Source organism: Allobosea sp. 05T433 (genome assembly GCF_056396065.1).
This window is the reverse complement of sequence record NZ_JBFTKS010000015.1, coordinates 1-56,778: the sequence shown is the minus strand read 5'-3', so window position 1 is coordinate 56,778 and position 56,778 is coordinate 1. Positions and strand designations below refer to the sequence as shown.

Genomic DNA, 56,778 nt, shown 5'->3' with positions numbered 1-56,778 from the left:
GAGCGCGCCGATCAGCGGCCTCAACTCACTCTGCAGATGCGCCGTCTCGACAGGCTGGAGCGAGCCGGGCCGGCGCTCCGCCAGTTCCTTGCGCAGCCCGAGCAGCGGTCCGAGGCCGCGCCGCAGACCGAAGAGCGCCAGGAGCGCGGCGAGCCCCACTAGCAACGCCTGATCACGCACCGAATTCAGCCAGAGATCGGTCACCAGCCGGTCGCGGCCGCGCAAGGTGGTGCCGACGATGACGATGGCATTGCCGCCGGCCGTCTTCGACACGACGGGCTGGGCCAGGGCGACCGCTCGGATGTCGTCAACGCGAAAGCGCGCCGAGAAGAACACGGGTTGCAGGTCGCTCGGTGGCGTCGGTGGCCCTGCGACATCGGGAAAGCCCGCGATCAGCTCGCCCGAGGGCGCGATCACCTGGTAGATCACCCGGTCGCGATCCGAGGTGGCGAACATCTCGATCGCCGAGGGCGGAATCAGCGCCTCGACGCTGCCGTCGCTTTCCTTGACCTGCTCCGCGATCACCCGCGCCGAAGCCAGCAGCATGCGATCGGTGACGAGGTTGGCCGTGGAAACCGCACTCCCATGCGCCGTCCAGGCGTTGAAAGCGACGATACCGGCGAGCGGAACCAGCAGCCAGCCGAGAAGCTCGCCTCGCAGGCTCCTAGCCATCCTGCTTCCTCAGCGCATAGCCCAGCCCGCGCAACGTCCCGATGGAAACGCCGGTGCCTTCCAGCTTCTTGCGGACACGATGGACATAGATCTCGATCGCGTTGGAGGTCGCGTCGTCGTCGAGGCCGAATACGGTATCGGTCAGCGTCGCCTTTGAGACGACGCGTCCCGCCGCCAGCACAAGGGTCTCGAGAACCGCGTGTTCGCGCTGGGTCAGCGGCAGGGGCAAGCCTCCCACCGAGAACTGCCGCGTGGTCGTCTCCAGCACGATCGCACCGAAGGCGACCGTCACCAGCCTATCGCTCTGCTTGCGTCGCAGCTGCGCCCGGATCCGTGCCTCGAGCTCGAGCGGGTCGAACGGCTTGACCAGATAGTCGTCGGCGCCGCTGTCCAGCCCCGCGATACGGCTGGAGATCGCATCATTGGCGGTGAGGATGATGACCGGCGTCAAACCCTTGCGAGCCCTGAAGCGCTTGAGGATCTCGATCCCGCCCATGCCAGGCAAGGCCATGTCGAGAATGACGAGATCATAGACCTGGGTCGAAAGCGCAGCGTCGGCGTCGCTCCCGTCACGCACGCAGTCGACGACATAACGGCTCTTGCGCAGCAGGCGAGCCAGCCAATCGGACAGCTCCTGGTTATCCTCGACGAGCAGTATTCGCATTGGATACGCGTTCTCGCAGGCCAATCGGCGGCACGAACCCTTCCGAGCTCCCTTCCTAAACGGTTGGGCCGGAAAAGCCGTGCCGCGGCGTCCGGTTTCAAGGACGCTTCACCGCCCTGCGAGGAGCGGCCGACATCGCCATGCCAGACAGTGATGCGGCGGACAGCGAGGTCGTAACCGCGAAGCGCCCCTCAGCCAACGGCCATCACCTCCAGCTCGCGTTGCTTCACTCGGATCTGCGGGTGGCGCCCGCTGTCGATATCGGCGATCTGCTGCTGCACCTGGGCGATCACCTGGCGAGAGAACGGTCCGAGATGGACGTAGAGCGCGACCATCATCATCACATAGGGCAAGGCCCGGCGGTTATGCGCGAGACAGTCGACCAGCGTCTTCCAGAACTCGCGCCTGACGTCGCCCCTCATCGTCGACAAGCGCCAGAGCAGACGCCAGGACGATTTCAGCTCCTGCCATTCCATGGATTTCGGCAGTTCCAGACGGCGATTGGTGCAATCGAGCATCCGGCCGACGCGCCGAACCCGCCCCAAGAATGCGCCGGGTGCATAGACGGCCTCGAGAACGGCCTTGTAGTCCGCCAGAATGGCACGGCGCGGGCGACTGGTCTCGAAGTTGAGGCCAGCGGTGCACTGATCGCCGAACTGCCGTGCGGGGGCGGTGTCATCTGGTATCTGGAGCCTGCCCTCGCGCTCCAGGCGCCGCGTCAGCTGGGTATTGGGTAGCGCATAGAGCAGACCGACCATGCAGACCGGGATCGCGGTATCCTCGATACAGGCGATCATGTCGCGTGCGACGCTGCCCTTCTCGCTGTCGAACCCGAGGATGAAGCCGGCATTCACGAACAGCCCCGCCCGGTAGATCCTGTGCACGCTCTCCTGCAGGCTGCGCCTTGTGTTCTGCTTCTTCTGCATCGAGATCAGCGTCTCGGAATCGGGGCTCTCGATGCCGACGAAGATCGTGAAGAAATTGGCCTCGCTCATCGCCTGCATCAGGGCGGAATCGTCGGCAAGGTTGATCGACGCCTCGGTCGAGAATTCGAAGGGGAAGTCCTTCTCGGTGATCCAGCGCTTGAGGTCGGGCAGGAACTGCTTGAGCGCCTTCTTGTTGCCGATGAGATTGTCGTCGACGAAATCGACATGGCCGCGATAGCCGAGTGCATGCAGCGCCTCGAGCTCGGTCAGGACCTGCGCGTTCGTCTTGGTACGCGGCACGCGCCCATAGAGCTCGATGATGTCACAGAACTCGCAATTGAAGGGGCAGCCGCGCGAGAACTGGATGCCGACATGCAGATAGCGTTCGAATTTCAGCAGATCGAAGCGCGGCGTCGGACTCTTCGTGACATCGGTCTTGCCCATTTCGGACTTGAAGACGCCGGTCCTCGCCCCCGATCGCCAGGCGGACACGAAACCGGCCATGATCTCCTCCGCCTCCCCGAGCACCAGGAAGTCCGCGGCCTCATAGACATGCGGCGTGGAGGTTGCGTCGGGTCCGCCGACGACGACCGGTTTGCGGTGCATGCGGCTCTGCTCGATGATGGCGAGGGTACCCTCCTGCTGCGGCAGCATGCCCCCCGTCATCACGAGGTCGGCCCAGCCGAGATTCTCTTCGGCGAGTTCCTCCGTGTTCAGGTCGACGAGACGGATCTCCCACGCCGTCGGCAACAGCGCAGCGACCGTGATCAATCCGAGGGGGGCGGCGGGATGGAGCGCACCGGCGAGCTCGCATGTCGCCTTGTAGTTCCAGAACGAGCCCGCGTTGAAACGCGGATAGACCATCAAGACCCTGCAGCGTTCATTAGGCATGTTGTCTCCTGCTTCGCGCTTTGACGGGAGGAATGCGGGCTCATCGGCCGACGAGCCTCCAGACGGCCGCGCCTGCGTGCGAAAAACGTGGGGGCCGCGAGACCTTGCTGATTGCCAGGACTTGCTGACTGGGGAGAAGCTTGAGAAATCGCTGCTACCGTCGTTGAGCGATGGCTGCTCGAATGCAGCATTGAGCGGGTGGAAAGACGGACATTGCGTCGCTGCCTCCGGGTTGGCAGGGACATGAGCAGCAAGGACCGTGCCTGGGAGGCCGGTGCTCTCCACGCGTCAAAATGCGATGTTTTCAGCGTTTCCTGAGGGAAACGCCCCTAGGAGCCCCTCAAAACATCAGGGAAGCTCCAAACGCTGGAGCTGCCGCGACCACTCCGTCGCACCAGCTCCGCCGCACTTCCGGCCGTCGCGCTGCGCCTCGTCGTCACCGGCGCCTGGCGACGACAACGAAGGTCTGGCACCGCCTCATCAGGGCCGGGAACCGCCGCCCCAGGGCCTCGACCCGGGCCATGCACAGCGTGTTCAACCAATCGAACCGCCGGAAGACCGGCGGCCAGAGCCCGTACCAATGCACCTCCTCGACCACGAAGCCGTGCGCCTCGAGCAGTGCAGCCGCCTCGTCCTCGCGCATCAGCTTGTTGATCTCGCTCCCGGCAAGACGGTTGCGAACGGGATAGACGAGCCCGACCAGGCTTGCCGGATTGCCATGGAAATTGGCGACGAGGACGCCGTCCTTGACGAGGCATTTCCTCAGAACATCGAGCACCTCCGCACGAAGCGAGGGCTCGGCATTGAGGAAGAAGCGGAAGGCGGTGCAGACCTGCCGGTCGCTGACGGACTCGGTCGCACCGGTCTGGGTCAGGTCGGCCTCGACGAAGCGGATTTCAGGGTAGCGCCCGCGCGCGAAGGCGAGCATTTCCGGCGAAATATCGACGCCGACGATGTCGTCGAACGCCTCTTCATGCAGTTCCAGGATGCGTCCGGTCCCGCAGGCGAAATCGAGGGACCTCGACGCGCCGCGGGCCGCCAGCCTCGCAAATATCTCCCGGAGCAACGGCGCTTCGATCTCGCGCCAGTTGATGGCGTAATAGCCCTCGGCGAAGGTCCTGACATAGCGCCGGCCATAGCCTGCACCGGTCGAGCCCACCCGGTAGGATTCGGATTGCGGGTCGTTCGGCTGGCCCGGACCCCCGCCCCCGCGCGCTCCGCCTCGGGGTTCCCACTCCCAGGTCGCGCCAACGGCCGAAGCATCGCTGTGTCCGTTCACCAGCTGCGACCTGGACCAATGCATCGGGACCGGAGGCACGGCCAGGGCCAGGCCGGGCCTGATCTGGAGGCGCAGGCGCAGGAAGATGGCCAGCGCCAGGTTCAATGCGATCACTGTGGCAACCGATGCCACCGCGGCGCCGGTCAATCCCCAGAACCGGTTCGCCACAACCGTGKCCACGATGTTCGCCCCGGCGCCCACGATCAGCGTCGCGGCTGCAGCCCGCTCGTGCCCCGCCATCGTCATGAGCGACTGCTGCGAGCCAAAAGCGGCCGCTATAACCTGACCGATCAGGAGGATGCGAAGGACGGGGGCCGCGGATTCGAAATCCGGGCCGAGCCAATTCAGCAAGGGCTCTGTGAGCAGGAGCAGCGGAACCGAGATCAGGACCGCCGCCATCAATGACAGCCTGGCGGAGTGGCTCAGCAGCGCCTGAAGTTGCGGTCGATCATCCCCGCCGCCGAAACGCGAGGCCAGAGGCAGGATCGATCGGCCAAAAGCCACCAGGGGGCGCGTCGTCAGCGTCGCCATGCTGAGGGCAATGCCGAAGATACCGGCCTTGGTAATGCAACCCTCGAGGCCGAGCACGATGACACCGGCCCGGTTCAGGACGATCTCGGCGGCGACGATCATCGTAAGGGGCGCGATGGAAGAGCGCCATTCGGTGGTGGCATAATTCGCCACGGCCATGCGGACCGCCTGTGGCCGGACCTCCCGCAGGGTCGGCACGAGCACCATCGCCGCCATCGCCGACCCGACGAGCGTGGAGCCCATGACGAGCGTCGCATCGCGTGGCCACAGATGGTACCAGGCCGTCAGGAAGATCATGCCGAGAACGAGCCCGTTCAGGACGACACGTTCGATCGTGAGGACCGACAGGGCACCGCCGTAGCTGCGCGTCACGGAGCCGCTGATCAGGAGAAGCGTGAGCAGAGGTGTCGCGGCCAGCGCCATCAGACCGGTTGAGATGACCTCCTGCCGAAATGTCCCGGGATACATGGTGATGAAGGTCGCTCCGAGCACGGCGATCGCCACCGCGGTCGCCAGCGTCCTGCGGACGGCATACTGGATCACGCCCCGGGCGAGGCTGCTCTCCTGCCGCGCGAGATAGGCTGGCAGGAGGCGCATCAGCGAAATATTGAAACCCAGCGTGGAGCTGTAGGCGACCACGCTCGCGCAGGCGAAGGCGAAGGCATAGATGCCGTAGCTATGGGCGCCGATGACCCTGGCGGCGAGAAATTCGACGAGAAAGGCGAGAAAGGCCCCGATCAAATAGGGCAGCAGCGCACGCATGCTGGGGAGCGGAATGGCCCGCTGGGGAGCGGCGACACTCCCCGCTGCCACGATCGCGCCCCGAATCGGCACAGCGGGATGAGCCGGACCGGGGCGCGTTGCTGCACGGTCGGCTGCCGCTGCCGCGGCGGATGTGCCGATCGGGGCGCGAACCGGGCGCCTCGCCAGGACCTCCTCGACGGCTGCGTCCAGCGCGCTGCCGAGCGTCGCCTCGTCGTGAAAGGTGAGCGAGATCACCGGCGTCTCGTGCTCATGCAAGAGGCCGTCGGCGCGAGCGATGACGGGCGCCGCGGCGTGGCTCATTCCGAAATCCGTTTCGGGCGTCTCCGAGGGGGCATCGATGCAGATGATCAGATCGGCCTTTGGCACCTGTTCGAGGGCTGCTTCCAGGGTAGCCGCGCTCAGGGCCCAACTATGCGTGGCGAGCAGGCAGACGGTTTGAACGAAGCCTTGTTCGAAGATCACGATCTGGTCCGACCGGGCCGCCTCCGACCAGGCATGGCTCAGGCTCGCATTATAGTTGCGCAGGACGCCGAACCAGGCCGCATTGGCCGGCGGCAGCATGGCGAGGATATCGAAGCCGGGCCAGAAACCGAGCCTGCGACTGAGCGGGAGGACCGCTGCCGCGGCCCATTTGCCAATGCCGCGGTAGACATGCCCGGTGGTTTGGCCCGGGGGGTCGCGGGCCGGATCCCCTGTCGCGGGCCAGTGGCCCTGAATGATCTCGGCAGTCTGGCCGCTCTCGCGGAGCCTCTCGCACAATTCGCTGGCAAAGCTTGCTCTGCTGGCACCGGTGGCGCCGAAAAGATCAATGATCATAGGCCGATACCCTTGCATTGAGAGGCAGTGCCACTGCATTGGGGGCCGGGCGCACTCCGGCGTGTTGACACTCTGCTCCCGTGATTGCCGTCGTTCTGCGGCGATGGCGGCTCCACCCTGACGAAGCAGGGAGACCGTGCAGCAGGCGACCCCGCAGGCCTCCCACGATCGGCGTCGGTTGTTCGTCGCGCATCGGATCAACCCTGTCTTCGGCGGCCGGCTGCGGGATTGACCTCAACCGGCTACGCCTGGGGCGCGGCCAGTTCATCCTTCGAATGAACGAAGCCGGCGTCGATTGCGCCATGGCGGCGCCTCGGCGCAGGGGCCGGAACGGGCGGCCGGACAGCCAGGAAATGCCGGGTCATCCTTCGTTCGGAGGATGCCGAGCGCCTGCCCGGCGCGTACCAGAGACAAGCTTGGCTCGCTCGGGCGCAGCTGACTTTTGAAACCGAAGCCCCGAGCGGGAGGAGTCCTCGTTTCTTGTGCGACCTGGACGCCGACCGTGGGCGCCTCGGCTCCAGATCCTCGCATGCGTCTCGATGACCGGATGGTCGCATGAGGCGAGAGCTCGGGCTCAGCGGCAACCGAGCCTCGGTGGGTACGCAGGATGCCGGCTCGGGCGCCCCGCCTGCCCTGTTGTCAGGAGCGTTCCAACAGCTTCCGACGCCTGGAGCGGGTGACAAGCCCCCAAGCATCCGCAGGCGAGAAGCCATCGGCGATTCACCCTGGGAGATTGCGATGCCGGTCGTTCAAATGCGTCCATTCAGCTATGATATCTGTGATCACTCAACGGCGGCCGAGGTCGAGCGCATCAAATCCGCCTATGCGAAATATGCGGAGAGAGATCGCGGAAACCCGGACAGGGAGAGACGCCCCGGGCGCCTGCGCATGGTGCGCGATCGCGATGTCGCCCTGTACAGGTTGCTCGATCGGGAGGCTGCCCCTCCCCTCAAGCAATATCGTGTCCTGGACCTGGGCTGCGGGACGGGGGATCTGGTCCGCCGTCTGCAGCGCTACGGTTTTCCCAACGACCGCCTGTTCGGGATCGACCTGCTTCCGGAAGCCCTCGCGACCGCCAGACGAAAATGCCCGGACGTGTCGTTCACGGAAGCCAATGCGGAGAATGTACCGTTTCCCGACCAGCATTTCGATTTCATCCTGGTCTTCACGATGTTCTCCTCGATTCTGAGCCCCCTCATGGCCAGGAACGTGGCGCGCGAGATCAATCGCGTCCTGACCCCGAACGGGGTGATCATCTGGTATGACATGCGCTATCCCAATCCCTGGAACCGCAATGTCAGGGCCATGACACGGCGCCACATCCAGGACCTGTTTCCCGAGTTCGAGAGTGAACTGGCCTCGAAAACGCTGATTCCCCCCATTGCCTACCGTCTCGGCGCTCTCACCGACCCGCTCTATCCGGCGCTGACATTCTTCCCCGCCTTTCGATCGCACTATTTCGGCATGCTGCAACGGGCGTCTGCCGCCGTGGCCGAACCTGGGGACACCGTGTCCTCGCCATTGCGCCCGACCGAGCTCAAATCGGGACGGAGCGCTTCCGTCTGACGCCGATGAGCTTGTGCATGGGCTCGCGGGGAAACCGCGGGCCTCCTTGCGTTTTCCCGTCTGTCGAAGCTGAAGTTGCGTGGCGCGGGCGCTGCCAGGGCCCGATGGTGGGGCCCGGACAGCGACAGCACTCCGAGTGAAATGCGGGATGTCGCGGGCGACAGCCTCGACGACAGGGCCGGTGATCGCGGCGACCTCCACCGCGGCCGGCAGCTTAGGTCACCCCAGCCAATGCCGATCCCCCGCCCCGGCGCCTGAGCTACAGTATCGGCCCGGGAACCGGGTTGCGGTTTTCGGCAAAGCCGGTGAACTCACAGAGGGTTGGATCATCGGACGGAAAGCGGGATATCCGATCGGATAGACTAATGTGAGAGCGCCGCATAACCACGTGCTGCGGGCTCCTCAGCGACAACGCGCGATGGGCGCATCCTGGCCTGCACCTCGGCGGTGATCCGGTCGATCGACAGATTGCAGCTCGGGGCATCGATGCTGCTGATCCGGATCATGGGGAGCGCGCGTGCGCTGACCATGTCGGAGATCAGGTCGACATGGTCGACGTGGTCCAGGCTGCCTTGCAGGTCGATTTCGAGGTAGCGTTGAAGCGGGCCGATCTTCCGCCAGCGATCCCGAAGGCGCTCCTCCAGGAGGGGGCGTGGCGCCTCAAAGCGGACGAGCAGGTCCGGCTTCGGCACGATGTCGAGCGCGCGTCCGACAGGGTCGCGGTCGGTTATGCCGCTGAGCAGGATGAGCGAGGCCACCGCCTGCACCATGCCCTGATCGAAGATCGTGATCGCATCGGAGGCTTGCGCCGCCGTCCATTCGTGATGGAGCAGGGCCAGGTGCCAATACAGACGAATGAACCAAAGCCGGTCCTTCGGTGGCAGGATCCGGAAGAGCTCCGCGACGCCAGCGGCCGGACCGGCGGACCTGAGCAGCTTGACGCTGGCCAGACATTTGAGAATGCCGCGCCTCAGCGGATGGGCTCGCACACCGATCCGAGGGTTTACGACATAGCCGAGGCCGCGCAGATGGGCGGTCAGGGCGGAAACCATCGTCGTCTTTCCGGCGCCGGAAGGCCCAAACATCTCCAGGATCATCGCGAGCCTCTCCGTCTTGCCTGGGCGCCCGGGAACCGAGCACTGACTTCAGGGCATTTGGCTGCGCCATGGTCCCCGCGCCTGGCCATTCCCGCCCGTGCGTGCATTCCATGGATCGACGGCATTTCGCCTGCCCCTCCCCACCCAGGCCCGACGCAGATCGGCTTCGGCCCCAGACGGAATCCGGCCATTCCCTTGCTGCCTGGCCTCGCCGAAGCGGCGCTTGAGGCAGCCTTGGGAAACTAGGAAGGAGCCTTGCGAACGTCATCCTCCGTTCGAAGGATGAGGCTCAAGCCCCTGCCTCCCGGGCAGGATCGAGGCGGCGCGGTCGCGGGAAAGGATGCGCGAGGGTGCGCTGTTTCCGGCGGACTGGCCGGCCGGCGGCGGCGCCTCGGCTGGGCCGCCTGCCTGGCCGGGAGGACGGCTGCGTGGCCGCCAGGATCATCGGCCGGAGCGGATCCTGTGCCGGGATGGGTGGCAGCGGCGCGATGTCGCCCGCTTCCCTGGCAGGCGGCCTGCGGCGTCAGGCCGCGAGACGCATCTTCTCCAGGCGCGAGAAGACCTGCGCGACATCCGCCGCGGGGGTCGGTGGCCCGAAATAATAGCCCTGCACCTCGGTGCAGCCCACCGCCATGACCGCCTCCAGCTGTTCCCGTGTTTCGACGCCCTCGGCGGTGGTCGTCATGTTCAGGCTCTGCCCTAGATGGGCGATCGAGGTGACGATGGCGCGGCAATCCTCCTGCACATGCATGTCTTTGACGAACGACCGGTCGATCTTGATCTTGTCGAAGGGAAAGCTTCTGAGGTAGCTGAGCGAGGAGAAGCCGGTGCCGAAATCGTCCATGCAGGTGCGGATGCCGAAGCGGCGCAACTGGTGCAGCACGGCGAGCGTGGCATCGCTGTCCTGAAGCAGCACGGATTCGGTTATCTCGAGTTCGAGCCGATGAGCCGGCAGCTGGCTGCCAGCCAGCGCACTGAACACGATCTGGGCGAAGTCGTCGTTGCGGAGCTGGACGGCCGACAGATTGACCGATACCCGGGTGCCGTTCGGCCATTGCGCCGCATCGGCACAGGCGCGCCGCAGCACCCACTCACCTATCGTCACGATAAGCCCGGTCTCCTCGGCGACCGGGATGAATTCTGCTGGGGAGATCGCCCCCCGGACCGGGTGGGTCCAGCGCAGCAGCGCCTCGAAACTGACGATCTCCATCCGCTTCAGATTGACGATGGGCTGGTAGTAGACCTCCAGTTCGTTTTCCTGGAGCGCCCGACGGAGCGCATCTTCCAGCGCGCGCCGCGCGTCGATCTGCTCTTCCATGGGGGCCTCATAGAAACAGTAGGTCCCCCGCCCGGTATTCTTCGCCGCGTACATCGCCATGTCGGCATGGCGCAGCAGCGAATCGCAATCGCTACCATCCTTGATGGCCATCGCGATGCCGACGCAGGTCCCGATCCTGATGTCGCGACCGGCAATGCGGAAAGGCTGCCCCATGCGTTCGACGATGCGGGAGGCGATCCGGCGAAGCTCGTCGAGATCGGGGTACCCGCGACACAGGACAGCGAATTCATCGCCGCCGAAGCGAGAGACGATATCGCTGCCGCGGACCGCCTTCTTCAATCGGACGCTGACGGATTTCAGCAGCGCGTCGCCCAGTTCGTGACCGAGCGTGTCATTGACGGTCTTGAAACGATCGAGGTCGAGATAGAGCACGGCGAAACTGCCGGCCTCGCCGTGATGAAGTTCGAGCGCGCGCTCCAGATGTTCGCGAAACTGGGCGCGGTTCGGCAAATCCGTCAGCGCATCATGATGCGCCATATAGGCAATGCGCTCCTCCGAGCGCCGGCGCTCGGTCACGTCCTCATAGGTCGCAACCCAGCCACCATCCGGCATCGGCTGCTGCGAGACGGAGCAGACCGTGCCGGCGGCCAGCTCGAACGAGAACGTCGCCGATCGCGGTCCCGACGCAATGGCCTTCTGATGGGCGAGCAGGGCAGCGAAGCGCTCGTCAGCCACGGTCGTAAGACTCGCCCCCGGCTTGGTGCTCGACGCCGGCAGCTCGAACATCTGGCGAAAGCGCTCGTTGCAGACGATCAGGCGGTGTTCGCCGTCGACCAGCAGCAATCCCTGCGACATGTTGTTCAAGGCCGCATCGAAGCGCTGGTTCTGGGTCCGCAATTCGATGTCGCGCAGCACCAGCATCTCGTTCTGATTCTTCAGGCTGTCGTTCTTGCTGGAAATGTCCTCATTAGCGCGTTCGAGTTCGCCCTTCGCGTCCTTCAGCCCGTCGGTCAGCACATGCATCTCGCGATGGGCATGATTGAGCAGCCGGTTGCGAAAATGAAGCAGCAGGACCAGGCCAAGCGACATCAGCACGAGCGTCACGATGATGCCCGAGAAGAACCAGTGCAGGCTCAGAAGCTCACGTTGATCGCCATCGACCTGATCGCCGGAAATGCGGTTGGCCGCCGCTGCAAGGCTCGACATCTTCTGGTCGAGCGGCGCCAGTCGCGCACGGATCCGCGCGGCATTCTCTGGGTTGAGATGGTCGACCCAGGGTTCGATCTCGGCCAGGGCCTGGCGGAATTCATCGACGGTCGCGCGCCTGTCGGCACCTTGATTGACGAACTCCTCGAACTCGCCGGAGCTGAGCAGGCTGAGGCGGTTGAGCAGGATCTGATAGCGCAGCGCCACCTCGTCGGCGTCGACCTTGCTGGACGGAATGCTGAAGCTGGCGACGCGCTCCTGGAAGCGCTGGAGCTCGACGACGGACTGGCTCGCAAGCCAGGTTACATTGTAACGCGCCGTCTGTCGGATCAGATTCTGCTGCTCGACGATAAGACTTGATACATACAATGCAGACAAAACGAGGCCGACAAGAACGGCCCCGAGAAAGGTTTCTATCTTCCGCATCTTCAGCATGAGTTAATCCCGGCAGATTCTCCCACAGATGCTAGACAGTTGCCATTATCTACCCTCTCCCTAGCGGACAATCAACTTTGAAACCTGCCAGGCCGAGCGGCTGTAGAACTTCTGGCTGCGCAACTCAGGGTTGCTGTCATAGGGATAGACGATGAACAGCGGCCCCTTGTCCCGGATCGGCATGTATTCAGCGTTGCGCTTCAGCGCCAGGATGACGTTGTACTTCGCGAAGTCCTCGAGCGGTATTTCTGTCGTATAGTCGTTGAGTGCGATCGCTTGAACGGTGTCGCCCTTGGCGCCGACCGACTTCATCAGTTTATCGAGGGAGATGCCCTCGAACTTCTGCGGTCCGGAGTACCACGGGGTATTGGTTTCGATTGTCATGAGGCCCATCGCCTCGAGCGCGGCGCGATCGAACTGTGCGGAATCCCCGCTATTGGTCACGGAGATCTTTCCGGATATCGTCAGGATGACCTTGTCCGTCGGAGCGGCCAAGGTCTGGGCGCTGACTGTCCCGGCCATGAGCAGACCAATGGACGAGATCGCGCCCAGGGTGATTCCACGTCGCAATGTGTCTATAGACATGAGGGGCTCCCGATCGGTCCAAGCTCGAAATCCTACGAGCCGGCCATTAAAAACCTCTAAAGCGGAACTCGGTTAAATTATTGATATACTTACACAAGAACCCCGCGAATTCCTCTGCGATTTTGACGTACTAACCCGACCCACGTGCGACCCCTACCGCCCACGAAGGCATCTGGATGCAACATGTCACGAGCGAATAGCCTATCGAATTCAGCCCGCCTCGGAAACCACGCGGTCGAGGGCTACCTGGACAAGACCGAGCGGGCGGACATGCGGGCCGCGGCTGCGAAGAAGATCGAAGAGCTGTTCGATATTCTGCAGATCGACCACCAGAACGATCATAACACGCGCGATACACCGGCGCGGGTCGCCAAGATGTTCGTCGAGGAACTCCTGCACGGCCGCTATAACCCGCCGCCGAAGATCACCGAGTTCGACAATGCCACGAGCTATGACCAGCTGATCGTCACCGGCCCGATCGATGTCCGCTCGACCTGCGCCCATCACCTGATGCCGATCTATGGCGTGGCCTTCATCGGCGTCCTGCCGTCACCGGAAGGCAAGATCATCGGCCTGTCGAAATATGATCGCATCATCCAGCATTTCGCAGCCCGCCTCCAGATTCAGGAAGAGCTGGTCAAGCAGATCGAGCAGCATATCGTCGAGACCACCAATCCCCGCGGCCTGGCGGTGAGGATCAGCGCCGTCCACATGTGCAAGACTCATCGCGGCGTTCGGGCCAGTCATGCCAGCCGCATGGTGAACAGCTCATTCTACGGCGAATTCGCCACAAACGATTCATACAAGGCCGAATTCCTGCAGGAATGCACATCCCTGGAACGCCGGTAGGGACCCGAATCAATGGATAGCGTGGTAATGATGCAGGACCACAGGCCTTCGCGAATCGTTCACCGGGACGTCTATCGGTCGACCAAGACCTATGACTTCGTCGAAGGCTTGTCCTGCTGCTTCCGGCAATGGCGCGCAACGCATTCGCATTGCAGCCTGGTTCACGGCTATGCGCTGTCCTTCAAATTCATCTTCGCCACCCACGAGCTCGACGAGCGCAACTGGTGCTTCGATTTCGGCGGGATGAAGGAGATCAAGACCTGGTTGAAGCACATGTTCGACCACACGATGATCGTCGCGGCCGACGACCCGCATCTCGACGCGTTCCAGGGGCTGGCCGACAAGGGCCTTGTCGACCTGCGGATCATGCCCGCAGTCGGCTGCGAGGCGACAGCGCGCTACACGTTCGACCATGTTGCGGCCTGGCTTGCCAATCAGATCGGCGAGCGTGTCTGGCTGGAATCGGTCGAGGTCCGCGAGCATGACGGAAACTCGGCGATCTTCGAGCGTCGGCAGGGCTAACGGCTGACGCTTCAAAACCGGCGCTCCATTCGCAGGCCAGATCGCGGCCCGACCTACCGGCTTTCAGGCCAATCCGGAGGATCGGCTCCGGCGAATTTCCGGGGGAAGCGGGGCAGATCGGTCACTGGAGGCGCAGACGGTTCAGCCCCGACGTCGCATCCTGATCGGCGATGCGGGCTGCCGCCGATCGCAACGGCACATTCAGCGCAGGCCATGTGAGGATTGCCCCCTCCGCGCGACACAAGTCACAGCAGGTCGTGGATGCCGGATCGGGACCGAACCCGGTATGCTGTCGACCGGATGATCGCGGCATGGTCATTCCTTGCCGGATTCAGCGGTCAAAGCGTCCGATTCTGCCTAGACCTCCAGTTGAACCGAGATCATGATGGGCGGTCCCCCGGGTGGGAGCGCAGTTTTTTCGCAGCGATGTACCGGTCTCTTCAAGGCAGCGGGAGTTTGCTATGGCGAAACTCGGTCGCAGCGCCCTCGCCGGCGCGAGCCTTCTCACCCTGGTCTGCCTGCCGGCACTGGCTCAGCAAGTCACTGGCACCCTAGGTTCGCCAAGCGCGACGACGACGCTTAACGGAAAGCAGTTGCCGCCCCCCGATCCGAGATTCGGCGGAGTGATCAACCAGAAGGCTTCCGAATCGAAGGCTTGGTGGGCGCCAAGCATCGTGCCGCCAAAGGGCGCGCCCAACGTGCTGCTCATCATGACCGACGATGTCGGCTTCGGTGCGCCGGGCACCTTTGGAGGCGTTGTCCCAACTCCGGCGCTCGACCGCATCGCAAATAGCGGGATCCGCTACACGAACTTCCACTCCACGTCGCTGTGCTCACCGACGCGCGCGGCGCTGATCACCGGGCGCAACCATCACGTCGCCGGTTTCGGCGTGGTGGGCGAGATCGCGACGGGGTTTCCAGGGTACAATTCGATCATCCGGAAGGAGAACGGCACGATCGGGACGATCCTCAGAGAGAATGGCTACGCGACCTCGTGGTTCGGCAAGAACCACAACACACCCTTCTACCAGGCGAGCCAGGCCGGACCATTCGATCAATGGCCGACCGGATTGGGCTTCGACTATTTCTACGGCTTCGTCGGCGGAGACGCGAGCCAATGGCAACCAAATCTCTTCCGCAACACGACGCCGATCTATCCGTTCCAGGGCGCATCGAACTGGAACCTGACCACAGCCATGGCCGACGAGGCCATCCAGCATATGAAGCAGCTCAAGGAGGTCGCGCCGGACAAGCCGTTCCTCGTCTACTATGTCCCCGGTGGCACGCATGCGCCGCATCATCCCACGCCGGAGTGGATCGCCAAGATCAGCGACATGCACCTCTTCGACGGCGGCTGGAACACGCTGCGCGAGACGATCTTCGCCAACCAGAAGAGGCTCGGCATCATGCCGGCCGAGGCCAAGCTGACCCCCTGGCCCAAAGAATTGCCGGAGTGGGATTCGCTCGGTTGGGAGGAGAAAAAGCTCTTCACCAGGCAAATGGATGTCTACGGCGCCTATCTCGCCTATACCGATCACGAGATCGGACGGGTCATCCAGGCCGTCGAGGACCTCGGTCAGCTCGACAACACCCTGATCATCTATATCAGCGGCGACAATGGCGCGAGCGCCGAGGGCATGCTCAACGGCACGCCGAACGAGTTCACAACCTTCAACGGCGTTGCAGTGCCCGTGAAGGACCAGTTGCTCTGGTACGAGTTCTGGGGCTCGGAGCGAACCTTTCCGCATTTTGCCGCCGGCTGGGCCTGGGCGATGAGCACGCCGTTCAAATGGGTCAAGCAGGTCGCCTCGCACTTTGGCGGAACGGCCCAGGGCATGGCCATGTCCTGGCCCGGCCATGTCAGGGATGTGGGCGGCATCCGGCGGCAGTTCCACCACATCATCGATATCGTGCCGACGATTCTGGAAGCGACCGGTGTCGCTGCCCCCGCTACTCTCGACGGCATCAAGCAGCGTCCGTTCGACGGCGTCAGCATGATGTACACCTGGGACAAGGCGAGTGTGGCCGTGCCATCCCGGCGCAAGACCCAGTATTTCGAAATGCTCGGCAACCGCGCGATCTACAATGACGGCTGGGTGGCGGCCACGACTCCAGCGACCCTGCCCTGGGCACTGAGCACGGCCCCGCCTCCGGATGTGATCACGGGCTACAACTGGAAGCTTTACAACGTCAGGCAGGACCCCACGGAGTCCAATGACCTGGCTGCGAAATTGCCGGACAAGGTCAAGCAGATGCAGGCGTTGTTCTATTCGGAAGCCAAGAAATACGACGCACTGCCGCTCGACAATTCGTCGCTCGCGCGCTGGAACACACCGCGTCCGAGCCTGACGGCGGGCCGAACGCTCTTCACCTATTCAGGAGAGCTGTCCGGTGTGCCGCCGAGCGCTGCCCCAAGGATCCTCGACAAGTCGTACACCATCACCGCAGAGGTTGAGATTCCCGAGGGCGGCAGCGAAGGCATGATCGTGACCGAGGGCGGACGCTTCGGTGGTTATGGCCTCTTCCTCAGCAAGGGCGAATTGGGGATCGGCCGCGGCAAGCCTGTGTTCCTTTACAATCTCCTCGATCTGCAGCGGACGATCTGGGAAGGGCCGGAACTGACGCCGGGAAAACACAGCATCGTCTTCGACTTCAAATCCGACGGCCCGGGCCTGGGCAAGGGCGGCACCGGCGTCCTTTCCGTAGACGGACAGGAAGTGGCCAGGAAATCGATGGACCACACCATCCCGATCACGTTTCCCGAGGACGAAAGCTTCGATGTTGGCCTGGATACCCGCACCGGGGTCGCGCTGCTGGAGCATCGCTATGACCCACCGTTCAAGTTCACCGGCAAGATCAAGAAGCTGACCGTCAAGCTCGAGCCGGTGCAGTGAACGCAGCCAGATCCCTGCGCGCTCCCGTGCCTCTCGTGCGAATATTCGATCAACAAGATGGACCGGGCCCAGGCGATGAAGAACGTGCTGACGATCGCCGCCGTGGCAGAGATCGCAACCGGTCTGGCGCTGCTGGTCGTGCCTTCATTCGTCGCGCAAGTGCTGCTCGGCGAGGAACTGGACGGGGCTGCCCTGCAGATCGCGAGCATTGCGGGTATCGCCCTGGTTGCACTGGGGATCGCCTGCTGGCCCGGCCCGCCTCTGCTGGGCATGTTGATCTATAGCGGCGCGGTCGCACTCTATCTCGCCTACCTCGATCTTACCGGAGCTTCCGGCGGCGTCTTGCTATGGCCAGCGGTCATCTTCCACGCCGTCCTGACCGCACTATTGCTCCGGTCGATCGCGCTGGCGGTTCGCGCGGCGAGATAGGGAGACGGCCGGATATCGGCCGGTCTGGGCCAATCTCGCAGGGTTCGGCGCAGATGCACGAACCCTCTCGTCACGAAGCCCTAGATGTCGTCAGCGTCGCGCAGCACAAGGACATGATCGCCGAGCAGTACAAGCATGATTCATCAGGTCATTGGCATGACCCATTGACAGCATAATGACTGCGTGTCACCAAGGCTGCGGCTCAAGGGAGACTGCCAATGAAGATGGCCAAGCTGGTCGCTACCGGTGCATTGGGCTTAGTGGCCTGCATAGGCTGGACGGGAGCCAACGCGTCAGACCCCTACCCGCAGCGCTTCGTCACGCTCGTCGTACCCTTCCCCGCCGGAGGCAGCTTCGACGTGATCGGCCGTCTCGCGGCCCGGGCTCTCAGCGAGAAATGGGGGCATCAGGTTGTTGTCGAGAACAAGCCTGGCGCAGCCGGCGACATCGGAGCGGCCAGCGTGGCAAAGGCCGCGCCCGACGGATATACGCTGTTGCTCGTCAGCGACGGGCTGCTCAGCAATGACAGCCTGATGACGCGCCGGCTCTTCGACCCGCTGAAGGATTTCAAGCCGGTCACCCTGATCGCCCGCTCACCGCAGGTGCTGGTCGGCGGCCCTGCCCTGAAGACCAGGACGCTGGTCGAGATGGTGAAGCAAGGCGGCGGCAMGGATTATCGTTTCGGCACCGCGGGCACAGGAACGCCCGGCCATCTCGTCGCCGAATTGCTGGCAAAGGTCAGTGGGTTGACGCTGACCCATGTGCCCTATCGCGGGGGCGCCCCCGCCCTGACCGACGTCCTCGGCGGCCAGATCGAGCTGGTCTCGACGGGCTTGCCGGCCCTGATCGCCGCCATCCAGTCCGGCTCGGTCGTGCCGCTCGCCGTCTCCTCCGAGAAGCGCTTTCCATCCCTTCCCGACGTTCCCACGATGGCGGAAATCGCCCCCGGCGCTTCGGTAGAGACCTGGTATGGCATTGTCGGCCCAGCCGGACTGCCTGATGCGCTGCGCGACCGTATCCACGCAGACACCGTGGCCGTCATGCAAAGCCCCGCGATCACGGCACGGCTGATCGACAATGGCTTCGAGTTCGTCGGCGCCGGCCCTGCCGAGTTCAGCGCTGCCATGGCGCGTGATCTGCCGCGCTGGCGCGAGATCGTGACCCTGTCCGGTCTCAAGCCTCAATAGCGGAAGCATCCTGATGTTCAGTATCGAAGGTGCCCAGATCGCTGCACGGGCGGCGGACGGTTGCGCGATCAACGCCACTCTGATGCAGGCAGGATTTCCTGGCGCGCCGCGCATCCTCCTGATCCACGCCCTCGCCATGAGCTGGCGGCAATGGCGCGGCGTCGCGGCGGCGATCGACCAGGAAGCGACAGTCGTGGCGCTCGATTGCCGTGGCCATGGCGCGTCCGAGCGGCGGCGCGGCCCCTATAGCTGCGAGATGATGGCGGCCGATTGCATCGCCGTCCTCGACGAACTCGGCTGGGAGGAGGCTACGGTCGTTGGCTGCTCGATGGGCGGCTGCGTGGCCCAGGCGGTCGCCGCCGGTTTTCCGCAGCGCGTATCGGGCCTCGTGCTGGCCGACACGACGGCGACCTACGGCCACCAGGCCTTGCCGGCCTGGCGCGAGCGCGGCGAACGCGCGCTGCGCGACGGCATGGGCACGCATATCGACTTCCAGCTGGCACGCTGGTTCAGCGACTGCTTCCGGGCGAGCAGCCCCGAGATCGTCGAGGACTGCCTGGCCGTGTTCCAGGCCAACGACCTGCATTGCTATGCCGATAGCTGCGCCATGCTGGGCGAGACCGATCTGCGCCCAGCCCTGAAGGCCATCCACTGCCCCACGACCATCCTGGTCGGCGAGTTCGACCACGCGACACCGCTCGCCATGGCCGAGCAGCTCGCAGAGGCAATCGCGGATGCGCGATTGGTGATCATCCCCGATGCCAAGCATTTCGCCCCGGTCGAAAAGCCTGACGTCGTGGCGAGGGAAATCCTGGCAATCGCCCGGCACCCGGCCGCGGCGCAGGTGAACTGAACAAGAAAATCATGCTGGAGGAAACGCCATGACGATGAATCGCCGCCATTTCTTATGGGGAAGCGCTGCAGCGATGACGCTGGGGGCCGGCGCGGTCCGGGCCAGTGCGCGCCGCATCTTCGATTCCCACTGTCACATCATCGATCACGCTTTCCCGATCGTACCCAATCAAGGCTATACGCCACCGCACTACCCTCTCAGCGAGTACCAGGCAGCCACCCAGCCGCTCGGCGTCCGCGCCGGAGCGATCGTATCCGGCTCGTTCCACGGCTTCGACCAGACCTATCTCGAGAGCACCCTGGCGAAGCTGGGCAAGGGCTGGGTCGGCGTCACGCAGGTGCCGAACACGATTGCCGACGGAGAGATCGCGCGGCTGAGCACGCTGGGTGTCCGGGCGCTGCGCTTCAACATGTTCCGCGGCCGCATCGACAGCGTCGACGACCTGATGTCGCTGGCGACCAGGGCCCACGCAGCCGGCCAGTGGCACGCCGAAATCTATGCCGATGCGGCAGCGCTCGGTCCCTATGTCGACAAGCTCACCAAGCTGCCGCAGATCGTCATCGACCATCTCGGCATGACCGAAGCGGGCCTGCCTGTCGTGCTCGATCTCGTCGACGCGGGCGCGAAGGTGAAGGCCACCGGTTTTGGCCGGGCCAAGCTCGATATTGCCAAGGCGCTCGAACGGATTGCCGCCAGAAATCCGAGCGCGCTGGTGTTTGGCACCGACCTGCCCTCGACACGCGCCGAGCGCCCGTTCCAGCCTGCCGATATCGACCTCGTCGAAAAGGTGCTGGGGGCTGACCTCGCCGGCCGCGCCTTCTGGGATAACGGCCTTGCCCTCTACCGGGTCTCCGCGACCTGAGCCCTCAGGTCAAGCGCACCTTGTAGCGAAAGCGATCTCCCCGGCCATAGGCGCGGCGCCAGTCGATCGGCGCGCCATTGGCATCCATGGAGGTTCGCTCGACGACGATGATCGGGTCGCCCACTGGCACATTCAGCAGTGCGGCCCTGGTCGCATCGGCGTGGCCCAGCGAGAGTTCATCCTCGACGGCCGCGACCACCTGCCCGAACTCGCGCTCATAGACCGGGTAGAGCAGCGGCCCGATCTCCGCCTCCGGCAGGTCCGCAAACCGGGCAAAGCGAGGCAAGGGCAGGAACAGATCTTCCGAGATGGCCGGCTCGCCGGCCCAAAGCCGCAGCCGCAGCACCTTCAGGACCTGTGCGCCCGGTGGCAGTCGCAGTGCCGCCGCCACCTCCGCATCAGGTTCGATGATCTCGCGCTTGAGCAGACGGCTCTCCGGCACGGTCTTGCCGGCATGTGCCCCCGCATCCTTGAAATTGAACCAGCGAAACAGGCTGCCATCGAATGAGGGGCGCCGCACAAAGGTGCCGCTGCCCTGCCGGCGCTCCAGCAAGCCCTCGCGCATGAGTTGCTCCACGGCCTTGCGCACCGTGTTGGTCGAGACGCCGTATTCCCTGGTCAGAACCTGTTCGGAGGGGATGGTCTGGCCCGCTTCCCATTCAAGCGATGCGATGCGGGACGCGAGGGCATCGCGCAGGCGCGCATGCAACGGCAAACGCTCGTCAGTATTCTGCAGCATGTCCTTATTCCGTACTCGGGCCTGTCAGGGCGGACGTCCCACCATCTGATGATGCCTACAGCCTAACAACCTCAAGCTGGGAGGAAAAACATCTACGGCCAAGATTCTCGCAGGAAGCGCACCGGAATACGGAACGCTGATCGGTGTCCCCCCCGGCGCACCCTGCATGGCACGCGCATACGGCGATCCCTCTGCCGGGTTTCGGCATCCGCACCAAGTCTTGGCGGCGAGCGCACCGATGCCTCGGCCCGACCGGCGCAGGCGGGAGGCCTGACGCCGCCTCGCCGCAACCGATCAGGCGCTGCCGTCACAATTGCTGTCAGCCACGAACGAAGAGTGCATCGACAACGCGAACCTCACCCGAACCTTTTCGGATGAGAACCGGATTCAGATCGCATGCCGCCAGCAAGCCCTCGAAATCGCTAGCGAGTTGCGAGAGCTTCACCGCGAGATCGACCAGATGGCTCGTGTCCGTTTGGGGCATCAAATTGCGATACCCTCCCAATATGCGGTCGAGCTTGGTCCGGCGGAGCATCGCACCTGCCTGCTCGTGATCGAGCGGCGCAAGCGCGACCGCTCGATCGGCCAGGAGCTCGACCAGCGTGCCGCCACTGCCCAGGACGATCATCTGGCCAAATGGCGGCGCAGCCGTGAATCCAGCCATGGCCTCGACACCGTCGACAAGCTGCTCCTGCAATTCATAGCCGTCGATCGTCGCAGCCGGCAGCGCCCTGCCGACATTCTCGGCAATGGTCGCGATCGCGCGGCGCAAGCCGTCCTCATCGCGGACGTCCAGCACGACGCCGCCAACATCCGACCGGTGCTGCACGTCCCGGGATGCGACCTTGACCACCATGGGAAATCCGAGCTCGCCGATACGGGCGACCGCTTCGCCTTCGTCCTTCACCACGATCGATTTGACCAGAGGGATGCCGTAGGCGCGCAGCAGCCGGAATGACAGTTCGGCATCGAGAGTGCCCGAGCATTGCTCGATCTCGCGCCTCAGGCTGGCGACCTCCTTGTTGAACGGCGTCCGCGCGGCGCTGCGCTGGCGCGCCCAGGAGCCGGCGGGCCCCGGCTTGCCGAGCGCGAGATTGCCGACGGCGCGAAGTCCGGCGTGAAGCCCGCGCAGCAGCGGCACACCGTGATCGGCCAGCATCGAACGAACGCCCGGATCGACATTCTCCGAAGTCGGCGAGATCACGACCAGCGGTGTTTCACTCGCCTTGCCGGCCTCGGCATAGACGCCGAGCACATTCATGTAATTCTGCAGCGTCGCAGGGTTAAGGCTCTCCTGCGTATCCTGAAGGGCGACGACGGCACCGACATTCTCGTCACCGAGAACCGCCTTCATGGCCTCAGGCGTATTGCGGTCCTCAACATTGACCGTCGCTCCGAAATCGACCGGATTGTTGCCGGCCGTTCCCGGCAAGGCAGCACGCAAGCGTTGCCCGGTCGTCGCGCTGTAGGCCGCAACAATTACGCCCTGCAGTTCCGCAACATCGCAGGCCAGGGCGGTCTGACCGCCGGAAATGCCGACGATGCCGATGCTTGCTCCCCGGACCATGCGCCGCGCCACCGCCGAGCATTCGAGCGCCGCGATGAGCTCGTCATAATCCGCGACCGTCGCGATATTGGTCTCCCGAAAGAAGCTGTCATAGGCGTCGCGATCACTCACCAGAGCCCCCGTATGGGCCTGGGTGGCCGCAACGCCGACATCCGAGCGACCAACCTTGAGCACCACCAGGGACTTGCCCGCGGCATGAACGCATTCGGCGGCCTCGGCGAGCGCACGGGGAGACTTGATTGACTCCGCGACCACCCCGATGACCCGTGTCTCATCGTCGTCCGCAAACCAGCGCACATAATCTGCGGCCGCAACCTGGAACTCGCTGCCGACGGTCACGACCTTGGAAAGCCCGATGACCGTCGAGTTCATCACCGAGATCGCCGCCGATCCGGATTGGGCCACCAGCGCGACGTTGCCGGGCCTCAGGCGCAGCGACGGCCTGGATGGGTAGAGCGGGATCGAGTCGGTGAAATTGACCAGCCCCATGCAGTTGGGGCCGTGCAAGACGATGCGGCTCTGGGCGCCGAATGCACGAATTGCCCTCTCCTCGTCATGCGAGAATCCGTTGGTGAAGACGATCGCCGAGCGTACGGAACTCGACTCGAGTTCCTGCAGCATGCCCGGCACATGCGCTGCGGGAATGGCAATGATCGCAAGGTCAGTCTCCGCGCGGATCTCGGCAACCGAGTTGACGGCGCGCAGACCTTCGATCTGATCGGCCTGGGGATGGATCGGGAGGATCTCCCCCGTGTAGCCCCATGATTTCAGATTGCTGATGACCACGTTGCCCTGCGTGACGCGCTTCGCCGAGGCGCCGATAATGGCCACCGAGCGTGGCCTGACCATGGGGGTGACGTCGATATGCAAGGCGATATGTCCTTCGATAGCGATGTGCCGTCGCAGCCGCCATCGGCGGCTGCGGGCGCTGTGTCCGACGGAAGTTACTGCTTGTCTTTCGGGAGCCAGGCTTCCGCCCAGTTCGGATGGGTGTTGAACGAGAAGTTGAACTGAGCGTCCAAGTTCTTGAAATTGTTCGTCACGGCCTCGAAGACGCGCGAATTCGTCAGCGCAAGCTGGTTCAGATCGCGCGCGATGATCTCGGCATAGATCTTGTAGTGCGCCTTCTGCTGATCCGCCGGCGCCGAAGCCGCATTGGCCGCGACCTTGTCGAACTCGGGATTACAGTAGCTCGTCGGGTTGGCGTAGGGGACGCTGGTCTCATTGCAGACGAAGCTGCGGTCGACGCCGAGAACCGGGTTCGAGCGTCCGGTCAGCGAGATGATCGACGCATCGAAATCATGCTGGGTATAGACCTTGTTGGTCCAGATCTGCTGATCGAGCGCGCTGAGCTTCACGTCGATGCCGAGCGCCGTCCACTGCGCCTGCACGACCTGCGCCACCGCGTCGTAGGGAGCGGCCGAAATCACGGCCAGCTCGAGCGCGAAGCGCTTGCCGTCCTTCAGCGGAAATCCGGCCTCGTCGAGCAATTGGGCGGCGCGCTTCGGATCATAGGCATACATCGTGTCATAGTTGACCGACGGGTCATGCAGGTTCTTGAACTGCGTCGGGATGGCGTTCTTGGCGGTCTCGGCCAGCCCCTGGTAGACATCCCTTACGATCCGCTGGCGATCGATGGCGTGGAACAGCGCCTGCCGGACCTTGACGTTGTTCATCGGCGAACGCCGCAGATTGAAGTCGATGACGGCGGTCTCGGGCGCGTTGGTCACGATCGGCACGACCCGGAACGAGCCCCGCTTCGCGGCCTGCTGGGTCGCCGGGACCTGCACCACCTCGGGACGGAACCAGTTGACCTCGCCGTTGACGATGGCGTTGAGGCGCTGCTGCGGGTTCGGGATGAGCGCGAAGATCACCGAGTCGAGATAGGGCTTGGGCGCCTCCCAATAGTGCGGGTTGCGCACGAAGGTGATCGACTGGCCGCTGACCCATTTGTCGAACTTGAACGGGCCAAGGCCCACCGGAGCGATATTGGCTGGGTGAGTGGCGATGTCCTTGCCCTCGTAGACGTGCTTCGGCATCAGCGGAAACACTTCCTTGTCGAACAGATCGAGCGTCGCGGTCAGCGGCTGCTTGAGCGTCAGGACGAAGGTCTTGTCGTCGGGAGCCGAGGCCTTCTCGACCAGCGGCATGAGCTTGGTGAGATACGTGTTGAACTTGCCGAAATTCTCCAGCGTGAAGACCACGTCGGCGGCAGAGAACGGCTTGCCGTCCGACCACTTCACGCCCTCGCGGAGGTTGAAGGTGTAGGTCTTGCCGTCCTCGGAAATGGTCCAGCTCTTTGCCAGGCGCGGAACGCGATTGGCTTCGCGGTCATAGGTCATCAGCCCGTCCGCCCAGACATCAGCGGCGAACAGCGCCGGGACCGACGATGTCATCTGGGTGTTCAGATTCGGAATTGTCGTAGAATTCAGCGCGGCGATGACCGTGCCACCCGGGACGGGCTTGCCATCGTCCGCCTGGGCTCCGGCGGAGAGCAGAAGGCTCGACGCTCCCGCAAGCAGTGAGATCGCGCCCAGCCTCTGCATCGTCCACGCATCGCTTCGTTTAGCCGTGTCCATGATGTGCTCTCTCCCTTTGGCTTTTCTGGGTAGTCCCTGAATCAGATCTCGACGGGCCTCGGCGTCCTCTCTACGGGGGCCACACCTGCCGGACGCGATGACGCGCCGATTTCGTCCGCGCGGTGACAGGCCACAAAGGTTCCGGTCTGGCCGACCGGTTTCAGCGCGGGGTCGGCCGTCGCGCAGATTTCGATCGCAAAGGGGCAGCGGTGGCGGAACCGGCAGCCGCCCTGCATGGGCTCAGGCATATCCGCTCGCACTTGTGTCGCGCTCAGGCTGCGGATCCGGCCACGGCGTGGATCGAGCGAAAGCCGCGCATCGAGCAACAGCCGGGTATAGGGATGGAAGGGGCGCTCGTAGATCGAGCGGCCGATCTCGACGATCCGGCCGCGATACATCACGGCGGTCCGGTCGGCGATCGACTCCATCGCTCCGAGATCGTGGCTGATCACCACGAAGCCGACATTGGTCGCCTTGTGCAGATCCCGCATCAGCTGCAGGACCTGGGCCTGGACCGAGACGTCGAGGCTCGACAGCGGTTCGTCGGCGATGATGATCGCGGGCCGAAGCATCATCGCCCGCGCAATCGCGATGCGCTGCTGCTGCCCGCCTGAGAGCTGGTGCGGATAGCGGTCGAGATAGTGGTCCGGGGGGTTAAGGCCGACCGCGGCAAGATGGCCGGCGAGAAAGGCCCGCGTCTCGCGCAGCGTAGCAAGCTCATGGCGCTGAACGATGTAGCCGAGCATGCGCTCGACCGTCATGCGGGGGTTCAGTGACGAGGCCGGGTCCTGAAACACGGCCTGGACCTGGCGTCGGAACGCCTGCCTGGCGGAGGTGCCGAGCGAAGCCAGCGAGGTGCCGCGAAACTGCACGTCGCCCGCCGTCGGACGGTTCAGCATCAGCAGCAGCTTCGCCAAGGTGCTCTTGCCGGAGCCGGATTCACCAACGATCGCCAGGGTCTCACCCTCGTTGACGTCAAGATCGACGCCATCGACCGCCCGAACCGTGTTCCAGCCGGGTCCGTTGGCGTTGCGGCTGGTGTAGAGCTGTTCGACGCGAGTCATTCGCATGATCGGAGCGGTCATGACTGAAGCTCCCGCGTCAGCCGGCGCGTGCTGAGATCGATCAGGCGCCGGGAATAGTCGTGCTGGGGCTGCTCGAAGAGCGCGATGGTCTCGGCGCTCTCGATCACCTTGCCGGCGCGCATCACGTAGACCCGATCGCAAAGCTCGGCGACGACACCGAGGTCGTGCGTGATGATGGCCATCGCCATGTTGCGCTCCTTGTGCAGCCTGTAGAGCGTCTGCAGGACCTGCAGCTGCACGGTCGCGTCGAGGGCCGTCGTCGGTTCGTCGGCAAAGAGAAGCTGAGGATCGCTGGCCAGCGCGATCGCGATCATCACGCGCTGGCGCATGCCGCCCGAAAGTTCATGCGGGTAGCGACGAGCGAGATTGGCCGGGTCGGGTAGACCTACTTCGTCCAGAAGGGTGAGAACGCGGGTCTTGTCGGAGCCGCGCCCTGCATCCCGGGAGAGCGCCTCGTGGATCTGCCGGCCGATCCGCTGCGTCGGGTTGAGATAGCCGAGCGGATCCTGGAAGATCATCGAGAAGCCGCGCCCGCGGCGCAGGGCCCGCAGATCGCCGTCGTCCATCGCAAGGATATCGCGGCCCTCGAAGGCAAGCCTGCCGCTCAGTTCCTCGATGTTCACGTTCGGCATCAGGCGTGTCACGGCTCGCGCCATCGTGCTCTTGCCCGAACCGGATTCGCCGACGATGCCGACGCATTCGCCCCGGCCGACCTGGAAATCGACCCCGTCGATCGCCTTCACGACCTTGTGGCCGAGACGCAGATGGACCTTCAGGTCGCGCACGTCGAGAAGAAGCGATGCGCTCATTGCAGCCCTCCCATCCCGTTCGTGCTGCGCGGATCGATGACCTCGTTCAGCCCGTCGGCAAAGAGATTGAGGCCGACCACGGTGATGCAGATGGCTGCGCCGGGAAACAGGCTCATCCACCAGGCGCTGTCCATGTAGTCCTGCGCGACGAAGAGCAACCGGCCCCAGCTCACCCTGCTCGGATCGGAGAGGCCGAGGAAACCGAGCCCGGCCTCGATCAGGATGGCGATGCTCGCGTCGAGCGCGACCTGCACGATGATCGGCTGCATCGCGTTGGGCAGGATCTCGCGGAACATGATGTGGGCCGTCGAGAGGTCGGCGACGCGGGCGGCAGCAATGAATTCGCGGTCGCGAAGCTTGATGTACTGGCCGTAGACGAGGCGGGCCTCCATCGGCCAGATCGCCAGCGCCACCGCCGCGATCAGGAGCCAGAAATTGGAGCCGAACAGCGCGACGGCACAGAGCACGAGAATGATGACGGGAAGGGTCTGGAACAACTCCACCAGCCGCATCAGCGCCGCCTCGACCGGGCCCTGGAAATAGCCGGCCAGGACCCCGAGAGTGCCGCCGACGAGCAGTGCGGCCAGCGCCGCCCCGAGCCCGACGAGCAGGGACGAGCGGCTGCCATGGACGACGAGCGAGAACACGTCCCGGCCGATATTGTCAGTGCCGAACAGGAACTGGGACGATGGCGGCGCGAGACTCAACTGGGTCTGCTCCAACGGATTGTAGGGTGCAATCAGCGGAGCAGCGGTCGCCACGATCACCAGGACGATGAGGATGCCTGCTCCGAGCGCGCCGTGACGCGTTCCGAAGAGATTGGCGACATGGGCCTGCCAGCTCCCGACCGGGATGCCGTTGCCGGATGCCGGCGCCATGGCGGTTTTGCTGTCTGACATGGCTTCGACCTCACCGCATGGTTCTGATGCGCGGGTCCAGCGCCGCGTAGAGGAGATCGACGATCAGGTTCATGGCGACGACGGCGACGGCCGAGAAGATCACGACACCGACAACCGTCATGTTGTCCCTGAGCCGGATCGAGTCGACGAGCAGCAGGCCAAGGCCCGGCCAGGTGAAGACCGTTTCGAGCAGGACGGCGCCGCCGAGCGCGGAGCCGAAGGCATAGCCGGCGATCGTGACCAGGGGCAGGCTCGAATTGCGCATCACGTGGTTGCGGATGATCTGCCCGCGGCTCAGGCCCTTGGAGCGTGCGGTGATGATGTAGCCTTGCGACAGCGTGTCGATGACGCTGGCGCGCATGATCCGCGCGATCCGCATGCCCTCGTGGATGCCGAAGGCAAGGACCGGCAGCGCGAGATAGCGCAGCTTTTCGAAGAGCCAGGCGACACCATGCGTGCGGCTGATCAGGGGGCCGATGCCCTGGGTCGGAAACCAGCCGAGCCGGAGTGCGAACAGCATCACCAGGAGCTGGCCGAGCCAGAAAGTCGGGATCGCGTAGGCGATCAGGGCGGTGGTCGTCCAGAACTTGTCGACGCCCGGCCGGCGTGTCGTTCCCGCCGCGATGCCGATCGCCATGCCGAGCGGAATCGCCAGGGCGAAGCTGACCGATGCGAGCAGGATCGTGCGGGGCGCCCGTTCGAGGATGAGGTCGAGGACCCCGCGCTGGTTCTGATAGGAGAAACCGAAATCGCCCTGCGCGACATTGAGGAGATAATTGCCGACCTGAACGAGGAAGGGGTCGTTCAGGCGATACTTCTCTTCGATCGCCTGCCGATACGCCGGCGGAACGGGGTAGTCGCCGACGAGGGCCTGCACCGGATCCCCCGGGATCATGTGCAGCATGGAGAACATCAGGATGATGATCGCCAGGAGCAGAGGGATTGCGTAGAGCGCCCGCCGGCCGACGAAGCGAAGCATCGGACCCCGCCCTCAGTTCAGCCGGAAGAATTCAGCGGCGTTGCCGTACAGCCATTTCTCGATGACCTTTTCCTTGAGCGGCAGCTGCTTGTACTGCTCGATGATGCTCTCGAAAGAGGTCCCGAACAGGTAGCGCGACAACCCGACCATGACCTTGTCCTGGAGCAGCGTGTTGCCGAACTGAAGGAACTGCTCCCACCCGGAACCGGGCTGGCTGAAATACCGGGGATGGTGGGCCGCCGTGTCGACATAGAGCCGCGGGTGCCGGCGGAGCAGCCCGACCATCTCGTTCACCCAGGGCCAGCCGGCGAGGCCCGCCACGATCCTGAGCTCGGGGAAGTCGATGGCGACATCATCGAGATAGCGCGGATGCCCGAGATCATAGGGCCGGTCATTGGCGTAGTTCATCGCCGTGTAGATGCGGACCGGGACGTCGAGCTCGGCTGCCTTCGCGTAGAGCGGATAGTAGCGGCGATCATTGGCCGGCACGCCGTTATAGAGCGCCGACAGGCGCAGGCCGTTTGCGCCCTCCTCCTTGACCAGCCGCTCGAATTCGCGAACCGCCCGCATGCCGTCGAAGGGATCGAATGTCGTGAACAGGAAGAAGCGGCCGGGATGGGCCTGGTGAATCCGGCCCGTCGCACTGTTCTCGGCGCCGACCAGCAATCCCCGCGCGATACCGGCACGGTCCATATCCTCGACCAGCCGCACGAGACCGCCGTCGTCAGCCTCCCCCTTCTTCGGAGCCGCCTCTTTGCTCCTGAAGACATTCCCGTAATTGGCGAATCCGTAGCCCTCGGGCCGCGGCAGCGACTGGGCGAAGGGCGTGCCCGGCCGTCCTCGCGAGATGCGCTCCAGATCCGGATTCGCCTCGCTATGAGGCAAGCTCAGTTCCATGTCGATCACGCGGCTCATTCACATTTTCTCCGTGACGAGTGCAGGCGCAGATATCCACCCGCCTTCGATAATTGAGCGCTCGCTTCGGGGGTGAGTCAAGAGAGTGATTAATTTCTTCCAGAAATGTTCACTATCTTGACATTTGAGCCAAAGAGGCCAATTCTCACCCCGACAACGCCGGGGCAGGTCGAGGCTCTCAAACCCCCTCATCAAGCGCATCCGGTAATTATCAAACAATAATCGATCGAAATAATACGAACGAAGCCACCTACATAGATGGAGAAATTCTTGAAGATCCCCGCAGACGATCCCGACATCGCAACAACTCTCGTCAAGGGACTGGCTGTTCTGGAGACTTTTCGTCCGAATCGCACATTGATGAGCAATGGCGAGATCGCGAAGGAATCGGGGATCAACCGTTCCACGGTCGCACGTTTGACCTATACGCTGGAAAGAATGGGCTACCTCAGGCAGGAGAAATCCAAGTTCCGGCTGAGCTGGCGCGCGCTCATGCTGGTCAACCCGCTGCTGGTCAACCTGAAGCTGCTGCACATCGCGCGGCCCTCGATGCAGAAGCTGGCTCAGGACCTCGGAGGGACCGTCTCGATCGGCACGATCGACCGAACCAACTTCGTCTATCTCGAGACCTCGCGGGTGAACGAGAACATCTGGACCTCGCCCGACCTCGGCACGATCGGGCCGCTGCTGCCGGCCACGATCGGTCATGCGCTCGGCTCCCTCCTGTCAGAGGACGAACTCAAGCTGAAGCTCGAAGAAATGAAGCGTCGCTCGCCCGAACTCTGGACGAAATACTCCGAATCCTTCCTGCAGGGCGTCATCGATTGCCGCAGCCGGGGGTTTTCTGTGGCCAAGGGCGTCTGGATTCCGGGCACCCATTCCGCTGGCGTGCCGCTGATCCGGGACGCCAACGGCGATTGCTTCGGCATGAACTGCCGGGTGCCTGTGTTCCGGCTCAGCCCCAACCAGATCGAGGACGAGGTCGCACCCCGCTTGATTTCGCTGGCTGCGAATATTCGCAATCAGCTGAGCTATATCATGCCGAGTTGACGGCGATCACTCAGTCGACCTGGCGTAGCCTTGGCAAACTCGCCCCCGGCGCAATGCGCTCGAGCGATTGCGAACCGTAGATCGTCGAGAACCACATATCGGATAGGGTGCTCGCCACGAGTTGGGGCTTGGCTTGAAACCCAGCGAGCGAAGGCTGGGTCTGCCCGTAGATCTTCAACAACAGCTCATCGACCATTCCGATCAGGCAGAAGATGGTCAGTTTGAGTTTTTCAGCATCCCACAGCTCGAGCTGTCCTTCGCGGCGCAGCCTGGCGAGGACGCGCTCCACCATGGCGTTGTCGGCGCTACGGCCAACCTCGGCGATCAGCTCGTCCTCGTCCTTGAGCCGGAAATGGCAACGCATGAGTCCGACATTGCGACGGAAGCATTCGACATAGTGCAGGTTGGCCTGGTGGATTGCTTCGTATTGCGACGCATCACGGGCAATTGGGTGGCGCGATGCGCGCACGAACATGAAATAATCGGCGATAGTCTTAGCAACGACATCGCGTTTGGCTGCGAAATACCGGTAAAACGTCCCGTGCGCGACACCAGCGGTCGCCGCAATGAGATCAACCGAAATTGCGTGATAGTTTTTTTCTCTGAGAAGGCGCGCGGTTGCCAGCTCGAGCTGCAACTCAGTGCGAATGATCTTCTTCTCGCTTTGCGCGGCAGCCAAGCGTTTCTCCAGGTAATCCACGTAATCGAAATTTACGTTTTCCAACAACAAGGGCCCGCCCTTCTCACTATCGCTTCTGACAGCACACTCAATCGCGCCGCAATCTCAATACCAGCATAGCGCGCTTGACAAAAAATGACACTATCGTCACTTTTCAAATATGCCTCTCATTCGGAGCCGGATCAAATGAGTTCGACCGGAGCGACGATCGATTTCAGAAGCGTTCGAAAGACGTATGGAAAGTTCGTCGCGCTGGAGAGCTTCTCGATGCATGTCGAGCGCGGGGAGTTCATGACCCTGCTCGGGGCGAGCGGCTCTGGAAAGACGACCGCCCTCAACGCGCTGGCAGGCTTCACGGATATCGACAGCGGTGAAATTCTCATCGACGGAGTGCCGATCACGAAGCTGCCGACGGAGAAGCGCGACATCGGCATGGTGTTCCAGAGCTATTCGCTCTTTCCCCATCGCAATGTCATCCGCAACATTTCCTTTCCCCTCGAGATGCGCGGCGTGCCGCGGGCCGAAGCCCGGCGGCGCTCGGAGAAGGCGCTCCAGATGGTGCGGCTGGACACACTAGCGAACCGCATGCCGCACGAACTGTCCGGGGGCCAGAAGCAACGCGTGGCCTTTGCACGCGCGGTCGTGTTCGAGCCCCGGGTGCTGTTGATGGACGAGCCGCTGGGCGCCCTTGATCTGAAGCTGCGAGAGACACTCCAGCTCGAGATCAAGGAATACCAGCGCCAGATCGGGTGTACCGTCATCTATGTCACCCATGATCAAGGCGAGGCGCTGACGCTCTCCGACCGGCTGGCGGTCATGGACAAGGGCCAGGTCCTGCAGATCGGCCCTCCGGAAGAGCTCTACGACAAGCCGCAATCACGCTTCGTCGCGGAATTCGTGGGTGCAAACAACATCCTCAAGGTCGAGGGCGCCGCGCCAGCGTCCGTCATGCTCGAAGGGCTTGGCCGCGTGTCCGGGAATGTCGCGCATCTCTCGGCGGCCAGCTTCGCGTCAATCCGGCCGGAGCTCATCCAGATCCGCCAAGATGCCGCCGGCGCGCATCGGGCCACCCTCGCGGAGGCCGTCTTCTTCGGCAATTCCGTCCGCTACGTGCTGCGCGCTGCGGACGGCAAGGACATCTCGGCCATCGAGCCACGCAGGCCAGGACAGGACGTGCTGCCGCTGGGCACGCCGATCAGCTTCGATCTCAACGTCGCTGACCTCGTCTCGCTCACGGGTTGAGCTTCCCAGACCACCAAAAAAACTMAGGGGACTATCGATCATGACGATGACCAGAAGAGCTTTCGGAATCGCCACAGGTGCACTTGCCGGCGTTTTCGCGTTCAAACCCTCTTTCGCTCAGGACGTGACCATCGTCGTCAACGGCTCCGGCGGGGCGCTCGCCACGATGATCACGAAGATCTTCGAAGAGCCTTTCACCAGGGAGACGGGAATCAAGGTCAGGCCGACAGCACCCGTGAGCCTTCCCAAGCTCAAGGCCATGGTCGAGTCCGGCAATGTCGAGTGGGATCTGACCGAGCTGAACGGCGACGACGTCGTGACCGCAACCAAAGCCGGATGGCTTGCAAAGATCGACTATTCGATCATCGATCCCGACAACAAGCTGCCGGCCATCGCAAAGCAGCCGACTGCGATGGTCCGGGCCTCTTATTCAACCGTGATCGCTTTCAGGACCGACAAATTCGGCAACGGCAAGACGCCRCAATCCTGGGCCGATTTCTGGGACGTCAAAGCTTTCCCGGGCCCGCGCTCGCTGGAAAATTCGCCCAAGGGCAACCTCGAATTCGCCCTGCTTGCCGATGGCGTTCCGCTCGACAAGCTCTATCCGCTCGACGTCGACCGCGCCTTCAAGAAGCTCGACCAGCTCAAGCCCCATATCCCGGTCTGGTGGACCAACGGAGCCCAGCACGTCCAGTTGCTGATCGACGGCGAGGTCAGCATGACTTCATGCTGGAACGGCCGCATCACCCCCCTGAGGAACGAGGGCAAGCCCGTCGACATCACCTTCAAGGGCGGAGCCCTGATGCTCTCCTTCCTCGCCATTCCAAAGGGCGCGAAGCACCCCACCGAGGCGATGCGCTTCATGAAGGCTCGCATGGACCCTGCGGCATCGGCGGCATTCGTGAAGCAGGTCCCCTACCCCGGCTTCGTGCCGGGAATGATGGAATTGCTGGACCCGGCCTTCGCAGCGACCCTGCCGACCTCGCCCGAAAACGCGGCGGTGCAGTTCGAGTTCAACAGTGCCTGGTGGGCAGAGAATCTCGACGCGGTCTCAACACGCTGGAACGAATGGCTGCTGATCTGAGCCACTCGGGAACCTGGCTGCATCATGAAACTCCGGTGGACGAAAACCACGCTTTTGCTCGCGCCAGCGACGTTGCTGGCAGCGCTTCTCTTCGTCTTTCCGGTATTCGGCGTCCTGAAGCTGACCGTACACGATGGAACGGCTTTCACGGCCGAGGCGCTGCGACAGGTCTATAATTCGCAGCTTTCCATCATCGTCCTGCAGAGGACGTTCGTCACCGCCGCGACTGTGACGGTGATCTGCCTCGTCATGGGCTACCCCATGGCTTACTTCATGGCGGGGCTCTCGCCGCGCAAGCGGGTGCTGGCGACCTATCTGATCCTCCTACCGTTCTGGATCAGCATCCTGGTCAGGACCTACACCTGGATCATCCTGCTCGGGCGCGAAGGCATTCTTAACAAAGCGCTTGCCGCCCTTGGCCTGACGGCGGAGCCCGTTCAGCTGCTCTATACGCCCATCGCCGTTCACATCGGAATGGTTCAGATCCTGCTGCCGATCGTGATCCTGACCTGCCTGACCTCGATACTCGATGTCGAGCGGGATCTCGTGAAAGCGGCCCGATCCCTGGGTGCATCGCCAAGGCAGGCCTTCTGGAAGGTGGTCTTTCCCCTCAGCGTGAGTGGAGCGGCGACGGGTGGCATCATCTGCTTCATCCTCTGCCTCGGCTTCTATGTCACGCCGACGCTGCTGGGCGGCCGCACAAGTCTCCTCATCGCCAATCTCATCGATCTCCAGGTTCACAAGACGCTGAAATGGGACCTGGCGGCGGTGATGGCTTCGACGCTGCTGGCGGCGACCTTCTCCTGTCTTCTGGCTTACTGGGCCCTCACGCGGAAACGCTCCGAATTCGCGACCGGAGGGCTCGCACGATGACCCGGGCCGTCCTGACCGCGTATTTTGTCCTCGTCGCCAGCTTTCTGCTGCTGCCGCTGTTCTTCCTCGTTCCGATTTCGCTGACCGACAGCCAGTTCCTCGAATTCCCGCCGAAGTCGCTGTCCCTGCGCTGGTACAGGGAATTCTTCGTCGATCAGAGTTGGGTCGACGCCACGCTCGCGAGCCTCAGGATCGGGGTCGGTGCGACAATCCTCAGCCTGCTCTTCGGGACCCTGGCGTCGGTCGCGCTCGTTCGTACGGATTTTCGCGGAAAAGGCCTGCTGAGTGCCATCTTCATCGCGCCCCTCATCATCCCATCGGTGGTTATCGCCCTTGCGCTCTACATCGTGTTCCTGCGCTGGCAGCTGGTGAACAATATCTACGCGCTGACATTGGTTCATGCGCTGATCGCCCTGCCCTATGTCGTGATGATCGTGTCGGGCAGCCTTCGCAGATACGACATGACGATCGAGCGGGCAGCGCGTGTCCTTGGCGCGAGCCCCATCCGGGCGTTCCTGCACACGACCCTGCCTTACCTAGCGCCAGCGATGTTTGCTTCGGCGATCCTGGCCTTCTTCGCGTCCTTCGATGAGCTGATCATCACGCTCTTCATCTCCGGCGGATTGCAGACGCTTCCCGTGCGCATCTGGAACGATCTCAGCCTCAAGCTCGATCCGACAGTGCCTGCCGTCGCGGTCATGCTCACTCTTCTCAGCATCGTCGCGATGACCGTGGGTGAGATCGTTCGCCGCCGGAATGAACGCCGATACCAGTCGAATTCAGTGTCCGAGGCCTGACATGCAGCAAAACAACAGCAGCCCCAGCGATTGGTCCGAGCTCAAGCCTCTCGTCGATCATATGAGGAGCACTATCGAGGCGGCGCCGCTGGCGCAGAACATCGGCTCGTTCGTCGACGAGCGGGCCTCGGTGAACGGCGACAAGACCCTCTGGACGTTCTTCGAGGAGAGTGAGGGCGGCGTCGCAACCTATGCCGAAGCCAGGTCGGCGATCGAACAGGCTGCGGCGGGCCTCTATGCGGCGGGCGTGCGCAAAGGCGCTCATGTCGCCGTCATGCTTCCCAACATCCCGGCGTTTCCCCTCACCTGGCTTGCCCTGGCAAAACTCGGGGCCGTCATGGTGCCGGTCAATATCGGCTATACCGGCCGAGAGCTCGACTATGTGCTCACGGACTCGCAGGCGACGTATCTCGTCATCCATGCGGACTGCCTGCCCTCCTACGAGGCGCTGAGTGCGGAGGCGCCGTTACGGAATTCCAACGTTCTTGTCGTCGGGGCCGCTTCCGATGCGTCGGATCGATATGCCCGGATCGAGCGGAAACCGCCCGCCCTCCCCGCGGACCTGCCACAACCCGCGCTCGATGACCTCGTCAACATCCAGTACACGTCCGGCACGACCGGATTCCCGAAAGGCTGCATGCTGACGCACCGATACTGGCTCACCATTTCCCTGGTGGCCGCGATGCGAGGCGGCGACGCCGAGAATTCCAGGAATATCCTGGCGGCTCAACCCTTCTTCTACATGGATCCGCAGTGGCTGACCTTGATGGCGATGCGTGTCGGCGGCCAGATCTTCGTCGCCCGCCGTGCAAGCGCGACGCGCTTCATGGATTGGGTCAGGACATACAAGATCCATTACTGCCTCTTTCCCGAGATCGTCTATCAGCAGGCACCCAAGCCATCCGACGCCGACAATGAGCTGAAGCGCGTTTCGATCTTCGGCTTCAACAAGGAAAAGCACGCCGACTTCGAGCGGCGCTACAACACGATCGCCCGGGAATCCTTCGGGATGACCGAGGTCGGATCGGCGCTTTTCCTGCCGCGAGAGGCCTATCACATGGTCGGCTCCGGCTCCTGCGGGATGGTCGCGCCCTTCCGCGAGGTACAGATCACCGACCCCGAGGGCAATGTCCTGCCCGCTGGCGAGGTTGGCGAGCTTTGCATCCGCGGGCCGGGCATCATGCTGGGCTATTATCGCAAGCCGGAAGCGAACGAAGCCTCTTTCAGGGGGGATTGGTTCCGCACCGGGGACCTGTTCTGGCGCGACGCCGAAGGTTTCCACTACATCGTCGGGCGCTTGAAGGACATGATCCGCAGAAGCGGCGAGAATATCGCCGCCCGCGAAGTCGAAGCTGCGCTGACCGAAATGCCGCAGGTTCTCGAAGCCGCCGTCGTCGGCGTGAAGGATGCAGCGCGCGGCGAAGAAGTGAAGGCCTATATCGTCTTGCAGCCCGGCGTTTCGGAAGCCGAGGCCTCGCCCGAAATGATCTTCGAGCACTGCAAGAGCCGGCTCGCCCCGTTCAAGACACCTCGTTACGTCGAGTATCGCGACGCGCTTCCGAAGACGCCGTCCGAGAAGATCGCCAAGCAAAAGCTCATTGCCGAAAAAACCGACCTTCGCGTCGGCAGCTTCGACCGCGTCACCAATCAGTGGTTCTGATTATATCTAAGGGATAGATCTCATGCCTTTCGAATACGAGCGTGTCGGCAAGATCGGATACTTCACCATCCGCAACGGATCGGTGAACCCGATGACGCCGGCGATGCACAAGCAATTCTATCATATGATGCTCGAATTCCTCGCCGACGACGAGGTGCGGGTCGGCATTCTGCAGGGCGCCGGAGACCGGGCCTTCTCGGCCGGCGACGACATCAAGAACGACTACGCCAAGTTCGCGACGCCCAAGGACGAACTCGCCTATTACCTTGCCCCGAAGCACCGGGTCGCGGAGGGCGAGCCGGACACGTTCACCTGGTCGCGCGAAGTGCTCTCGCTGAACCGATTCAAGCCGATCGTCGGCGCGGTGCGCGGCTATTGCTACGGCCAGGGCATGATCTATCTCAGCCATCTCACAGATATCCGCGTGGCGTCGGAGGATGCCAAGTTCGGCTTCCCCGAGATCGCCTACGGCATGGGTGGGGCGGGCGGCTCGACCCGGTTGTCTCGGTATGTGCCGCATACGATCGCGATGGAAATGCTGCTGACGGGCGACCCGCTCTCGGCGCAGGACGCGCTGCGGGCGAACCTCGTCAATGCGGTGGTCCCTTCGGACCAGGTTCTGGCGAAGGCCGAGGAATATGCCGCGCGCATCGCACGCCACCCTCAACTCGCGTTGCGGATCGAGATGGAGGCCTCGATGCGCTGCATGGACATGTCTCGCCAGGACGCGCTCGACTACGTGAAGAACCTCTACCGCATGCAGCGCTTGGCCTATAACGGCGAAGAGAAGGTCGATGCCTTTCTCTACAAGGGCAAGAACTGAGCAAGGCGCGCCACAGCGAGCCGCTCGGAGCGGGGCCGCCCCGCCGGGCGGCTCTGCTCCCTGCCCTGGAGCGTCGGCTAGATCTCGGATCGGTTGTCATATCCGGTCAGAGATCCAGCACTTCCGTGTCTGGATCGAGTTTCCTTAAAACCACAATCGACTTTTCGAGCCGACGCCTTAGACCTTCATGCCGGGGAGATTGAGGGAGGCGGTGTTGCCGCCATCGACGGCGAGAGCCTGGCCCGTGACATAGCTCGCGTCCTCGCTGGCCAGGAAGGCGATCACGCGGGCAACCTCCTCGGGATGGCCATAGCGGCGCAATTCGCAGCGTGCGCCCAGCCGGTCCTCCTTCCCGAGTTCGCGCGCCTTCTCGAAGATCGGCCTGGTCATTCCCGTCTCGATCAGGCCGGGACATACGGCGTTCACCCTGACGCCATAGGCGCCGAAATCGCAGGCGGCCGTCTGGGTCATGTTGATGACGGCAGCCTTCGAAGCGCTATAGGCATTCCCGCCCGCACCAGCCCTGATCCCGGCCACGGAGGCGGTGTTGACGATCGCGCCGCGACGGGCCGCGACCATGGCCGCGCCGGCATGCTTCATGAACAGCATCGCGCCAAAGACATTGACCTGCATCACCCGGTCCCATTCCGCGAGATCCTGCTCGAGCGCGCTCCCCTTGGAACTCGCCATGCCGGCATTGTTGCAGAGAACGTCGATACGCCCATGCCGCTCCAGTGCGCGGGACACACATGCGGAGACCGCGTCCTGGTCAGCGATATCCAGCACCGCGACGGAATGGTCCCGGGCCCGCGGCAGGTCGGCCACGACGTTTGCGAGCTCCGCCTCGTTCCGATCGACCAGGACGAGGAGCGCGCCCTCAGCGGCGAAACGCTGTGCGGTGGCCCGGCCGATACCGCTGGCCGCTCCGGTCACAATGCAGAGCTGGTCCTTGAAACGCATGGTCATCCCTCGCCTCGTCTCAGTATCGGTTGTTCGTGCCGGACAGGGCCACCTGCCGACCCAGTTCGGCCAGCATCCCGGCGCGCTGTGCAACCTCGGCCGCGTTCGCATCGCTGGCATTGCCCAGCACGGAGCGGGCCATCACGCCGTGCAGGATCGCCGACAGACGGAAGAAGGAGAGCGTCAGGAAGACGTGCCAGTCCGGCAGCGAGGCACGGCCGCTCGCCCGACAGTAATGCGCGATCACCTGGTCTTCGCGGGGGATGCCGAGCTCTTTGAAATCGAGCCCCGATAGCCCCCGTCCGCCCGCGACGGTCGGGCTGATATGATAGGGCATGCAGTAATAGGCGAGATCGCTGAGCGGGTGGCCGAGCGTGGACAGTTCCCAGTCGAGCACCGCCGACACCTGCGGGCCATCGCGGCGGTAGCAGAGATTGCCGATCCGGTAGTCGCCATGCACGATCGTGGTTTCATCGGCCACGCCGCAATGCTCGCGCAGCCAATCGGCGAGCCAGGTCAGGTCGGCGATCTCGCCGGCCTCCGAGGAGGAACGATACTGCTTGGTCCAGCGCTCGACCTGACGCGCGACATAGCCGCCGGAGGGACCGAAATCTCCTAGCCCGACATCCTCGGGAACCACCGCATGCAGCGCCGCCAGGGTATCGACCGCGGCGAAATTGAGCGAAGCGCGGTCGTCGCGCGGCAGGTCGGGAAGCGCCAGGCTGTCAAACTGACGCCCGTCGACGAAATCCATGACGTAGAAGGCTGTCCCGATCACCTCGGCGTCTTCGCCAAGCGCCAATGCCTGCGGAACAGCAACCGCTGTCCCCGCCAGCGCCCTGATGATCCGGAACTCGCGCTCGACCTGATGCGCTTTCGGCAGCAGCTTTCCCGGAGGCTTCTTGCGCAGCACGCAGCGTCGATCAGGCGCAGAGATCAGGAAGGTGGGATTGGATTGGCCGCCCTGGAACTGGCGCACCGAAATCGGGCCGCCGAAACCGGGGACATGGGCGTCGAGCCAGCGGGCCAGCGCTCCCTCGTCGAAACGGTGGTTCTCGATCACGTCGACAAGGGTGGCCACGGGAGCGGTCATCATGCACCTCAGCTGACGGTTTCGCCGCCATCGGCGACGATGACCTGGCCGGTGATGTAGGCGGATGCCGGGCTGGCCAGGAAATGCACGATACCGGCGATATCCTCGACCTCGCCGAAGCGGCGCAAGGGAGTGCGCTGCTCCATCTGCGCGCGCCGCTCGGGCGATTCCACCAGCTCCCGCGCGAAGTCGGTGCGCACGATGCCGGGCGCGATCGCGTTGACCCGGATCCCCTTGGGGCCCCATTCGACGGCAAGATTGCGCGCCAGGGCCGCTTCCGCGGCCTTGGACATGCCATAGGCGCCAATGACTCCGGTGCCGCGCAGGCCCGCGATCGAGGACATCATGATGACGGCGCCGCCGCCGCGATCGGCCATCTGCGGAAGGACGAGGTTGCTGAGCCAGATCGCGCTCTGCACGTTGACCGCCATGATCTTGGTGAAGGCCTCGTCCGGCAGGGTGGACAAGGGTCCGTAGACCGGATTGATCGCCGCGTTGCAGACCAGGATGTCGATCCCGCCCCAGACCTCCAGGACGTGGTCGACGAGCCCCTTCAGCTGCTCATGCGAGCCAACATGGCAGGCTTTGGCGATGGCCTCGCCGCCGCTCGCCCGGATTTCCCCGGCCACGGCGTCGCAGGCGTCCTGCTTTCGGCTGGACACCACGACCCGGGCACCGCTGTGCGCCAGTTGCTGCGCGGTTGCCTTGCCGATCCCACGCGACGAGCCCGTGATCAGAGCGACCTTTCCTTGGACGTCGAACATTGCCTGCACCTCAGTTGCGGTAGGCCTTCAGTTCCATGCGGGCGATGCTGTCGCGATGGACCTCGTCGGGGCCATCTGCGAAGCGCAGACTGCGGGACTTGACCCAGGCGGCGGCGAGGAAATGGTCCTGGGAGACGCCAGCCGCCCCGTGGATCTGGATCGCGCGATCGATGACGTCGCAGGCCATGTTCGGCGCTACCACCTTGATCATCGCGATCTCGCGGCGGGCGGCCTTGTTGCCGACCGTGTCCATCATATGCGCGGCCTTCAGGACGAGCAGCCGCGCCGCCTCGATCTCGCAGCGCGAGCGTGCGATCTGGTCACGGACGACGCCCTGGTCCGCCAGCAGCTTGCCAAAAGCCGTCCGCGACAGGGCACGGCGGCAGGCTGCCTCCAGCGCCCGTTCCGCCAGGCCGATCGAACGCATGCAGTGATGGATGCGGCCGGGCCCGAGCCGCCCCTGCGCGATCTCGAAGCCGCGCCCTTCGCCAAGCAGCATGTTGGTGGCCGGCACACGGACATTCTCGAAAGTAATCTCGGCATGGCCATGCGGCGCATGATCATAGCCGTAGACCGTCAGCGCCCGTTCCACGGTGACCCCGGGCGTATCGAGCGGCACCAGGATCATCGACTGCTGCTGATGCTTGGGCGCATCCGGATTGCTCCGGCCCATTACGATCGCGATCTTGCAATGCTCGCTGAGCGCGCCCGAACTCCACCATTTACGTCCGTTGATGACGTAGTCGTCGCCGTCGCGCCTGATCTCGGTTTGAATATTGGTGGCGTCCGACGAGGCCACATCCGGCTCGGTCATCGAGAAGCAGGAGCGGATCGCCCCGTCGAGCAGCGGCTCGAGCCAGTCCCGCTTCTGGCCTTCCGTGCCATAGAGAACCAGCGTCTCCATATTTCCGGTGTCGGGGGCCGAGCAATTGAAGATCTCGGGCGCGATGGCGGAACGGCCCATCACCTCACAGAAATGGGCATAGTCCAGGTTGTTGAGCCCTGCCCCGTAGCGCGTGTCGGGCAGAAACAGATTCCACAGCCCTTCGGCACGCGCCCGCTGCTGCAGTTCGCCGAGGATCGGTGGCGTGCCCCACCGCGATGGCAGCGCGGCGTGCTGGCGCTCGAAGACTGCCTCGTTGGGATAGACATGCTCGTCCATGAAGCGCTGCAATGCCGCCAGGCGCGGCTTGTGGATGTCCCTGAGCTCAAACATCTGCTTTGTCCGCATGCTGGGTGGAAGGATTGGGCTGGCTTCCCGGCCGCCAGCGGAACGTGCCAATGCCGTGGGCGATGCGCTCGCCGTCGCTGTCGAAGACATGGGCCTCGGCGGTGAAGCTCGACTTGCCGGCCGAGATCGTCCGCCCCTCGACCGACAGCCATCCGGCCCGGACCGGCCGGGTGAATTGCGTGGTCAGCGATATGGTGATGGCAAAACGCGGCGCCTGCCCCTCTTCGGCATGCAGGCCGGAGGCGCAGGCGGCGAAGTCGATCATCGTGCAGAGCACGCCACCATGGACGTAGCCCATCCGATTGAGATGTTCTGGGCCGATCTGAAGTCCGCCCTTGACGTGACCGACCGCCGACTCCTGGAGATCGAGCCCGAGCACGCCAAAGATGCCGATATCGGCATAGCTCGTGGCTCTCACGACAGGGCCCGGCCGGTCGTGAGGACGATCTTGCCGATGGCGCTGCGCGCAGCGAGCAGCTGAAGCGCCTCGACCGTATCGGCGAGATCAAGCGTCCGGCTGATCAGCGGCTTCAGTTTGCCCTCTTCGAACCAGGTGAAGAGCTGGGCAAAATTCTCCTTGTTGGCCTGCCGGTTGCGCGCGGCGAACGTCCCGAAGAAGACCCCCACAAGTGCGCAGCCCTTGAGCAGCAGAAGGTTTGCAGGAATGCGCGGAATGGTGCCCGCGGCGAAACCGACGACCAGAACGCGGCCCTCCCACGCGGTCACGCGCACGGCCTGCTCCAGAAAGTCCCCGCCGACCGGATCGTAGACCACGTCGACGCCCTTGTCGGCCGTGAGCTCCTTGACGCGGTCCCGGAGCGATTCAGTTGCGTAGTTGATCAGGTGATCCGCGCCGGCCGCGCGTGCCACCTCCAGCTTTTCCGCACTGCTTGCGGCTGCGATCACGGTTGCGCCCATCGCCTTGCCGATTTCGACGGCGGCCAGGCCGACGCCGCCACTTGCACCGAGGACGAGAAGCGTCTCTCCGGGCTGCAGCCGCGCCCGCTGCCTGAGAGCGTGCATGCTGGTGCCGTAGGTCATCGAAAAGCCGGCGGCCGTGACCGGGTCCATGCTGGCGGGACGCCTCATCAGCCGTGCGGCACTGACCACGCATTCCTCGGCGAACGCACCCACGCCCACCATGCCGACGACGGGCATGCCGACCTCGAGATGTGTGACGCCATCGCCGACCGAGCGCACGATGCCGGCGATCTCGGTGCCGGGCGTGAAGGGCAGCGGCGGTTTGACCTGGTATTTGCCCTCGACCATCAGCGTGTCGGGAAAATTGACCCCCGCCGCCTCGATGGCGACGCGCACCTCGCCCGGCCCTGGCTCGCCTAATTCCTTCGCTTCGACGACGAGATCTTCCAGCGGCCCAAACGCCTTGCAGATGACTGCGCGCATTTTTCTCTCCCTATGGTTCGGATACGAGGCTCCCGCCTGAGCCGCGGGTCCGGGGACCCGGGAAGCGGCCTCCCGGTTGAATCAGGCGGCCGCACCGGCCCGGCGGGCATCGCGGATCATGTTCCTCGCGATGACCAGTTGCTGGATCTGGGTCGTACCCTCGTAGATCCGGAACAGGCGCACATCCCGGTAGAAGCGCTCGATCCCGGCATCGGCGACATATCCGGCTCCGCCATGGATCTGGACGGCCTTGTCCGCGACACGCCCCACCATCTCGGAAGCGAACATCTTGGCGCAGGCCGCCTCGGTGGCGATGCCATGGCCGGCATCGCGCCGACGCGCTGTCTCTTCCACCATGCAGCGCGCGGCAAAGCTCTCCGCCTTCATGTCGGCTAACATGGCCTGGACCAGCTGGAATTCCGCGATCGGCTTGCCGAACTGGTGCCGCTCCATGGCGTAGGCGAGACTGTCGGCGATCAAGCGCTCAGCGACTCCGACGCAGACGCCGGCAATGGTCAGGCGCCCGCGATCGAGCACCTTCATGGCGGTGACGAAGCCCTTGCCCTCGTAATCCGGCCCACCAAGGATCGCCGTCTTTGGCACGCGGACATTGTCGAAGATCACGTCGCAGGTGTGGGCGCCCTGCTGCCCCATCTTCTTGTCGGTCCGGCCGAGCGTGATGCCCGGGCGATCGGCATCGACCAGAAACGCCGAAATGCCCGCGGCCGTTTTGCTGTCAGGGTCGGTGCGCGCAAAGACCGTGAAGAGGCCGGCGACCGGGGCGTTTGTGATGAAGCGCTTGGTGCCGTTGATGACGAAATCATCGCCGTCGCGCCGAGCCGAGCTGCGCAGCGACCCCGCGTCCGAGCCTGCTTCCGGTTCGGTCAGGCAGAAGGAGCCGACGCGCTCCCCGCTCGCCATCTCAGGCAGATAGCGGCTTTTCTGCTCCTCGGTGCCGTCGATGATGATGCCTTGCGAGCCGATGCCGTTATTGGTGCCGATCATCGAGCGGAAGGCCGGAGATGTTCCGCCAAGCAGGAACGAGACCTGGACCTCTTCCGAAAGCGTGAGTTCGAGGCCGCCATAGGCCTCCGGAATCGCCATGCCGAACAGCCCCAGCTCCCGCATCTGCGCAATGATCTCGGCCGGCACCTGATCGTTCTGCGACACGAGCGCCTCGTTCGGCCTCAGCTTTTCGCGGACGAAGCGCTCGACCGTGTCGAGCAACTGGCGGAACACATCAGGGTCGAGCGCCATCTAATTCCATTCCTCGGAATTTAATTCCATTATCGAGTTTTCTCGCATATGGTCTATCAGACCGTCAAGCCGGCACGGGCGGTTGGATCGGTTCAAGGCCCGCTTCTTTGGGTCGCAATCAGCTGAGCGATGGTGACGAAGCAGTATGCGCAAACGCGAAACGCCGGTGGGCGCCGCCCTGCCGGGCGAGAATGAGGACCAGGACCCCCGCTTCGTCACAGCGCTGGCGCGCGGCCTGAATGTGCTGCGCTCCTTCAAGCGCGGCGATCGCGCTCTGGGCAATCAGGAACTTGCCGACCGCACCGGGCTGGCGAAATCGACGATTTCGCGGCTGACCTACACGTTGAGCAAGCTCGGCTATCTCGAATACTCACCGATGAACGGGCAGTACTCGCTGTCTGCCGCAGCCCTGGCGCTCGGCTTCTCGGCGCTCGGCAACCTGGCCATTCGGGATGTCGCACGGCCACTGATGCAGGAATTGGCCGATCGCGTCGGCGCCTCAGTCGCACTCGGCGCGCCCGACCAGCGCACGATGATCTATATCGAGGAATGCCGTGGTTCGAGCCCGCTGCATCTCGGCATCGAGATCGGCTCGCATATCCGGATGGCGACCTCGGCGATGGGCCGCGCCTACCTCGCAAGCCTGGATCCTGCGACGCGATCGCGCATCGTCGACGTGCTGTGCGACCATGAACCCGACAGCGAGAGCACCCGGGCCGGAATCGAAATCGCCGTCAGCGAATACGCCGCGCATGGCTATGTTCGCTCGGTCGGGGAATGGAAGCAGGAGATCAATTCGGTCGGAGTGCCCATCCTGCTGCACGGCTCACGCCCGTTTGCGTTGAACTGCGGGGGATCGGCTCTCTCGCTGCCAAGGGAAAAACTCGATGAAGTGGGCGTCCAATTGCAGGATGTCGCCCACCGGATCCGCCAGGCGCTGGGCAGCGACTGAACCTGAGGTGATAAAGGGCATGGGGCGCGGCGAAATCCCGAYGGCCGCTGACCGACTCCGGAATACCCTCCTCATGAGCGGTCCATGGCGTTCGCCGCCCAACGTAAACCAAGATCTCGTCATGAGGACGGAAATCGACGTTCACAGCATCGACGGGGATGAGAGACCCGCTATAGTTCGCGAAGGTCGAGCATTGGGGGAACAGATGACTATCGCCTCTTACGCAAGTGCTGCCATCGCCGGTCTTGTCGCCGCAACAGCTCTGGTCTCGCATGGTTGGGCAGCCGAGGGTCGCTACGCGGCCTATCAGGGAGCCTGGCTTGCCGACGGCACGGCCTGTGAGGAGATTTTCTCACCAGGCCGAAACGGCATGACCTTCAAGAGCCCACCCGATCTTTTCGTCTCGGCCTTCATCATCAGCGGTGACCGCATCAGAACATCGGCCGCCACATGCAGGATCCAGTCGGTCAAACGTGTCGGCGATCGCGACTTCCTGTCGCTCGGCTGCGTCAACCCGGTCTCGACCTCACAGGTGTCCGCGATCATGGCCAAGGAACCGGATGGCCGCATCAAGCGCTTCTACAGCGCGAACGATACCAGCGGCACCAATTACAGGCTTTGCCCGAAATAGGACGGCACCGCTCGCGGAACCTCACGGCACTATCCTGAGCCGAACGCTGGTTTCGGCATGCGAGGGGCACCTGATCGGCGCCACGATGGGCAGTGCCGGCCACTTGCAGGTCGGTGGAGGGAGCCGGGCCGCCGGTTTGCGCTGGACGGTTCCCGGCATCGGCGGCTTCATGAGCGGGGCCGTGCACTCTTTGATGTTGATCGTAAGTGGCGCTGACCTTGGAAGACGGTTTGGCCCAGGCCGTCCTGCTTCGGCATTGGCCTTGCCGGAGCCGGGCCATTCACGCAGGCACGATCGTGAGGGCGCGCCATGCAACCAAATGGTCCCCAGGCCGACCGCGGCGGCGGGTCGTCCATCGGCAGATTCACCGAGAACCTGTTCGGATGGGCTCGCCGATATCAGATGGGCAACCTCAAACAGGATATCCCGGCGGGCCTTGCCCTGGCGGCCTTCACGATCCCCGAATCCCTTGCCTATGCTTCGCTCGCCGGTTTGCCTCCCGTCGCCGGGCTCTATTGCTATCTCGTGGCCGGCCCCGGCTATGCCCTGTTCGGCGCGAGCGGCCAGCTCGCCGTTGGGCCGACATCCGCGCTCTCGGTCCTGTTTCCGACCGGCTTGTCCGCCCTCGCCGCAGGAGATCTGTCGCGTTACGCCGCCTTGGCGGCCGCGACCGCGATCGTGTTCGGCCTGATCTGCGTCGCCGGACGCCTGCTTCGCGCCTCGCAGACTGCCTATTTCATCTCGGACACGATCCTGCTCGGGTTCAAGACGGGCGCTGCGCTCTACATCGCGTCGACGCAACTGCCCAAGCTCTTTGGCCTGTCTGGCGGGACCGGTAATTTCCTTCCACGTCTCCTGCAGCTTTGGCGGGAATTGCCCACCGCGCACGGCCCCTCGCTCGCCATGGGCATCGCCGCGGTTGTCCTGTTTCTGGTGCTGGAGAAACTGATGCCGCGGCGGCCCACCACCTTGTTCGTGGTGGGCGCCGCCATCATCGCGACTCACCTGTTCGGCCTTGATAAACTCGGGATCGCGATTGTCGGAGACATCCCACAAGGTCTCCCGCATTTCGGTATCCCCGCGATCAAGCCGGAGGACCTGACGGAGCTCGTACCGCTGGCCTTTGCCTGCTTTCTCCTCGGCTTCGTCGAGACGAGTTCGGTTGCAAGGAGCTTTGCCCAGGAGAACGGCACCGAAATCGATACGGATCGGGAGCTTCTGGCCCTTGGTGCGGCCAATCTGGCCGTGGGTGTTTCGCAGGGCTATGCCGTCTCGGGCGGGATGTCGCAGAGCGCGGTCAACGCCATGGGCGGCGCGGTCTCGCCGGCGGCGCTGCTCGTCAATTCGGCAGCGATCCTGCTCGTACTGCTCTTCTTCACGGGCGTGTTCAAATACCTGCCCGAGCCGGTGCTTGCCGCCATCGTGCTGATGGCCGCGAAGCATCTCGTCCGCTTCCGGCAGATCGGCAACCTGCGGCAGGTTGCGTTCGCGGAATGGATCATCGCGCTGGTCGCGTTCTTTGGCGTGCTGATTGCGGGCGTCCTCAACGGGGTGCTCATTGCAGCGGCGGCATCGCTCATGCTGACCATTGCACAGCTCACCCGGCCGGAGATAGCCACCCTTGGCTTCGATGCCGAGAGCAGCAGCTTCGTGAACCTTGCCAATCGCCCCAGCGCAACCACCGCGCTCGGCGCACTGATCCTGAGGACAGCCCACCCCTGGGTCTATTTCAACGTCGAGAATATTCGGCGCGGGATTCTGGACAGGGTTGCCGAGACACAGGGGCTCAAGCTCGTTGTCCTGGATTTTTCACCGATCACCAGCATCGATGGCACCGCGGCTGCGGCGTTGGCCAGCATCCGCCAAAGGCTCGCGGCCGGCGGAATCGCGCTCGAGATCGCGAATCTGCGCGACGAAGTCGACCAGCGGCTGAAACTCCTTGCCCCGGAAGACGGAGAGGTCGCGTACAAGGTGCATCTCGGAATTCGCGAAGCGTTGGCGGCACATGGTCTCCTGGCCCGCGTTCCGGGCGCCACGCCTGCCGGCACATGAGCTCCACGCTCGCCGAGATCGAACTCCATCGCGCAGCGCACCGACAGAGACCGGGGCGGCAGCACAGCATGAACGCCGCCGCCTGCCACCCCGTCAGTGATCAGAGCGCGAGATCGGGGGCGAGCGCCGCCAGGAAGTCCCGGGCATCGAAAACTGCGCCCGGAGCGAAGACGCCGCCGCGTGCCTTCGCGCCGTTCAGGAGCCGCTCGACGGCCTCGACCACGAGCGGTGCGGTGATGGCATAGATATCGTGCCCGCGCGCGGCCGCCCGCCGTACGGCATCCCCCCGTCGGATCTCGACCTCGACGAGGAATTTTTGCGCCGAGCGCCCGGACGCGTCGGCCGCGACCGGCGCCGGGGTGGAAACGTCGCGCAGGTCGCGCAGCGGCGCCGTGTTCAGGTAGCTGTGAAGGTCCGACAGCTGGAGATGGCTGTCGATCAGGATCGCCTCGGTGAAAGGCAGCTCGACCATCTCCTGCGCGCCAAAGGGTTCGGCGAAGGGCCAGACGGCGTTCGGAGCCGGATCGGGCAGGTGCTGCAGCCTCCCCTCCGCAATCGTCACGCGCCTTGCCGTGTTGCGCTGCCCGGTCACCCGCGTGCCCTCGGTCGGATGCCAGCTGTCCAGGGCGATCGCGACGCGGGCCTCGTCCGCACCGGTCCAGTCGCCCATTGCAGCTGTGACGAGGAGGTCGCTCAGGCCGCCATAGAAGCCCATGGCCGGAATGACGGCGACACCGGTCTCTTCCGCAGGGGAGGAATAGCGCTCGAAGGTCGCCCGGGCGCTGGGCTGTTCCGCCGTCACGTCGAGATAGGGGATGCGTGTTTGCAAGGCCGCCGGCACCAGGAATTCGGCCGTGTCGAGGAACGGCCCGGCGCAGTTGATCAGCGCCGCCGCTCCGGAGAGGACGCGGGCCAGCGCTGCAGAATCCGCAAGCGCTGCAACTTCTTGCCTGACGCCGGCCGGGAAACCCGCCTCCGCCAGCTTCTCGGCATCTCGCCCGATCGCGATGGCCGGGAAGCCGCGCCGCAGCAGCTCCCTGATCACGAAGCGGCCCGTATGTCCGGCGGCTCCGTAGACTGCGATGGCAGGCTTGCTGATCCCTGCCCCCTCGAACTGATCGCTCATGATTCCCTCCCGCTACAGACCTGTCTGTTTCTTTTAGGTACAGACAGGTCTGTAGCGTGTCAACTGGAGATCTGCTATCGTCGCCTCGTCAAGGGAGAACAGTGCATGCGGACGGAGCCGACGAACCAACGGCTGGCTGAGGAACCTGGCCAGGTCGACATGCGCGAGCGGCTGCTCGCGACCGCATCCGACCTATTCTACCGGCGTGGCGTCCGCGCTGTCGGCGTCGATGTGATCATCGAGGCGGCCGGCGTCGCGAAGACGAGCCTGTACCGTCACTTTCGCACGAAGGATGACCTCATCGCCGCGTATCTGCAGCGTGAGGACGAGGATTTCTGGGCATGCTGGGATGGCGTGGCAGCGGGCCACTCGGACGACGGCGAAGCCGAGCTCGACGCGCATATGGCCTGGATCGGCAAGCGTGTCGGCCGACCCCATTATCGCGGCTGCCCCCAGATCAATGTCGCCGCGGAGTTCCCGGACGAGGATCACCCTGCCCGGCTCGTGGCCCGCACGCATAAGCAGCAATTGCACCGGCGCCTGCAGGACATCGCCGAGCGGCTGCGGGTCAAGCATCCCGAGGTGCTCGCGACCCAGCTCTCGGTGCTCATCAATGGGGCCTTCGTCAGCTCGCAGATCCTGTCCACCTGCGACGCGACAGCGATCCTGCGGCAGATGACGCACGCCCTGATCACCGCGGCCCGGCACGCTCCGGCCCGCGCCGCGTAGCCGCAGCGCTCTCGCTCGGGCCGGCCCCGAACGCACCCCAACACCAGCGGTTCGAGCGATCACATATCCTTGGTCTGGCGGACGGCGTTGAGGAAGGCCCGCACGATCCGGCTGGCCTCGCGCTTCCGCAAGATGACGACATGCGCGTAGGTGTAGATCTCCGCATCCGCGATCGGGATCAGGCGGAGCGCCGGGTCAGGCACGAATTCGGCGACCGAGACATAGCTGATGCCGAGCCCGCGGATCACCGCCTCGCGGATCGCCTCGCGGCTGCCGATCTCCATGACTGTGCGCGGCCTCGTCCTGGTCGCGGCCAGCGCCTCCTCAAAGGCCCGCCGCGTCGTCGAGCCGCGCTCACGCACGATCATCGCCTCGCCGTCGAGCGCCGCAATCTCGATGCTCGCCTGTCCGGCGAGCCGGTGGTCCTCGCGCACGAACACCGCAACCGGATGCCGGCGATAGGGAATGGTGAGCAGCCGATCGTCCTCGTCGAGATAGGCGAGCACGGCAACGTCGCAGCGATACTCGAAGAGATCGTCCAGAACTTCGGTCGAATTGCCGATCTTCACGGCGAGTTCGATCCCGGGATAGGCGCGATTGAAGGCCGCGAGCATCTCGGTGACGTGATAGGGGCCAACCGCGCTGATCGACAACCGGCCGGTCCTGAGTTCGCGCGACTGCTCGAGAAAGGCGATCGCCTCGTCCTCCTCGGAGAACAGGCGGGTGGTGATCGCCAGCAATTGCCGCCCCGCGTCGCTCAGTTCCCGGCGCCGCCCCTTCCGGACGAAGAGCTCGACCCCGTACTCGTCCTCGAGCGCGCCAACCTGTGCGGTCAGCGTCGGCTGGCTGATGTTGAACTCCGCGGCAGCGGCATTGAAGCCGCCTGCCATGGCGACGGCGTGGAACGAGCGAAGGCGCGTATAACGCATAGCAAATTTCTATCTATCACGTCTGAAAAATCAATTTGTTTATTGGGTCGCCCTTTGTGAGCATCCACTCCAACAGCGCCGGGAAAGCGCGGCAGACGAGACGGAACGAGGGTGGAACGCATGCATTGGGCCTATTGGAATCCCGTCAGGATTCGGTTTGGCGCCGGCCTCTTCAACGAGGTCGCCGGCCTGATCGGCAAGCGGCGCTGGGCGCTCGTCACCTATGACCAGCCAATCTTCCGCGACCTGGCTGAGCGCCTGGCACAGGCTGCCGGGGCGCCGGTGGTGACGATCGCCAATATCGAGACCAATCCCGATTGTGCTGACCTCGTCGAATCCTGCCGCCTGTTCGGCGCCTCTGCAGAGCGGGCCGAGGTCATCGTCGCGCTCGGCGGCGGCTCGATGATCGATGCGGCCAAGGTGCTCGCGGCAAGCGGCGGCAATTTCGAGACGGTGCGCCGCCATCTCGTCGACAAGGTCCCGCTCGACGCCTCGGACATCATCCCGATCATCGCCGTTCCCACGACGGCGGGAACCGGCAGCGAAGTCACCTCCTGGGCCACCGTCTGGGATGCCGCAAATGGCAGCAAATACTCGCTCGCCCATCCCCGGCTCTATCCCGAGGCTGCAGTGCTCGACCCGGCCCTGACGCTGGGCGCGCCGCGCGGCCTGACGCTTGCGACCGGGCTCGACGCGCTCTCGCATGCGCTGGAGAGCATCTGGAACGTCAACGGCAACCCGGTCTCGGCCAATTACGCCGTGGAGGCCGCGCGCGAGATCATCGACACGCTGCCGCGGCTGATGGAGCGGCTCGACGATATCGGCCTCAGGGAGCGCCAGATGCGCGCCAGCCTGCTGGCGGGCCTCGCCTTCTCGAACACCAAGACGGCGCTGGCCCATAACATCTCCTACGACATCACGCTGAAAAGCGGCACGATCCACGGCATCGCCTGCTCCTTCTCGCTGCCGATCGTGATGCGCTGGGCCATGGGCACGCAGCCACAATGCGATGCCGCGCTGCGGCGGGTGTTCGGCAGCGATCTCGATGCCGGCGCCGAACGGCTTGGCCTGTTCCTGCAAGGGCTCGGCGTCAAGACCGACCCGGCCGCCTATGGCGTGTCACCGGTCGAATGGGACCGTCTGGTCGCAAAGGCGCTGGAGGGTGAGCGGGGTCGCAATTTCATCGGGAGACAGGCCGCCAAAGCTGCCTAACATCACTCACATCAGGGCTACGGCGCCCGTAATCGGTTCACCGGCAAGGTCAAAGGACCACCGGATCATCTCGGGAGGATGACATGAACATTTCGCGTCGGAAGGTGTTGACGGGTTCGCTTGCCGCAGCGGGGGCCGTTCTGGCCATGCCGCATCTGGTTCGGGCCCAGACGAAGCTGATCAGGGTCGGGCTGATCCCGTCGGAGGATTCCCGTGCCATGCTGGAATCGAGCCAGCAATTGCTGGACGCCCTGGAGAAGAACCTTGGCATCAAGGTCCAGGGCTTCGTCGCCTCGGACTATAATGGCGTCATCGAAGCCATGCGCTCGGGCCATGTCGAGGTCGCCTATCTCGGCCCGTTCTCCTATGTGCTCGGCACCACGGTTGCGCCGATCGAGGCCTTCGCGACCGCCGAAACCGCCAAGTCCGGCCGCACCTATTATCACGCCCAGATCATCACGCGGAAGGACAGCGGCATCAAGGAGGTGAAGGACCTGAAGGGCCGCACCTTCGCCTTCGTCGATCCCTCCTCCACCTCCGGCCACCTCTTCCCGAAGGCCGGGCTGATGAAGCTCGGCTTCGATCCAGAGAAGGATTTCGGCCGCGTGCTCTTCACCGGCTCGCACGATGCCAATGCGCTCGCCGTCGCCAACAAGCGCGTCGATGCCGCGACGATCGCCGACCGCATCTTCGACGCCGCGGTCCAGAAGAAGCTGATCGACCCCGCCGACATCCAGGTCGTCTGGCGCTCCGACCCGATCCCGGAATCGCCGACCTGCTGGCGCAAGAACCTGCCCGACGACCTGAAGAAGCAGATCAGGACCGCCTTCCTGAACATCAGGGACATCACCTGGGCCGATCAGGGCAAGCTCAACCGCTTCGTCGAGACCAATGACCAGGCCTACGACATCATCCGGGACACAGCGAAGGTGCTGAATCTCGATCTGGCCAAGATGAAGTAGCCGCGCCTGGCGCGGTTCCGCGGAGGATCCGAGATGATCAAGATCGAAGGACTGAAGAAGTCCTATGTCGGTCGGCCGGTGCTGCAGGGCATCGACCTGACCGTGAGAGCGGGCGAGTTCCTGGTCGTGCTCGGCCCCAGCGGCGCCGGCAAGTCGACCCTGCTGCGCTGCATCAATGGGCTCGCCCAGCCCGATGCGGGGCGGACGCTGATCGACGGCACCGTCTTCGATGCCAAGCGCAGCGTGCGCGGCGAGCGGCCCGTCGCCATGATCTTCCAGCACCACAATCTGGTGAAGCGCCTCTCGGTGCTGAAGAACGTGCTCGTCGGCCGCATGGCCGGGCTGTCCTCCTTCCTGTCGATGCTGCAGCTCTTTCCCAGGCGCGATGTCGATATCGCGATGGAATGCCTGACGCGGGTCGAGCTGGCGCACAAGGCCAATGCGCGCGGCGACCAGCTCTCCGGCGGCGAGCAGCAGCGGGTCGGCATCGCCCGGGCGCTGGCCCAGCAGCCGTCCGTGATCCTGTGCGACGAACCGGTGGCGAGCCTCGATCCGAAAACGTCGCGCGTCGTGCTCGGATACCTCAAGGCGATCTGCAAGGAAGAAGGCATCGCCGTGATCTGCAACCTGCACCAGGTCGACTATGCCGTCGAGTTCGGTGAGCGCATCGTCGGGCTCAGCGGCGGCCGGGTGATCTTCGACGACACGCCGGACCAGCTGACCTCCGAGATCGTCCACCAGATCTATCCCGGCCTGGAAGACCCCGGCATCAGCCGCGTCCTGAAGCCGCGCGCGCTGGCTCAGCCGGTGCTGACGCCGCTCATCGCCACCGCAACAGCCTGAACGCGACGGGGAGCCCGATCATGTCATTCGGTACATTGCAACTCGTCCTTCGTCCGCCGCAGGGCCGTTTCGGCTGGTGGGGCGTCAGCGCCCTGTCGCTCGCGATCGTCGTCTTCCTGTGGTGGGCCGCGCTCGGTTCGCAGATCAATGCCAGCAACCTGTGGAACGGCATCCCTTATATGTGGGATTTCCTGGTCCGCATGATGCCGCCCAACCCGGATTTTCTGGATCGACTCTGGAAGCCGGCGCTGGAGAGCCTGCAGGTCGCGGTCTGGGGCACGCTGCTCGGCGTCGTCATCGCGCTGCCGATCTGCTTCTTTGCGGCCCGTAATCTAAGCCCGAGCCCGGTCGTCTATCACGCCACGCGCCAGGTGCTGAACTGCATGCGCGGCATCAACGAGATCATCCTGGCGCTGATCTTCGTCGCCGCCATCGGCCTTGGCCCCTTCGCGGGCGTTCTGGCCCTTGCGATCCACGGGGCCGGCATGCTCGGCAAGTTCTTCGCCGAGGCGATGGAAGATATCGACGAGGGACCGCTGGAGGCTTTCCGCTCGGCCGGCGTCGGGCCCTTCCAGACCTTCTTCTTCGGCGTCCTGCCGCAGGTGCTGCCGACCTGGCTGGGCACGGTGTTCTACCGGCTGGAAACCAATGTCCGGCAGTCGACCGTGCTCGGCATGGTGGGCGCCGGCGGCATCGGCTTCGAGCTCGTCTCCTCCATGAAGCTCTTCAAGTACCAGGATACCGCGACCTGCATCCTGATGATCCTGGCGATGGTGCTTGCGGCCGATCTCATCTCATCGCGTGTCCGGGCCATGATCCGCTAACGCCCTTCGACCGTGGCGCCCCTCGCCACGGTCAACTGACCTTCCCGGCGCGGGCCGCCCGCGCTCCCCCCTGCCTCGACCAGCCCATGTCGCTGAAGCGCCAAGTCCGCTTCTCGAAAGGAAGACCCATGCTCACGCGAGCCCCTAACATCGTGGCCGCCAATGGCCGCAGCTATCGCCTGCCGGAGGTTCCGACCGTCGTGGTCTGCATCGACGGCTCCGAGCCCGGCTATATCGAGGCGGCCATCGCCAGGGGACTGGCGCCCAATCTCGACCGCCTGCTGCGCGCCGGCTCCTACCGGCTGGCGCGCTCGGTGATCCCGAGCTTCACCAATCCGAACAACATCTCGATCATCACCGGACAGCCGCCGGCAGTCCACGGCATCGCGGGCAACTATTTCTACGATCGGGCGGCCGGCGAAGAGGTGATGATGAACGATGTGCGCTTCATGCGCACCGGCACCATCATGCAGGCCTTTGAGGAGGCCGGCGCCAAGGTTGCCGTCGTCACCGCCAAGGACAAGCTTCGCACCCTGCTCGGCAAGGGCCTGGATCCGAAGAGCGGCCGCTCGATCGCCTTCTCCTCGGAAAAGGCCGACAAGGCGACGCTGGCCGAGAACGGCATCGAGAACTTGCTCTCCTTCGTCGGCAAGCCCCTGCCGGAGGTCTACTCGGCCGATCTCTCGGAGTTCGTCTTCGCAGCGGGCGTGAAGCTGATCAGGACGTTCCGGCCGGACGTCATGTATCTCTCGACGACCGACTATATCCAGCACAAGGCCGCACCGGACAGCGAGGTAGCCAACGCCTTCTATGCGATGATGGATCGCTATATCGGCGAACTCGATGCGCTCGGCTGCGTGCTGGCGCTCACCGCCGATCACGGCATGAACGATAAGCACCTCGCCTCGGGCGAGCCCGATGTGCTCTATCTCCAGGATTGGGTCGACGCGCGATGCGGCGCCGGCCAGGCGCGCGTGATCCTGCCGATCACCGACCCCTATGTCGCCCATCACGGCGCGCTCGGCTCCTTCGCTACCATCTATCTGTCGGAGGGAACGGACGGCCGGGCGCTCATCGCCGAGCTCGCAGCCACCAACGGCGTGGAGGTCGTGCTGGACAGCGGCGCTGCCTGCGCCCGCTTCTCGCTCCCGGCCGACCGGATCGGCGACATCGTGGTGATCTCGACCCGCCACAAGGTGCTCGGGACCAGCGCCGCGCGGCACGACCTGGCGGGTTTGACCGAGCCGTTGCGCTCGCATGGCGGCCTGACCGAGCAGCTTGTGCCGATGCTGGTCAACCGCGCCGTCGACTGGCCGCAGGGGCCATTGCGCAATTTCGACGTCTTTGACGTCGCCCTGAATTGCGTCGCGGCGTGAGGACCTGGTGATGAACGCTCCCTTCAGCCCGACACCCCGCCGCGAGACGATGCGGATCGCCGGCAAGCTCGTCTCGACCGACGACATGGTCGAGGTCCGCAATCCCTACGACAATTCCGTCGTCGGCCTGGTGCCGGCGGCGCGGCCCGAGCATGTCCGCGAGGCCTTCGCCAAGGCGCGCGCCTTCAAGCCGACACTGACCCGCTATGAGCGCCAGCAGATCCTGCAGAAGACGGCCGAGCTGCTGCGCGACCGCAAGGACGAGTTCGCCCGGCTGATCACGGCCGAAGCCGGGCTGTGCTGGAAGGATTCGCTCTATGAGGCGAGCCGGGCCTATGACGTCTG

50 protein-coding genes (1 of these 50 only partly in view) are annotated in these 56,778 nt (G+C 64.1%); 25 read left to right on the top strand and 25 right to left on the bottom strand.

The genetic code is table 11. The annotated features are described in order from the left end of the window. The 4 genes from AC1DGP_RS20565 to AC1DGP_RS20550 all read right to left on the bottom strand — a co-directional run. Positions 1-672, bottom strand: partial view of a sensor histidine kinase gene (locus AC1DGP_RS20565; protein ID WP_476832469.1) — the start only. 726 nt of this gene lie to the left of the window's left edge; the window shows 672 of its 1,398 coding nt (coding positions 1-672); the start codon lies at positions 670-672; its stop codon lies beyond the left edge, outside the window. Further along, on the bottom strand, positions 665-1,336 hold the full coding sequence (locus AC1DGP_RS20560) for a response regulator (protein WP_441493846.1): 672 nt from the start codon (positions 1,334-1,336) through the stop codon (positions 665-667). The genes AC1DGP_RS20565 and AC1DGP_RS20560 overlap by 8 nt, the downstream gene beginning before the upstream one ends. 191 nt (positions 1,337-1,527) lie before the next feature. Then, positions 1,528-3,153, bottom strand: coding sequence for a B12-binding domain-containing radical SAM protein (locus tag AC1DGP_RS20555; RefSeq protein ID WP_441508224.1), 1,626 nt, complete (start codon positions 3,151-3,153; stop codon positions 1,528-1,530). A 436-nt stretch (positions 3,154-3,589) separates the two neighbouring features. After that, positions 3,590-6,544: a methyltransferase domain-containing protein gene (locus AC1DGP_RS20550; protein ID WP_476832468.1), complete on the bottom strand. Its 2,955-nt coding sequence runs from the start codon at positions 6,542-6,544 to the stop codon at positions 3,590-3,592. A gap of 738 nt (positions 6,545-7,282) precedes the next feature. Between AC1DGP_RS20550 and AC1DGP_RS20545 the strand changes: the two genes are divergently transcribed. Further along, positions 7,283-8,110 (top strand): class I SAM-dependent methyltransferase, encoded by an 828-nt coding sequence (locus AC1DGP_RS20545; RefSeq protein ID WP_441508226.1) that lies wholly within the window; start codon positions 7,283-7,285, stop codon positions 8,108-8,110. A gap of 362 nt (positions 8,111-8,472) precedes the next feature. Here AC1DGP_RS20545 and AC1DGP_RS20540 read toward each other — a convergent pair whose 3' ends face one another. The 3 genes from AC1DGP_RS20540 to AC1DGP_RS20530 form a co-directional block, all read right to left on the bottom strand. Next, on the bottom strand, positions 8,473-9,207 hold the full coding sequence (locus AC1DGP_RS20540; RefSeq protein WP_476770547.1) for a hypothetical protein: 735 nt from the start codon (positions 9,205-9,207) through the stop codon (positions 8,473-8,475). A 523-nt stretch (positions 9,208-9,730) separates the two neighbouring features. Then, complete coding sequence (locus tag AC1DGP_RS20535; protein ID WP_441508228.1) at positions 9,731-12,127, bottom strand: putative bifunctional diguanylate cyclase/phosphodiesterase; 2,397 nt, start codon at positions 12,125-12,127, stop codon at positions 9,731-9,733. A gap of 60 nt (positions 12,128-12,187) precedes the next feature. Beyond that, positions 12,188-12,649 (bottom strand): putative pterin-binding protein, encoded by a 462-nt coding sequence (locus AC1DGP_RS20530; RefSeq protein ID WP_441508234.1) that lies wholly within the window; start codon positions 12,647-12,649, stop codon positions 12,188-12,190. 246 nt (positions 12,650-12,895) lie between these two features. Between AC1DGP_RS20530 and folE the strand changes: the two genes are divergently transcribed. The 7 genes from folE to AC1DGP_RS20495 all read left to right on the top strand — a co-directional run bounded on the left by folE (position 12,896) and on the right by AC1DGP_RS20495 (position 20,308). Further along, positions 12,896-13,561 (top strand): GTP cyclohydrolase I, encoded by a 666-nt coding sequence (gene folE / locus AC1DGP_RS20525; RefSeq protein ID WP_441508229.1) that lies wholly within the window; start codon positions 12,896-12,898, stop codon positions 13,559-13,561. Positions 13,562-13,573: 12 nt separating this feature from the next. Beyond that, positions 13,574-14,083, top strand: a complete 510-nt coding sequence (locus AC1DGP_RS20520) for a 6-pyruvoyl trahydropterin synthase family protein (protein ID WP_441508230.1) — start codon at positions 13,574-13,576, stop codon at positions 14,081-14,083. A 461-nt stretch (positions 14,084-14,544) separates the two neighbouring features. Beyond that, a complete protein-coding gene (locus AC1DGP_RS20515; RefSeq protein ID WP_476832467.1) occupies positions 14,545-16,977 on the top strand; it encodes an arylsulfatase in 2,433 nt (810 codons plus the stop codon). Positions 16,978-17,034: 57 nt separating this feature from the next. Then, the gene (locus tag AC1DGP_RS20510) at positions 17,035-17,406 is read left to right on the top strand and encodes a hypothetical protein (protein WP_441508232.1); all 372 of its coding nucleotides are present in this window, start codon (positions 17,035-17,037) and stop codon (positions 17,404-17,406) included. A 218-nt stretch (positions 17,407-17,624) separates the two neighbouring features. Further along, a complete protein-coding gene (locus AC1DGP_RS20505; RefSeq protein ID WP_476832466.1) occupies positions 17,625-18,593 on the top strand; it encodes a Bug family tripartite tricarboxylate transporter substrate binding protein in 969 nt (322 codons plus the stop codon). A gap of 13 nt (positions 18,594-18,606) precedes the next feature. Then, positions 18,607-19,446, top strand: a complete 840-nt coding sequence (locus AC1DGP_RS20500) for an alpha/beta fold hydrolase (protein WP_441508589.1) — start codon at positions 18,607-18,609, stop codon at positions 19,444-19,446. Between the two features lie 28 nt (positions 19,447-19,474). Continuing rightward, positions 19,475-20,308: an amidohydrolase family protein gene (locus tag AC1DGP_RS20495; RefSeq protein ID WP_441508590.1), complete on the top strand. Its 834-nt coding sequence runs from the start codon at positions 19,475-19,477 to the stop codon at positions 20,306-20,308. 4 nt (positions 20,309-20,312) lie between these two features. On the opposite strand, the gene AC1DGP_RS20490 is transcribed toward AC1DGP_RS20495, so the two are convergent. From AC1DGP_RS20490 to AC1DGP_RS20455, 8 genes are all read right to left on the bottom strand, one after another. Beyond that, positions 20,313-21,047, bottom strand: coding sequence for a GntR family transcriptional regulator (locus AC1DGP_RS20490; protein WP_441508591.1), 735 nt, complete (start codon positions 21,045-21,047; stop codon positions 20,313-20,315). A gap of 319 nt (positions 21,048-21,366) precedes the next feature. Further along, on the bottom strand, positions 21,367-23,484 hold the full coding sequence (locus AC1DGP_RS20485; protein WP_476775925.1) for an acetate--CoA ligase family protein: 2,118 nt from the start codon (positions 23,482-23,484) through the stop codon (positions 21,367-21,369). A gap of 74 nt (positions 23,485-23,558) precedes the next feature. Next, the gene (locus AC1DGP_RS20480) at positions 23,559-25,193 is read right to left on the bottom strand and encodes an ABC transporter substrate-binding protein (RefSeq protein WP_441508593.1); all 1,635 of its coding nucleotides are present in this window, start codon (positions 25,191-25,193) and stop codon (positions 23,559-23,561) included. A 41-nt stretch (positions 25,194-25,234) separates the two neighbouring features. Beyond that, positions 25,235-26,278 carry an oligopeptide/dipeptide ABC transporter ATP-binding protein gene (locus tag AC1DGP_RS20475; protein ID WP_441508594.1) on the bottom strand — a complete coding sequence of 348 codons (1,044 nt, stop codon included), beginning with the start codon at positions 26,276-26,278 and terminating at the stop codon, positions 25,235-25,237. Then, positions 26,275-27,087 carry an ABC transporter ATP-binding protein gene (locus AC1DGP_RS20470; protein WP_441508595.1) on the bottom strand — a complete coding sequence of 271 codons (813 nt, stop codon included), beginning with the start codon at positions 27,085-27,087 and terminating at the stop codon, positions 26,275-26,277. The genes AC1DGP_RS20475 and AC1DGP_RS20470 overlap by 4 nt, the downstream gene beginning before the upstream one ends. Further along, positions 27,084-27,986: an ABC transporter permease gene (locus AC1DGP_RS20465; RefSeq protein WP_441508596.1), complete on the bottom strand. Its 903-nt coding sequence runs from the start codon at positions 27,984-27,986 to the stop codon at positions 27,084-27,086. The genes AC1DGP_RS20470 and AC1DGP_RS20465 overlap by 4 nt, the downstream gene beginning before the upstream one ends. Positions 27,987-27,996: 10 nt before the next feature. Continuing rightward, on the bottom strand, positions 27,997-28,965 hold the full coding sequence (locus AC1DGP_RS20460; protein ID WP_441508597.1) for an ABC transporter permease: 969 nt from the start codon (positions 28,963-28,965) through the stop codon (positions 27,997-27,999). Between the two features lie 12 nt (positions 28,966-28,977). Continuing rightward, positions 28,978-29,880: an amidohydrolase family protein gene (locus tag AC1DGP_RS20455; RefSeq protein WP_441493497.1), complete on the bottom strand. Its 903-nt coding sequence runs from the start codon at positions 29,878-29,880 to the stop codon at positions 28,978-28,980. 270 nt (positions 29,881-30,150) lie between these two features. Here AC1DGP_RS20455 and AC1DGP_RS20450 point away from each other — a divergent pair, with 270 nt between their 5' ends. Further along, positions 30,151-30,930: an IclR family transcriptional regulator gene (locus tag AC1DGP_RS20450; RefSeq protein WP_441493496.1), complete on the top strand. Its 780-nt coding sequence runs from the start codon at positions 30,151-30,153 to the stop codon at positions 30,928-30,930. A 10-nt stretch (positions 30,931-30,940) separates the two neighbouring features. Here AC1DGP_RS20450 and AC1DGP_RS20445 read toward each other — a convergent pair whose 3' ends face one another. After that, positions 30,941-31,660 (bottom strand): TetR/AcrR family transcriptional regulator, encoded by a 720-nt coding sequence (locus tag AC1DGP_RS20445; RefSeq protein WP_441508598.1) that lies wholly within the window; start codon positions 31,658-31,660, stop codon positions 30,941-30,943. A 135-nt stretch (positions 31,661-31,795) separates the two neighbouring features. Between AC1DGP_RS20445 and AC1DGP_RS20440 the strand changes: the two genes are divergently transcribed. Genes AC1DGP_RS20440 through AC1DGP_RS20415 form a run of 6 tightly spaced genes read left to right on the top strand, consistent with a single transcriptional unit; the run spans position 31,796 to position 38,088 of the window. Further along, positions 31,796-32,851, top strand: a complete 1,056-nt coding sequence (locus tag AC1DGP_RS20440) for an ABC transporter ATP-binding protein (protein ID WP_441493494.1) — start codon at positions 31,796-31,798, stop codon at positions 32,849-32,851. 40 nt (positions 32,852-32,891) lie between these two features. Beyond that, positions 32,892-33,935, top strand: a complete 1,044-nt coding sequence (locus tag AC1DGP_RS20435) for an ABC transporter substrate-binding protein (RefSeq protein ID WP_441493493.1) — start codon at positions 32,892-32,894, stop codon at positions 33,933-33,935. A gap of 24 nt (positions 33,936-33,959) precedes the next feature. Next, complete coding sequence (locus tag AC1DGP_RS20430; RefSeq protein ID WP_441508599.1) at positions 33,960-34,808, top strand: ABC transporter permease; 849 nt, start codon at positions 33,960-33,962, stop codon at positions 34,806-34,808. Further along, positions 34,805-35,605, top strand: a complete 801-nt coding sequence (locus AC1DGP_RS20425) for an ABC transporter permease (protein ID WP_441508600.1) — start codon at positions 34,805-34,807, stop codon at positions 35,603-35,605. The genes AC1DGP_RS20430 and AC1DGP_RS20425 overlap by 4 nt, the downstream gene beginning before the upstream one ends. A 1-nt stretch (position 35,606) precedes the next feature. Beyond that, positions 35,607-37,265, top strand: a complete 1,659-nt coding sequence (locus AC1DGP_RS20420) for an AMP-binding protein (RefSeq protein WP_476775929.1) — start codon at positions 35,607-35,609, stop codon at positions 37,263-37,265. A gap of 22 nt (positions 37,266-37,287) precedes the next feature. Further along, positions 37,288-38,088 (top strand): enoyl-CoA hydratase/isomerase family protein, encoded by an 801-nt coding sequence (locus AC1DGP_RS20415; protein WP_441508602.1) that lies wholly within the window; start codon positions 37,288-37,290, stop codon positions 38,086-38,088. Positions 38,089-38,265: 177 nt separating this feature from the next. Here the strand turns inward: AC1DGP_RS20415 and AC1DGP_RS20410 are convergent, their stop codons facing one another. The 7 genes from AC1DGP_RS20410 to AC1DGP_RS20380 all read right to left on the bottom strand — a co-directional run bounded on the left by AC1DGP_RS20410 (position 38,266) and on the right by AC1DGP_RS20380 (position 44,797). Then, positions 38,266-39,054, bottom strand: coding sequence for an SDR family NAD(P)-dependent oxidoreductase (locus AC1DGP_RS20410; protein ID WP_441493488.1), 789 nt, complete (start codon positions 39,052-39,054; stop codon positions 38,266-38,268). A 13-nt stretch (positions 39,055-39,067) separates the two neighbouring features. After that, a complete protein-coding gene (locus AC1DGP_RS20405; protein ID WP_476832465.1) occupies positions 39,068-40,141 on the bottom strand; it encodes a phosphotransferase family protein in 1,074 nt (357 codons plus the stop codon). Between the two features lie 8 nt (positions 40,142-40,149). After that, positions 40,150-40,905, bottom strand: a complete 756-nt coding sequence (locus AC1DGP_RS20400) for an SDR family NAD(P)-dependent oxidoreductase (RefSeq protein WP_441508604.1) — start codon at positions 40,903-40,905, stop codon at positions 40,150-40,152. A 10-nt stretch (positions 40,906-40,915) separates the two neighbouring features. Further along, positions 40,916-42,121: an acyl-CoA dehydrogenase family protein gene (locus AC1DGP_RS20395; RefSeq protein ID WP_476770377.1), complete on the bottom strand. Its 1,206-nt coding sequence runs from the start codon at positions 42,119-42,121 to the stop codon at positions 40,916-40,918. Then, positions 42,114-42,554, bottom strand: a complete 441-nt coding sequence (locus AC1DGP_RS20390; protein WP_441508606.1) for a PaaI family thioesterase — start codon at positions 42,552-42,554, stop codon at positions 42,114-42,116. The genes AC1DGP_RS20395 and AC1DGP_RS20390 overlap by 8 nt, the downstream gene beginning before the upstream one ends. After that, complete coding sequence (locus AC1DGP_RS20385) at positions 42,551-43,540, bottom strand: NADPH:quinone oxidoreductase family protein (RefSeq protein WP_441508607.1); 990 nt, start codon at positions 43,538-43,540, stop codon at positions 42,551-42,553. Before AC1DGP_RS20385 ends, AC1DGP_RS20390 begins: the two co-directional genes overlap by 4 nt. Positions 43,541-43,621: 81 nt before the next feature. Continuing rightward, positions 43,622-44,797, bottom strand: a complete 1,176-nt coding sequence (locus AC1DGP_RS20380; protein WP_441508608.1) for an acyl-CoA dehydrogenase family protein — start codon at positions 44,795-44,797, stop codon at positions 43,622-43,624. 145 nt (positions 44,798-44,942) lie between these two features. Between AC1DGP_RS20380 and AC1DGP_RS20375 the strand changes: the two genes are divergently transcribed. The 3 genes from AC1DGP_RS20375 (at position 44,943) to AC1DGP_RS20365 (ending at position 48,432) form a co-directional block, all read left to right on the top strand. Further along, positions 44,943-45,749, top strand: a complete 807-nt coding sequence (locus AC1DGP_RS20375) for an IclR family transcriptional regulator (RefSeq protein ID WP_441508609.1) — start codon at positions 44,943-44,945, stop codon at positions 45,747-45,749. 205 nt (positions 45,750-45,954) lie between these two features. Then, a complete protein-coding gene (locus tag AC1DGP_RS20370; RefSeq protein WP_441493480.1) occupies positions 45,955-46,380 on the top strand; it encodes a hypothetical protein in 426 nt (141 codons plus the stop codon). Positions 46,381-46,782: 402 nt separating this feature from the next. Then, entirely contained in the window at positions 46,783-48,432 is a 1,650-nt protein-coding gene (locus tag AC1DGP_RS20365) for a SulP family inorganic anion transporter (RefSeq protein ID WP_441508610.1), read from the top strand. Between the two features lie 100 nt (positions 48,433-48,532). Here AC1DGP_RS20365 and AC1DGP_RS20360 read toward each other — a convergent pair whose 3' ends face one another. Next, positions 48,533-49,558 (bottom strand): saccharopine dehydrogenase NADP-binding domain-containing protein, encoded by a 1,026-nt coding sequence (locus AC1DGP_RS20360; protein WP_441508611.1) that lies wholly within the window; start codon positions 49,556-49,558, stop codon positions 48,533-48,535. 105 nt (positions 49,559-49,663) lie between these two features. On the opposite strand from AC1DGP_RS20360, the gene AC1DGP_RS20355 reads away from it, so the two are divergent. Then, positions 49,664-50,287 (top strand): TetR/AcrR family transcriptional regulator, encoded by a 624-nt coding sequence (locus tag AC1DGP_RS20355; RefSeq protein WP_441508612.1) that lies wholly within the window; start codon positions 49,664-49,666, stop codon positions 50,285-50,287. A gap of 59 nt (positions 50,288-50,346) precedes the next feature. Here AC1DGP_RS20355 and AC1DGP_RS20350 read toward each other — a convergent pair whose 3' ends face one another. Then, a complete protein-coding gene (locus tag AC1DGP_RS20350) occupies positions 50,347-51,216 on the bottom strand; it encodes a LysR substrate-binding domain-containing protein (protein WP_441508613.1) in 870 nt (289 codons plus the stop codon). A 120-nt stretch (positions 51,217-51,336) separates the two neighbouring features. Here AC1DGP_RS20350 and psrA point away from each other — a divergent pair, with 120 nt between their 5' ends. The 6 genes from psrA to AC1DGP_RS20320 all read left to right on the top strand — a co-directional run. Then, a complete protein-coding gene (psrA, locus tag AC1DGP_RS20345) occupies positions 51,337-52,428 on the top strand; it encodes an iron-containing alcohol dehydrogenase PsrA (protein ID WP_441493475.1) in 1,092 nt (363 codons plus the stop codon). A gap of 83 nt (positions 52,429-52,511) precedes the next feature. Then, positions 52,512-53,390, top strand: a complete 879-nt coding sequence (gene phnD, locus AC1DGP_RS20340) for a phosphonate ABC transporter substrate-binding protein (RefSeq protein ID WP_441493474.1) — start codon at positions 52,512-52,514, stop codon at positions 53,388-53,390. A gap of 33 nt (positions 53,391-53,423) precedes the next feature. Next, positions 53,424-54,233 (top strand): phosphonate ABC transporter ATP-binding protein, encoded by an 810-nt coding sequence (gene phnC / locus AC1DGP_RS20335; protein WP_441493473.1) that lies wholly within the window; start codon positions 53,424-53,426, stop codon positions 54,231-54,233. 20 nt (positions 54,234-54,253) lie between these two features. Next, positions 54,254-55,057, top strand: a complete 804-nt coding sequence (phnE, locus tag AC1DGP_RS20330) for a phosphonate ABC transporter, permease protein PhnE (protein WP_441493472.1) — start codon at positions 54,254-54,256, stop codon at positions 55,055-55,057. A 128-nt stretch (positions 55,058-55,185) separates the two neighbouring features. After that, positions 55,186-56,433: a phosphonoacetate hydrolase gene (gene phnA / locus AC1DGP_RS20325; RefSeq protein ID WP_441493471.1), complete on the top strand. Its 1,248-nt coding sequence runs from the start codon at positions 55,186-55,188 to the stop codon at positions 56,431-56,433. 10 nt (positions 56,434-56,443) lie between these two features. Next, positions 56,444-56,778, top strand: a 335-nt coding sequence (locus tag AC1DGP_RS20320) for an aldehyde dehydrogenase family protein (RefSeq protein WP_476832464.1), incomplete at its 3' end; no start/stop codon positions are given.

What these genes read in the sequence shown, in the direction of transcription:
- AC1DGP_RS20560 (WP_441493846.1), bottom strand. Translation starts at nt 1,336, where the DNA reads ATGCGAATACTGCTCGTCGAGGATAACCAGGAGCTGTCCGATTGGCTG.
- AC1DGP_RS20555 (WP_441508224.1), bottom strand. Translation starts at nt 3,153, where the DNA reads ATGCCTAATGAACGCTGCAGGGTCTTGATGGTCTATCCGCGTTTCAAC.
- AC1DGP_RS20545 (WP_441508226.1), top strand. Translation starts at nt 7,283, where the DNA reads ATGCCGGTCGTTCAAATGCGTCCATTCAGCTATGATATCTGTGATCAC.
- AC1DGP_RS20540 (WP_476770547.1), bottom strand. Translation starts at nt 9,207, where the DNA reads ATGATCCTGGAGATGTTTGGGCCTTCCGGCGCCGGAAAGACGACGATG.
- AC1DGP_RS20535 (WP_441508228.1), bottom strand. Translation starts at nt 12,127, where the DNA reads ATGCTGAAGATGCGGAAGATAGAAACCTTTCTCGGGGCCGTTCTTGTC.
- AC1DGP_RS20530 (WP_441508234.1), bottom strand. Translation starts at nt 12,649, where the DNA reads ATGGCCGGGACAGTCAGCGCCCAGACCTTGGCCGCTCCGACGGACAAG.
- folE (WP_441508229.1), top strand. Translation starts at nt 12,896, where the DNA reads ATGTCACGAGCGAATAGCCTATCGAATTCAGCCCGCCTCGGAAACCAC.
- AC1DGP_RS20520 (WP_441508230.1), top strand. Translation starts at nt 13,574, where the DNA reads ATGGATAGCGTGGTAATGATGCAGGACCACAGGCCTTCGCGAATCGTT.
- AC1DGP_RS20515 (WP_476832467.1), top strand. Translation starts at nt 14,545, where the DNA reads ATGGCGAAACTCGGTCGCAGCGCCCTCGCCGGCGCGAGCCTTCTCACC.
- AC1DGP_RS20510 (WP_441508232.1), top strand. Translation starts at nt 17,035, where the DNA reads ATGGACCGGGCCCAGGCGATGAAGAACGTGCTGACGATCGCCGCCGTG.
- AC1DGP_RS20500 (WP_441508589.1), top strand. Translation starts at nt 18,607, where the DNA reads ATGTTCAGTATCGAAGGTGCCCAGATCGCTGCACGGGCGGCGGACGGT.
- AC1DGP_RS20495 (WP_441508590.1), top strand. Translation starts at nt 19,475, where the DNA reads ATGACGATGAATCGCCGCCATTTCTTATGGGGAAGCGCTGCAGCGATG.
- AC1DGP_RS20490 (WP_441508591.1), bottom strand. Translation starts at nt 21,047, where the DNA reads ATGCTGCAGAATACTGACGAGCGTTTGCCGTTGCATGCGCGCCTGCGC.
- AC1DGP_RS20480 (WP_441508593.1), bottom strand. Translation starts at nt 25,193, where the DNA reads ATGGACACGGCTAAACGAAGCGATGCGTGGACGATGCAGAGGCTGGGC.
- AC1DGP_RS20475 (WP_441508594.1), bottom strand. Translation starts at nt 26,278, where the DNA reads ATGACCGCTCCGATCATGCGAATGACTCGCGTCGAACAGCTCTACACC.
- AC1DGP_RS20470 (WP_441508595.1), bottom strand. Translation starts at nt 27,087, where the DNA reads ATGAGCGCATCGCTTCTTCTCGACGTGCGCGACCTGAAGGTCCATCTG.
- AC1DGP_RS20465 (WP_441508596.1), bottom strand. Translation starts at nt 27,986, where the DNA reads ATGTCAGACAGCAAAACCGCCATGGCGCCGGCATCCGGCAACGGCATC.
- AC1DGP_RS20460 (WP_441508597.1), bottom strand. Translation starts at nt 28,965, where the DNA reads ATGCTTCGCTTCGTCGGCCGGCGGGCGCTCTACGCAATCCCTCTGCTC.
- AC1DGP_RS20455 (WP_441493497.1), bottom strand. Translation starts at nt 29,880, where the DNA reads ATGAGCCGCGTGATCGACATGGAACTGAGCTTGCCTCATAGCGAGGCG.
- AC1DGP_RS20440 (WP_441493494.1), top strand. Translation starts at nt 31,796, where the DNA reads ATGAGTTCGACCGGAGCGACGATCGATTTCAGAAGCGTTCGAAAGACG.
- AC1DGP_RS20430 (WP_441508599.1), top strand. Translation starts at nt 33,960, where the DNA reads ATGAAACTCCGGTGGACGAAAACCACGCTTTTGCTCGCGCCAGCGACG.
- AC1DGP_RS20425 (WP_441508600.1), top strand. Translation starts at nt 34,805, where the DNA reads ATGACCCGGGCCGTCCTGACCGCGTATTTTGTCCTCGTCGCCAGCTTT.
- AC1DGP_RS20420 (WP_476775929.1), top strand. Translation starts at nt 35,607, where the DNA reads ATGCAGCAAAACAACAGCAGCCCCAGCGATTGGTCCGAGCTCAAGCCT.
- AC1DGP_RS20415 (WP_441508602.1), top strand. Translation starts at nt 37,288, where the DNA reads ATGCCTTTCGAATACGAGCGTGTCGGCAAGATCGGATACTTCACCATC.
- AC1DGP_RS20410 (WP_441493488.1), bottom strand. Translation starts at nt 39,054, where the DNA reads ATGACCATGCGTTTCAAGGACCAGCTCTGCATTGTGACCGGAGCGGCC.
- AC1DGP_RS20405 (WP_476832465.1), bottom strand. Translation starts at nt 40,141, where the DNA reads ATGACCGCTCCCGTGGCCACCCTTGTCGACGTGATCGAGAACCACCGT.
- AC1DGP_RS20400 (WP_441508604.1), bottom strand. Translation starts at nt 40,905, where the DNA reads ATGTTCGACGTCCAAGGAAAGGTCGCTCTGATCACGGGCTCGTCGCGT.
- AC1DGP_RS20395 (WP_476770377.1), bottom strand. Translation starts at nt 42,121, where the DNA reads ATGTTTGAGCTCAGGGACATCCACAAGCCGCGCCTGGCGGCATTGCAG.
- AC1DGP_RS20385 (WP_441508607.1), bottom strand. Translation starts at nt 43,540, where the DNA reads ATGCGCGCAGTCATCTGCAAGGCGTTTGGGCCGCTGGAAGATCTCGTC.
- AC1DGP_RS20380 (WP_441508608.1), bottom strand. Translation starts at nt 44,797, where the DNA reads ATGGCGCTCGACCCTGATGTGTTCCGCCAGTTGCTCGACACGGTCGAG.
- AC1DGP_RS20375 (WP_441508609.1), top strand. Translation starts at nt 44,943, where the DNA reads ATGCGCAAACGCGAAACGCCGGTGGGCGCCGCCCTGCCGGGCGAGAAT.
- AC1DGP_RS20370 (WP_441493480.1), top strand. Translation starts at nt 45,955, where the DNA reads ATGACTATCGCCTCTTACGCAAGTGCTGCCATCGCCGGTCTTGTCGCC.
- AC1DGP_RS20365 (WP_441508610.1), top strand. Translation starts at nt 46,783, where the DNA reads ATGGGCAACCTCAAACAGGATATCCCGGCGGGCCTTGCCCTGGCGGCC.
- AC1DGP_RS20360 (WP_441508611.1), bottom strand. Translation starts at nt 49,558, where the DNA reads ATGAGCGATCAGTTCGAGGGGGCAGGGATCAGCAAGCCTGCCATCGCA.
- AC1DGP_RS20355 (WP_441508612.1), top strand. Translation starts at nt 49,664, where the DNA reads ATGCGGACGGAGCCGACGAACCAACGGCTGGCTGAGGAACCTGGCCAG.
- AC1DGP_RS20350 (WP_441508613.1), bottom strand. Translation starts at nt 51,216, where the DNA reads ATGCGTTATACGCGCCTTCGCTCGTTCCACGCCGTCGCCATGGCAGGC.
- psrA (WP_441493475.1), top strand. Translation starts at nt 51,337, where the DNA reads ATGCATTGGGCCTATTGGAATCCCGTCAGGATTCGGTTTGGCGCCGGC.
- phnD (WP_441493474.1), top strand. Translation starts at nt 52,512, where the DNA reads ATGAACATTTCGCGTCGGAAGGTGTTGACGGGTTCGCTTGCCGCAGCG.
- phnC (WP_441493473.1), top strand. Translation starts at nt 53,424, where the DNA reads ATGATCAAGATCGAAGGACTGAAGAAGTCCTATGTCGGTCGGCCGGTG.
- phnE (WP_441493472.1), top strand. Translation starts at nt 54,254, where the DNA reads ATGTCATTCGGTACATTGCAACTCGTCCTTCGTCCGCCGCAGGGCCGT.
- phnA (WP_441493471.1), top strand. Translation starts at nt 55,186, where the DNA reads ATGCTCACGCGAGCCCCTAACATCGTGGCCGCCAATGGCCGCAGCTAT.